We start from the raw sequence: 57248 nt of genomic DNA, 5'->3' as shown, positions 1-57248 counted from the left end.
CCGCCTCAAAGCCGCTGGCAAGCTGCCCAAGGTGGCGCTGGTGGCCTGCATGCGCAAGCTCCTGACCAGGCTCAACGCCATGGTCAAAACCAACAAGCCTTGGGATCAATCGCTTCACGGCGCTTGACTTGAAAGACGGTTACTCAGTCGCTTGGCTTCCTGAATCGGATCGGGAAGCAACTGGACAGGGATTGCACCGCCGCTCCACGTCATCGCCAAGGCATAAAGGTAGGCCGGACGTCGGTCACCGTTCTCGACGTTTCTTCGGATCTTGGCTCGCAGTTGCGAGGCGATCAGCTGCAGGCCATGCCCGTCATCCCGGATCTGTTTGACGATGAACGCTTCCAGGTGACCGTCGATTGCCCTGGATCGCTGTGTCGTTAGCCAGTCCAGGGACTTGAGCGCTGTGAAGACGATGTCGTGAATTCGAATCGATGCCTTACCTTCAGGCGCCGTGAGGCCATGGCGCTCGAACGCCCTCATACGAAGGGAACCGATGACGTGTTCAAAAAAGGCTCGATCTAAGTTACTTTGGTCCGCCCATTGAAAGAGGCTCAGCTCCTCCTCAAGCGCCGGCCTGAGCCTTCCTAGGATGCTGTCGGCAAGCCGCGCTCCGTGCAGTTGAAACTTGGCTACGTGCGCGCACTCATTCGCAAGCTCGTTCCAAGACGATCCTTCCCGTGCCGCGGCGTTCAGCATCGTCAGGGTAAGTGGGTGACCTCCGACTGTTCGCCAAATCGTGTGGAAGGCTTTGTCGGATAGCTGGCTCGCCACGTCGTGGGTGAGCAAAATGCGGGCCTGATGCTCGTCCATTAGCGGCATGGCGAACGCTCCTGGGGATGAGTGCTGCCGCGTGATCACGACCCGCGAGTCGGGGCCGCACAAGTTCGCCAGCCCGCATGGGTCAAGCCGGGCGTTTGCGTCATCGAGGACCAACATCGTGCGCTCTCGCCGCAGCAAGGCACTCACGTTTCGTTCGGCACCTCCGCGCCGCAGAGGGACCGCAGAGAGGCGCTCAATGCCGTCGATATCTCTGCCGCTGACCCAGAAACGGTAGTGGAATCGACCTTCTGCGCGCGCCAGGCACGCGGCTGCGGCCTGAGATTTGCCGATGCCGCCGATGCCTGTGATCTCAACGCATTTCTTCGTCTCCAGCAGCCGGTCAAGTTCCATGTCGACCGCTGTGTTTGGCAAATAATTCTCGCTCAATGGTGCTGCGGTCAGAGATGCGGGGTGGTCGTCCCGAATGTCCGACAACACAGGCAGGTGGACCGACAGCTTGTCTATGGCGCCGTCCCGAAGCATGAGCGTATCGACGATGGCCTCAGCGATCGCCCGGCTGTCCATAAGATGCAGGCGCCTACCGGACATCCGCGCTTGCCCGAGCGCTTCGTTGACCATGCCTTCGATTTTCCCCGTTTCAGCACGTTGCGAGCTCAGAAGGTAGACATCTTGTGCTCTCGGCGCGAGATCAAGCGCGTGCTCCAGATCGCCCCAGGGCTTGGCCATCTGCCCCGAAAAATACCCCTTGACGATGGAGGCCTCCACGACCACGCGGCCGTCTTCCGAAACGGCATCAAGCGCACCGCCGACAGGGCTGCCAGTGACGGAAGATCCGCGCTGCACCAGCGTGATGTCGTGCAGCTGTTCTATCAGGACGACGGCGAACCTCTCGAATACCGAGCCTGGGGCGAGGACCGCCAGCGATTCCATCAGGCGCGTCACTAAAAGACTACGGGTGTGTTGGTGCACAAAAAGCCTAAACTGATGTCAGCGCCACGCGGCCGCACTCTTCGCAGGCGCAGTCACAGCGACTGCTCAATGATGCGACGTACTGCGGCAGCGACTTGATCGACGGGCTGGTCTGCATTCACGACGCGGCACCGTCGCGGGTCGTTGCGCGCAATCTCAAGCAACGCGCTTCGGATCGCTGAAAAATCCCGGGTTTTTTCCGCGGGGTCATCTTCTTGGTCGCAACGCAGCCTGCGGCGGCTTATAGCCACTTGCGGGGGCAGGTCAAGGATAAGCGTTAGATCTGGGAGTGTGGTTCCTACGACAATGTCGCAGGTGGCTTGAAAGAGTGGACGAAGATTCGTTTCAGACACAGACACCTGGAAAGCGGAGGTGGAGTCCAAGAATCGGTCGGACACGACCCAGGCTCCGGCGGCCAGAGCTGGCCGAATGACATTCTTGACGTGGTCGTAACGAGCAGCGCTGACCAAAAGGAGCTGCTCCGTTGGGTCCAGCGTGCGCTGAGGCCGCGTCAAGATCGCTCGCACCTCCGCACCTAGATGTCCTCCGTCTGGCTCCTTGGTCTGTAGTACGGACCGACCTGAATCACGCAGGTGCTTGACAATCCGCCAAACCTGCTCAGACTTTCCGCTTCCGTCGATGCCTTCAAAACTAATAAACGGCACTGCTTTCCTTCTAAAGCCGCAGTTCGCGGGTCGCTGCTCGAAATGAGGCGATCGAACACAGTGGCGTTCGTGTCGGCAGGCATGCTGTCGCCCAAGAAGCGCGATCATATGCTGGCTCGCCGGCAGCTCTACTTGAACTATGGCGCTCTCTCGCTTGCAACGATCCTGAATGATCAGGGATTCAAGACCTTGCTGGTGCACGGCGAGCATCGCGAGCCCAGCGAACTGCTCGATGCGCTTGTGCAAGACGGAACGTTGCCGTCCTCACTGCCGGTCATGCTGTCGATCCCGAGCTTCTACGCTCTCGGATGGGCGCAACGGTTTTGCAAGCTTGTCCGCCTCGCGGACCCCTGCGCAAAGATCATCGTTGGCGGGCGCTGGGTTGTCGGTCCGGATCCTGGCTGGCTTCGCAAAAAGCTTCCTGAAGCGGACTTGCTTATTCCAGGGCTGGCTGAGCCTGTCATAACGAGTTTGCTCACCGCCACGCCGATCGTGCGCCGGCTCTCCGCACCGACGCCGCAGTTCGTTCTGAACCATCGACTGGTCTCGGGGTTTGAGCGGTATCAGCCAAGCATTGAGGCGTCGCAAGGGTGTGGCATGGGGTGCAGTTTCTGCGAAGAACGAGACATCCCCCTCGAGAAGCTGCTGCCAGCCGAGCAGATCGCGGCCGCCTTGGCGATGATCGCGGGGCAGTACGGAACCAGCGATGTTCGCCCGTACCTGCAATCGTCGATGTTCGCGCCCAATCTGAACTGGAGCACTTGTCTGGTTAGCGCAGTGCGCTCACATGGCCTAGAAGTCAAGTGGCGCACAGAGAGCCGTGTCGATGCGCTGACGCCAGAGACTATCGCCTGCCTGGCCGAAGCCGGCATGAAGGTCCTGGACCTAGGGCTCGAGACCGCCTCTCCCACTCAGATCCTGAGCATGCGCAAATCGGCACACCCTGATCGTTACCTGCATCGAGCTTCCAAGCTCCTTAAGGCTTGCGGACAAAACGGAGTGGCTGCCAAAGTCAATGTGTTGCTCTACGCGGGAGAGACGGCCAAGACACTCACCGAGACGCGCTCATTCCTCGATGAACACAACGAGCACATTGCCGGCGTTTCAGTCGGCCCTGTGGTGGCCTACGGCCCTCCCAAGACTGCCAATATCTTGTTGCATGAATGGTCGGGTAGTGGCTGCGTCGCTGTGGACTCCCGCAGCACCGATGAGACGGGCATCACCCATGTTCACTTGAGCCGGGAAATGGATGCAGAATCGGCCGAGCTTGCCAGCTTGGACATGTCGCGGCGCTACATGAACGCAAACGCGTACTACCGCCTTAAGAGCTTTTCCTACTACCCTCGTGACTACACGCGCCATGACTTCGACCGCGACGTCGACGCAAGCGACAAGTCGAGACTGCCCTTCCGCCAATAGCTGAATGAGATCGCAAACACTCTGGTTTTTCAGCCCAAGCGGTGGCATTCTTCTTCCGAGCGAGGATGTGGGGGCGGGCGGTCTTCGTTGAAGTTGGGCGACTTGTACCGAGCGAAGTCGCTCGCGGCGCACGACGGCCGATGTCCGGTGTCAGCGACCTCAGACATTCGCGCGGCAAATCTGACCGTCCGCACTCAGCCTGAAGCTGACTTCGCATCAATCCACGGAATCACCTTAGACAGTGCTAACGAGGCGCACTACACTCAAAATGAATACGCCCATCGACATCCGTAGTCAGCACTTGAGCCAATAAAATTCGTGCCGGGCCTTATGTAGCTCTGCCTCAGCGCGGGATCTCGTTTCTCGATTGGCCGCGGCAGCACGACCTTCTAACTCAGGCAGCTGAAAGTCCAAAGACCTGCACCGTAACTTATCTCCGGATGAAAGCCTGGACCTTCGGCGTTCCAAATCCATTTGTTCGTGCGACATGCCCGTCAGAGGGCGGAAGCCATCGTCAAGTAGCTTACGGTGCTCATCACGCTGAACCTCGGCGCCTTTTCGAGTGACGCCGGTCATTTTGTTCACCCCTTGGGTTGGGGTGGCATCGATGACCTTTGCTCCCACGCAAGGCTCATGCGAATACCCCACCTTCCCATTTTGCTCACAGCGATAAACCGCCTGCTGCCCCTGTGCGGCCAGGGGCAACAGGGCGAGCCATAGAAGTCTTTGCACTTTTGTTCCCTCCCCCGGCCATTGTGCAGATGATCTTCACGATGCTTGCAAGGCTGGTCGGGTTGCAAGCCCAGTCACTTCAAGCGGTAGTGCCCACGCGCGCCTTCCTTCAAACGGCCTATTTGCTTCAGCCGACTGATCGCGACAGCGATTGAGCCTTTCGGAATGCCCGCCCCTTCTGCGATCGAGGCTTGCGTCATCTGCAACCAGGCGCTGCGAGTCAGTTCCCGCTCGAGGTACGTTAAGACCTTCTCGTCGTTGGAACTGAGCGATTGGGCCTTGGGCACTCCAGATGACTGGGTCTTGGTTTTGGAACTGGCCCGGACGCCTTTGACTGGAGTTGGCTTGACGACTGCATCCTCTGCCTGGGCCTGCTGACCAGGCGAAATCTGAGGTGATCTCCGCAGCGGCAAAGCCTGCAGCAATTGCAAGTCATTCTGAGCCAAAGAGGCGGCAGTTTGATAAGCCGTGCGAAGTTGTTCTTCGATGGCTTGGAGTTCGTGGGACAGGCGGGCCACGGTTCGAAGTTGGGCATAGGTGCGGTCAGCCTCGGCGCTGAATGGCAGGCTTGCTACGGTATCTACCACGCTCTGGGCGCCGGACCGAACCTCCTGAGCCATGGCTTGCTGGGCTGCATAGAGTGATTCACCGGCCTGTTGCAAAAGTGAAAGCGTGGAACGGCTAAGCATGAAGGGCCTCTCAAAAAGCAAAGCACTCACCAGGAGCACACCCTTGGATGGTGCCATAGGGCTTACGGAGCACTGACGCCCGCGCGTCCACTTCTGCGACCACGTCCAAGCGATATGTTGCAGAATGTTCTTCCTAAGCACACAGAGGCAGGGAGGGGGAAATGATCACATCACGTCGCCATCGCGCAACCAGTCTGTTCAGACTTTGCTCGGAGAAAAGCACTTCGGGGCAGGCCTTAAGACAGATGCTGGCAGTGCTGTCAGCGTGCCTTCTTTCCAGTGCGGCCCTCGCATTCCAGATCGCCCCGATGGGCTCCGAGTTCGAGGCGCGGTTGACCAACGAATCCGAAGCATCACTGGCGCGAACCGCGGACAGCCTGGGCATCATGATCAAAGGCCGGGTTCACGAAGAGATCACTCAGATTGGGATGGGCTGTCCAGTCGATGCATCCAGCTTGGCTTCCGATAAGACCTGTGGTTTGCGAGATCGCCCCTTTGCCTCGGCGTATGTCATCTACGGCGTTCGATGGAACGACCTGCCGCCCTTTCGGCTGTCGCCGGAGGAAGGGAATTGCACTTACCTCGGGAAGTCATGCAATGTGGCGCAGACCATCCGATTCTCTACACAGCCATTGTGTTGGTACTGCCTTTTCAAGGATGCGGAGAAGAAGGCGCAAAGCCGCGCCATTGTGGGATGCAGCAAGGAGAAAGGCGCGCTGCAGGGGAACGTGATGACGCGTTCGCATTTTGGGGATCTGCAATTTCTGCATGCGATGGCGAGCCAGGAAGGCGTGCATCCTGGAGCGACCCGTGCCAAAGTACTCGATTGGCTGGAATTCGCCTGGAAGGTCTCGTCACGAGAGATAAAGTCCGACACCTTCCTGCGAGACGTTCAGATCCCGACCGTACAAGAACACTTTGGATGCACAGAATGGCGCGTTGTCGACCTCTACATCCTGGGTCAACAAGACAAGCTGGGGCGGTATTTGCACCAAGTGGCCTTTGGCTCGGTGCTCCACACTGTGCAGGATTCGTTTGCTGGAGCCCATGTCTCTCGTGAAGCGCTGCTGCCTGGTGGCATGTGCTCAGAGACGGCCTATGAGGCCCCGCGCCGGATCGTGGAGTTTCACACCTACGGAGCGCAAGATGGGGCGCTGCACGACGAGCAAGACAGTCGCGAGGCGATGACCAAAGTCAGCGCGGCCGATCGCTGGCCAGATGCCATCGAGGCAACGCGCAATCTGGTGCAGTTCTACGAAGAGCGCGCGGGTTGGACCGATGTCCAGCCCTACATGCAGTGCCTGTTCGAGCTGGCCGATGATCGAAGAGATTCGTCGCCAGGAGCACCGTACAAGCGATCACCCTGAACTGCGGCGCTCTCACTGAGCGTTGTTGGCCCGTTGATGTGGAACTGCACCCGTTTCATCGGGAATGAACGTTCCGTCTTCGAGCAACCGTCCATGGACCACTGAGCCATCGGGAGAGGTCTTCCACGCTCGGTCCGGGTGATCGCCATCGAAGTTGACGAGATGCTGCCCCTGAAGGTGTTTCTTCCGGATCTCTTTACTTTCAGGCCCCACCAGCCAGATCAGGGCTTCGATCAAATCCTTCGGTTTCTCTTGCGCCTTGCTGTTCATCACGCTTTCCTCCAGTCGAGAACCATTGACCCATCAACACAAAACGCCTGTGTGACGAACCGCGTTTGCTGAGCCTGCACCGTCCAGCTCGTTCATTGATGAAAGCCTAACCAGCAGACCCGGCAGTGTCCAGAGGGGGGTCAACCGACAACGTACATCTCAAACCAGCCGAACTCCGGGAATGCGCTTCAGCGTGGCGTAGCATTGCTCCAACATGTCCAGTTGGTACTGCATGCCTCTGACCATGTTCTTGCCAGTGCGTCGCAATATGACGCCACCGCCGATGATGAGGATGCCCACGAAAACCAGGATGAGCGGAATCCCGATGATGATCATGGCGATGCCGCCCCAATGCATCAGCTTGCGAGCCTTCTCGATGTGCGCGACGGTGCCGCATCAAGGCCTGGTTCATGAACGGTACATCGTTAAAAGGACAGTCGCAGTAGTCGATCACATTGCGATGTCCCAGGTGCAGGTCCGCCTTAAGCCAGATCCTTTGCCCAGCCGTCCACGCACCGTGCAGGGCCTGACTGGTCCGGGTGATCCGCGCTTCATCAGCCGGATACAGCATGGCGTCATGGATGTCCAGCCCGGCGCACTCCTGACGTTCCAGTGTGTGGCGAAACAAGGCCAACGCTGCTTCGAAAGTCAGGCAACCCTCAACAGGAGGGGGTCAACGCGCAACGCGAGAGGGGTGTAGTCCCTCTGGTCAAAAGAGCTCCTGTTGGTATTGCGCGTCTGCCCCAATCTTCCTTCCAGTGTGCCCCGTGGAGCATCGGAATGCCCAGGAGCCTGAGGCCACCCCCAAGAACTGGAGCATCTTGCCGGTCTTACGCAGGCGCCCGGTTTTGCGAACAGCGTCCTCCGATTCACACGTCTTGATGTCGGCCGCATGCAACAGGCAAAGGTGCCGCTGGCCCTTCTTGCCATACCACCTGGATGCAAAAATTTGCAACTCCAATATCTTCTGCTCTTTCGCGCCATCCGCGGTATTTCTATGCGCAAAGGACTATCGCCCAAGCATGCAAGCTTAGCAAATACGCCGTGTTAAGAGATACAAATTTGTGGGCAAGAATTACTAGCTAATGCACCGCAATCTTCACGTAGACGCGAGACCACACGGGCCATACGATGTAGAGATAAGCGCCTATTTCCATCTCTACCTATGCTCGCGTCACAGGACAACGTCAGCCAATGCTCCTATGCATCGGAGAGCCAACCACAGTTGACGTGGAGGGATTTTCATAGCGCAGGAATAACCGTTGCCGCTTGGGCGAAACAACGCGGATTCAGCCCGCGTCTCGTATATGAAATCTTGCGCGGCAACCGCAAATGCCTGCGCGGGCAAAGCGCACTTATCGCGGAGGCGCTGCACATGAAATAAGCGCAAATCTGCAAGTGGCTAAGAGCCACCTGTTTCGTGGATATCCACGAAAAAAAGACGGCCTCGGACTGCAATCCGAGGCCGCCTCACTCCGAGAAGCTTACCCCCAGAGATCTCTAACGGATCCAAATTTATCCGCCACCGTGCGGGGGGTCAAGTCTTCGTTTGTGCCGTTTTGTGGACTGCCATGGCAGGGCCACCATTTTCCCAAACCAAGAGACTTCAATGACCCCTTTCGACTTTTCCCCATAAGCATCTCCGCATGCAGCACTCGCCGTGGCGTCTCATGACGCACGGATAGCCATGTTCCTTCTCCTGCCATACAGCGGGAAGCTGACATAGCGCTGCATTACTCCCCTCTCACCCAAATGAACGAACGCAACTGCGTGCGGGCGATGGATTCGCTCGCCCTCAAGGAAATGAAAAATGAGAACCGAAAAGCGCTTCACACCTCAGGTCCTCGACCGCTTTCAAAGAGAAGAAAGAGGGACAGGAACTTACGCTGAGTACATTCCCTGGCATCGGATATCACGAGGTGATCCGTCGAGCAGAGGAAGATCGCATTTGATTGTCTGGAGGGATCGCCAGCGCGAACTTCTCTCTGACAAGGAGTGGACTGCGTTGAATTTCGCGGGCCTGCTGCCGAATCTAGTGGATCTTTTGGAGCAGTTCCCGCTGAGTCAGGAGAGTGCCCCGCATGAGCTTTCGCGCTGGCAACTGGGCCTCGGACTGAAGCGCTACGCGGGAACCCTTGAAATAGCTCGATCAATCGGCATCGAGCATCTGAAGCTTATCCGGGGAGAGCGGTCTCAAGCCTGGACCAGCAGCACAGACCTGTTACTCGTTCTTCGAAATCGCTACGGAGCGCTAGAACTCCTAGCTGTCTCCTGCAAACCGACTAGTACTCTTACCGGTCGTGCCAAGGAGCTTCTTCTTCTCGAAAAGACCTATTGGTTGCACAGGGGAGTGGAGTGGCTACTCATCACTCCAGATCAGTACGAAAAAGTGTCGGACTTACCCTGCGCCGAAGCTCGCCGTGGGGATTCGAGAGGCCTGCACCCGATGCGGAAATACGCATGGCTTGCAAAACAGTCCAATCTATGCATTGGCAGCGCTATTCAGACGCCATACAGAACCTGACTGATCGCTTCGGTGGGGATTCACATCGCCATAGAGCTCAGTGCGCGCTGTGGCAGGCTGTTTGGCGCGGTTTTCTCCCCGTGGATTTGCGCCGAGGCTGGAGGCCGCATCAACCCATAGCGTTGATCTCCGGGGAGGAGTTCACTTCTTTCAATCCCATCTTGGCACGGAGGTCAGCATGCATTTGATGCACAACCAATTGTTCAAGTTGCCCAAAGCCAATATTGGCCTCCCGGAAGGAATTTTTCGGATCATTGTCGATGATGCCATCGCCGACACCACTTTTTGCGTACTCATCAAACAAGAGGCTCCACGGGTCAAGATTCGCGGCGGTCGGCCCCGCATTGAAGACCGAGACTTAAAGCGCAAACGGCGCACCCCACAAATGGCTCTCGTGGGCACCCTATACAAAGTTTCCCGCAGAGATCTCCTGGACCTGATCGAAGCCCATGAGGTAATCGAGCTCAGTCTGGAACTTCCGGGGCACTATTACCAGGACATCGTTCAACCAAGCGCGCAAAATGCCTTCGACACGCGTTGTCGGGTTATGGAGGCATTTCTTGACAACGAGAAACTCAAGGAATCCATCCTAGTCCACGGGAGCTTAGCCGGGCTGGTCAGGAATGCATCTTCAACACACAAGGTCAGTCGATCGCTTGTGTACAAGCTTTGGTCCGTTCTTTGCACATTCGGACTCACAAAAGCCAGCCTCCGCACTCGCTGGGACAAGTGCGGCGCGCCTGGAAAACGGCGCGATCTTTCGGCCAGCGGCACGAGAAAGAAGGCCGGGAGAAAGACTTTTTCGCAGCGACTGTCAAAGCTGCTTTTCGGTTGCTGGGGGGAACCAGTTCAACCGGGAATGAACACTGTCTGGCGTGCAAAAATCATGCTGGCCGACAACGGAATTGCGAAACCCAAGCCGTCAATGCCAGAGCGCTACAAGCGCATCATCGCCAGCCATTTCACTACTGCTATGCGGTATGAGGACAATGGAGACATCGTCGCGATTGACTTGAAGGTTGGCCAGTACCCCAACAAAAAGCAGGTCAAACGGGTGCTAACCGAGGATGTAGAAGAGATCGAACGCATTCGCGAAAAGACCAGCAGCGGTCATTTCGAACGCGCGCTCCGCGGCTTGTCGGGCTACAGCTAGGAAGGTGCCGAGGGGCCAGGACTGATGTACGCCATCGACTCCACCATCGGGGATGTGTACTTGCGATCTTCGATCAATCCCAACTGGATCATCGGACGCCCGATCGTGTATGTCATCGTAGACGTTTTCTCCACGGCTGTCGTGGGCTTCTATGTCTGTCTCACAGGGCCCAGTTGGGACACTGCACAAGTCGCCATTTTCAACACAGTCGCATCGTCCAACCTGCTAAGCGATCTGTGGGAATACGACATGCGCCAGTCTCTGTTTCCGGCCCCTACCATGCCTGCAAGGCTACTCTGCGATCGAGGTGAGTATCTGTCCAAGCGGGCAAAGGCCACGGGCATGAAATTGCTCACCACTCTCAGCTACACCGCGCCCTTCCGCCCCGATCTGAAAGGCGTGGTGGAGGTCATGCACCGCATCATGAAGAACGTGCAGTACCACTTCATTCCAGGTGCGATGGATGCCCGGCGCAAAGAGTACGACTTGCGCCGATCTAACCCAGCGGCAGCGACCATGTCCGTCCGTCGGTACATGCAGTTTCTCCACGAGTGCTTCTACATCTACAACTTGACTGCAGACCGAAGCAATCGCTTGGATGCACACATGATCGCGCAAGGTGTGTTCCCTAGCCCAGCAGGGCTGTGGCGTTGGGGGCATGCCATGGGGATTGGCTTCTCTCGCGCACAGTCGCAAGCGGAATTGATCACGCAGCTGCTTCCCACGGGCGATGCACGCGTCACTCGGAACGGTGTCGTCTTTCACGCGAATCGCTATAGTGCGCCAATCGTAGAAACTGAGCAATGGACAACTCGCGCACGATCAGTCCGGGGCAGCTGGGAAATCCCGGCCCAGTACTACCCAGGCTCAGTTTCACGCATCTGGACTCCGTACGAAAGCGGAAATGGCCTGATCGACCTCACAATCTCCGACCATTCCCGGGCCGATCCCGCGCTCACCCATGACGAGATGGTTGACGCATTTGCGTTCCAAAAACTCAAGGCTGCCGACGTTGAACACCAACGAGTGCAGGAAGCGGTGCTTGGCTACTACCGCATGGAGTCTATCCGCAAGCAAGCCATTGAGGAGACACGCGCTGCACGTCAACGCGCGCGGGGGCTCACTCCCACAATCCGTGAAGCTCGTGCAATCGAAAATGAGTTTGCTGGTCAACTGATGGTGGGTGAAGTCCGCGGAACGGCAAAGACACGCTCGGAGTCCAAATCCAACTATGACGCGATGATGGGCGACTTGGTCCAAGCAATGGATGCGGAGGCCATGCATGACTAAGCACGCACCCGAAACCGTCGCAGTGCGCGACCCTTACGCAGGAAATTCACTCATCGCCCAGCTTGGACTTATACGCTCACGGCCCGACGCACTCAAAGCATTGGTGGAGTTTCCAGCTCGTCCACCCAAAGACATTGCCTCTATTCCGCGCCACGTCCGCCTACACATGCTGATGAGTGTTCGCGATCTGCATGTACCCAGTTTGGAAGAGCTGCAGTTGTACGAAACGATGGACATGATGATCTGTCAGAACTACCACCACCTGCAACCTTCGTCATCTAGTACATGGAGCATGATCAGCGGCGAGGAGGCCCGCTTCAGGCCGCCTGTGACGGCGCCAACCTATGGTGCAGCGGTTGTGGGTGTTTCCGGCTCAGGCAAGACACAAGCGATTCGCAGATGCCTCTCTACATTCCCTCAAACTATCCAGCACACTTCATTTTTCCGGATGGTCAACGGCTTGCAGCAGGTGGTTTGGCTCTCGCTGGATGTTCCTGCGGGGGGCAAAGCCACCGATCTAGCAGCGGCGCTGATGACCGCATTTAAGAAGGCCACAGGCAGCACCCGCTTTGACAAGACATTGGCTGGTGAATGGCGCAACGGGCCACAAATGCTGGACGAGTGGCGGCAAGTCGCCTCCAGTCATTTTCTTGGCCTTCTGCACCTGGACGAGATTCAGAATCTGTTCAAGCTTTCTACGCTCAAGTCCAGAAGCAAAAGAAAGCTCGGTGAACCTCCGCCAGAGCTGCGCATCATTGATGATCATTCCCTCAAGTGGATTCTGACGGCGTTGAACGAATGGCAGATACCGCTGCTAGTTTCGGGTACTCCAGACGGGTTTGGTGCACTGACCAGGCGCCTGAGCAACACAGAACGCATCGTCACCTCGGGGTACCACGCCTTCAAGCATTTCTGGGCAGATCATGATGCGGCGTTCCGTCAGCACTTTCTGCCAAGACTCGGACACTACCAGTACGTCGCTCGCCCAGTAGCTATCACTGAAGAATTGGGTGACCTGATACTTGAAAAAACCGCCGGGGTACAGCGCTTGATCATCGCACTTTGGATTGCCGCTCACCGCGTGGCGTTCGAGCGCAATGATGACGATCTTCGTCTCGATGACTTCAAGGTGGCTGCAGATACCTATCTGGCACCAGTGGCTCAGGCCGTTGCTGCGCTTCACAGCAATGACCCAGGACGGCTGTCAATGTACGAAGACCTTTCTCCGCAGGACCACAGCTTTTGGGCTCAGTTCTGGAGCAACATTTCGCGGAACTGAGGGGTTGCCAGCACAGCCCCTTGCTCCAGTCTGACGGGGAGGCGACCTTTCGCTTGGCGCGCCCTTGGCCGGATGCTTGTCTTCAGACTCATCCGCCCAAGGGCTATTGCCATTTTTGGACTACATTGGCGCATCAGTGCATCAAAACGAGCCTCAGTCACACCCGCTATCTTCAAGCAGGACGTGTAGGGTAGCTTGTCCAGGTAGTACGCTTTCAACGCTGCGACAGGCCCAACATCAGCCGTCTCATCCCACTCAGGTAGGCTGGGTAAACCAAGATCACACAGAGCCTTTCGTACCGTATGAAGCGGTAACTCAAGCAGCTGCGCGACTGCTGAATGAACTCCCTTCGCTGCGACGTACTGCGCCAGCAAATCATCTACTCCTGGAACACTCGGTTTCGCTAACCGTGGCCGCCATGACGGCGCTACTTGCCCATTGCAGGCTTCAACCAAGGCGTGTAAGGCTTGGTCTGCGCTCTCAAACAAGACAGACAGCACGAGCAGGTAGGCGATCACAGACGAGGCTGATTTGCGCAGGTAGAGGGTTCCATCCACTTGGTGGAGATAGGTACCTGGATCTTTTGCAATCACTTCGTGAAATACGGTACCAAGCCACTGCTCTGGAAACAGCTCTTTGATTCGATCACTGATCAGTGTCCCTTGATTCGAACAAGCGTTAGGTTTGAACCCCTGCGCACTCCCCGTATCGCGAAGAAGTGGAGCGATGAGGGCAACATCGAGAGGAACCGGACGATCATAGAGACCGGCGGCAAGTTCTAAAAACCGATCCACATGAGCATTTTTGACTGCAGGCGTTACCCACTCTTGGGGTATTTGCTCTGATTTCCCGACATAGGCTGCAGGGGAGTCAAGGAAAGGATCTTTTCCGGCAACGAAGCTCAGTGGCTTCGAGTGTTTGGAACACCACAGCTGACCTGGAGTTTGCAAGTCTCTGCGCCAATAAGCGGTCCCATGAAACTGAATATCGGCTCGCACGCATTCCTCGCAGAAGAAGGCCGCCGGATACTTTCGCAGTGTGCCACTGACATACAGCAGGCTTGTGCGTTCACTACATCCATGCACAAGCTTTGGAAGATAGGAGGTAATCCCTCTGCGCAACGGCAGGGTCGTGTGACGCTGCGCGAAGTGCTCGGTAGTCATTCCCGCCATCCTGCTGAGAAGCTCGTGCGTTGTGAGGTCGCGGCGTGACCGCCCTTCCTCACCAAAATGCGCAGCCATCGCCTCCACCGCGTCCTTCGGAGTGCGGTACCCATTGATCCGCATGATCCGCCCCAAGTAGCCTCGGTCCATCTCTTCTGGCAATGGCGCTGGCTGCACAAGCATGTTCATCAGCTGTCTCCGTATCAGATCAAGCGGGTTTGAGAATCGCCAGGGATCGAATCACGGCAGCCAGTGCCTTTGCATGCGACGCAGACCCGTCCCAAGTGGCCTGAAGGGCCTCGATCAACTCGCGATTGCTGCGAACGCTATCGGCGCTGACACCACTCTCGAAGCGCTCAACAAAAAGGCAAACCTCTTCAAACAGACGTGAGGCTCTGACGCCCTCTCCTTTGAGGATGCGGCTCACTTGAGATTGACTGGCCCCTACGTGGGCGGCGATGTCCGCTTGGGCTATTCCATGGACCGAGCAAATACGACGAGCATTTGCTGCGCGTGCACGGATTTCCGATTCGATCATGCATTAAGCATACACTGATGCATATATGCATATCAAGTACGAAGCTAAATCGACAATGGATGGGTCTCAGCGAAAGAGATCGTGGGACGGAAGATGGGCACTCAGAGCTGCTTTGATGGCTTCAAGAGTGCGCGGCAGTCGGGGCAGTTGGGCCTGCTTCGCCCGCAGGTCAGGTATTTGCTGGAACAACTGCCAGAGGTGTATGCGCGAGACGCCCTGATCCTCCATCAGGTGCAACGCTGCTTCACGAACCAGGATGCATAGATGCTCATCTCGGGCTACCCAATCCACTGAGGGCGGCCTTGAGCGCTGGGATTCCGGAAGTGGGTCCGGTTTGTTCGAGTTCAACCAGGCACGGTCGTTTCGATAGAGCCACGCATAGGTGCGTGGGTCCATTGTGCGAATCCACTTGACCCCGAGATGTCCTGAGGACTGCAACAGTTCAAGCCAAAGATTTCGAGCATGGGCCCTCGCTTTTTCGCTTCGCGCTTCAGACCATTCTGCATGCAGCTTTGCATCACTGAGTAGTAAACGGGTGATCGTCCCAACAGAGACTCTGGCTCGAGATGCCACTTGTTCTTTGTCAACCCCCTTGCGTAGCTCCCGGATGGCTTTAGCACGCACATCCGTCGATAGCTTCTTTGGTCGACGTGAAATCGCTATCCCTGCCTTTGCAGCCCAAATGAGCGCTGTTTGCGGGTCAACACCAACAAGGCTCGCTGCCTTGCGCACCGATTGCCCCTCTTCCTGAATGAGACGATGCAGGTGGGCCATTCGCGGGTCAATGACGGGGAATCCGGGCAGCACCGTGTTTAGGACGGTTGATTGGGAGTGAACACCCTTGGATTTCATTGCGAGATCGAACCGCAGTGCGGTGCAGAACAGCCAATGGATGAGGAGCAGGTGCCTGAGTGGATGTGTTCCAGAGCGAGGTGGCCTTAGCAATCGACCCAATTGCGTCGCCATCCCTTCCTCGTCTTGGGCAAGCGACGCAAACTCCGGAATGCACCTGAGTGGCTCGCAGTAGTTGAGGAAGGCTGTCGCGATCTGTCCAGTGCGCAAGCTTGCGGCACCAGCAACCCATCCACGCGCCCGAAATTCTTCGCGGTAGACCTCGTACAGATCTCTCAACAGCAGTGGCTCGAATGCTCCTGATTGAACAAGATGCTCAATGAGCTCCGCGAGGCTCAACAACAAAGAGCACGAAGCTATTTCAGGGGACTTCGCGCTTGCAGAATGCAAGTCAGCCAAGCGCGGCAGGAGCCATTGGAAGCGCTCGACTCCATTGGCTTTAAGGGCTGATTGAAGCAACGGCTGCTGGTGTGCCGTACACATCCACACGCCCGGGAACTGGTGCTTCAAATGCCAATAAGCCCATCCAGTCTCGCGGAGGTCTTGCTCCATACATTGCGGGCAGGCCTTGAGGGGATGGTTGGCGCGAAATCGGCTTGTGAGGATGCCCAGCCGCAGCTTCAGATGGGCCACACTGGCACCGGACATACATGCTACAGCGTTTGCAGTCTCGTCTGGGGGGGCGAAGGCCGCGTAGAAATTGAGCAGTGTCCGCTCTCTCGCAATGGAATCGACCTCACCAAGCAATGCATTCGTGCGCTGCGCGAAGGCACCAAGACTGTTGGGTAGATCATGGTGGACACCAGCACGTGCGCTGCCGAACATCAGTTGGCAGGTTTGCACAGATGTGACATGCCCCCAAAGCTGGTGATGACGGCTAACCAGACTGAAGAATGTCTCGCCAGGCAGCCAGGACAGGAGCTGGTACTCGGGAAAGAGTTTGTCCGTTTCTGGCATCGCGGTAGGCTATGCCGAAGGAGGACGCTGTGCAAGGTGTCTTGCTTTGGTGGAGTGCGCCTCACCGCTGCTGGTCACCTAGGCTGAAGGACCTGATCGATGTCTGCAATGCAGCGAGGCTGTGTGAAAACTCGATGCGATGGGCATCACTCCGAAGCTCTAACTCTCAGATGGGCTCAGGTTGCATTTTCTCGAATGGGCCAAGGGGTCGAGGTCCCATGAAAACAGGGCCGAACGGAGTTTTCACACAGCCTCCAGCGAATGCTATCGGCCAACCGGAGCAGTCGTGCGGCAGCGATATGCCAACTCCAGACAGTCAGAGGTGCTGCCAAGATGCGTAGACAGTGCGTTGAAACTGAGGAAACTGGACGCGCGCCGTCGACATTTCTGCGGAATGCGTTCGGGAGATGTTTTTTGTATTAGAAAGCAATTGGCACTGCCGTGGTGCCTACGTCGTGGAAGCGACGCCCATCCCTGCTCTTCTCTTGCCAGCACGCCTCCACCTGAAGCGAATCAAAGAAAGCTGCCCAGCACAACCGAACGTGGTGATCGATTCAGGGACCTCGTGTGCGATCTGCTTAGGACTAAGTATCCCAACTTGCGAGTGGAAGTCCGCGAGTCCGGCACCAAGGTGGACATCCGCTTCACACGCGAAGACTTCGGAAAGACCGAGATCTGGGCCGTGGAATGTAAGGACTACAGCAGTCGTCTAGACAAGAGCTATGTGTCCTCCCAGATATATCCGCAGTACCAGGTCATGCTCGACAAGGGACGGATCAACCGAATCCTGATCGTCAGTCGCAGCGGAGTCTCCACAGACGCACAGGAACTCATCGATGACTGGCGTGGCGCTTCGCACCTGACCTACGACCAGCTGGCCGAGTCAGTCTTCGGCATCAAGCCCTACATTACGCATCTGGCTGCGCTGCGACCCACTGATCTGACCGAATATGTCGAAGCGCGACTAGAGGGCTTCACAGAACCAGCCATCCAGATCGTCGAGAACTGGCTACGAAGCGATGAAGGGCCAAGTCGGGCGATCCTGGGTGGATATGGCCAGGGCAAGTCCAGCTTTGCCAAGCGCCTTGCCGCTCACTGTGCCAATCTGCACTTGGCCGACCCTACCGCCCGCATGCCCATCCTTCTGCGATTAGGTGAGGTGGTGCATGAGACCCAGCTCGAGGGACTTTTTGGCAAGGAGTTCACCTCACGTTTTCCTTGCGCGGGATACCAGTATGCGACCTTGGAGTACCTGAACAAGCAAGGCCGTCTGTTCATCATCCTGGATGGATTCGACGAGATGAAGCACGCCATGACAGCTGCGGACTTTCTCAACAACTTCCGCGAATTCAACAAGCTGTTAGTGGGCAAAGCAAAGGTGTTGCTGTTGGGAAGGCCCAATGCGCTGCCTTCCGATGAGCGAGATATGGTCTTTCGCGGCATGACCAAGGTTGGCGGTCAACTCGTCGCAAGCGCGGACTATCCCTCTTGGCATGAGTGGAAGATGGCTTTCTTCAACGCAGAAGAGACCTCCCGGCTTCTGACATCCAGCCTGCAGGTCAACCAAATCAAGCACGAAGAAAGCAAGCGCTATTGCTACCAATCGAACTTCATCGAGAGGCGTCGCGAAGAGATTTTTGCGCAGGTGCCTGAGGATCTGCTACGCCGTCCCGTCCATGTGCAACTCGTCGCGGATGCAGCTGCTGATCCCAACTTCGATCTGCGAGGGTTCAATGCGCACCGCTTGTATGAGCATTTCATCAGCAATATGGTCCAGCGCGACACGGTGCAGAAGGCCGCGCGCAGGCCCATCGCCTTAGAGGCCCGCCTGCAGTTCCAGCGCGAACTCGCTTGGTGGGCTTGGCGTAAGCCTGACGGCACGCAGGGCAGCTTCTACCGGCGCGAACTGCCGGACTTCCTTTTCCATGACCTGCCCAACGGCAACAGCGCTGATCAGGAGGGAAAACGCAATGAGTACATCGTCTCGACCTTGACGGAGGAGAAAGAGTCCGGCGTGCTTTTCTTCGCGCACCGGTCCTTCCAGGAATTTTTTGGTCGCAGAACGCATGCGTTTGGTAAAGCCTTCGCCAGCGGCACATGCCGACTATTCCAACAGCTTGACCGATGATGTGGCCGCCTTTCTACGCTTGGCACCGGATCAGGGGTTCATCCTGGACTGGTACACGACGTTGCAAGGTGCTGCGGGCCCCATCGCCTTGGGCTACCTTGATTTCTTTGCTTCGTTCGAGGAAATCAGCCACCAGATCACTACACACACGTTGTCTGGAGATGTCACTGCCGTGGATGCGTGGAGCGCAATCATCCTGCACCACGCTACTCGGAAACGCACAACTGGGGCGCTAGAGCCTGCGCGCCTAAACACCATCATGGCGAGTCTCCTCAAACAGGGCAATGTCGGCGCGGCCGCAGTCGCAGCCCTTTCCCTACTGGCGGACTGCAACGAAGCCGAGGGTGGTCAGGATCAGTTACGTGCCCAGATTGTTGGTGCAGTGATCGAGCGCTGCCTCCGTATGGCGCGGACCGATACCGCCAAAGGAAACCTACTTATTGACAAGGCTGAAGCTGACTTTTCCTCAGAGTGGATGGCCACACTCGAGAAAGCTGCCGCCAAGCATGCGCATACAGACATGACGGTCAGCTGCGGGTTCGACACATTGGAGCGCTTGTGTGCCTTGCAACTGCAGGGCAAGAGCAAAGCCCCCCGAATTGGGGCCGCGCCAGTCAATCCGATCACCCTGAACGACGCCCCCATGGGGCTCGGCGTGATACATGACGTTCCGGCCCGTCAGATATTTAGGTATGTCGACGAGGGCCTTGTTAAAGATCATGGCTCCTACCTGCGTGCAAGACATGAGCGTTTTCCCATAGTGCTCGTCGACGTTCGCTCACGGAACTTGCGTGCCCGATAGCTGCAGCTGCCATAGCCGGGTCATGACGCCTTGCAGGATTTGCCTTGTCCAACAGATGCAGCGAAATAGCGGCGTTTAGCTCGCGGTCTCTGCGACCGCCAATTCTAGGCATCCGCTTGAGAAATGATCCTGCCTTTAATTGAGGGCGGCTTTGCATTGATGCCTGACAGCTTCCCTGGTGTCTGCTCTTGGGCGAAGCGGCCGTTCGTAGCGGAATGGGTCAACGGCCGCTCCCAGCCTCTTGCAGTCATTGGAGCGTTTAGGGGCTGCTCGGACTGCAAGAACTTCTAGAAAAAACCAAAGAAAAAAGAGCGCTCAAACTGAGCGCTCTTTTTTTATATAGCAACAAGCCCAAACAGGGCTGCGGTTTGCTTCGTATTTCTAGGTCGTCTTTACCCGTCGAGTTCGAGTTTACGACTTTACGGTTACAAATGGCCGCCCCTCAAACCCGCATGAATGCTGGAGGCTTGTTTACGACTTTATTTGCGTGTTTACGACTTTAATTACCCAGAATACGCGTGTCGGCCGCCGCAGGCACTCACTCCACCGTCACGCTCTTGGCCAGATTGCGGGGCTTGTCCACATCCGTCCCCCTGGCACAAGCCGTGTGGTACGCGAGCAATTGCAGTGGCACCACATGCAGCAGCGGCGACAGCGGGCCGTAATGCTCGGGCATGCGAATCACGTGCAGGCCCTCGCCGCTTTCGATCCGTGTGTCGCCATCGGCCAGCACATACAGCACGCCTCCGCGCGCGCGCACTTCCTGCATGTTGCTCTTGAGCTTTTCCAGCAGCGTGTCGTTGGGCGCGACGGTCACGATCGGCATGGCGCTGGTCACCAGGGCCAGGGGGCCGTGCTTGAGTTCCCCTGCCGGGTAGGCCTCGGCATGGATGTAGCTGATTTCCTTGAGCTTCAAGGCGCCTTCGAGCGCAATGGGGTAGTGCAGCCCGCGCCCCAGGAAGAGCGCGTTTTCCATGCGCGCGAAGTCCTCGGCCCAGCTGATGATCTGCGGCTCCAGCGCCAGCACGGCCTGCAGCGCGACGGGCAGGTGGCGCATGGCTTTCAGGTGCTCGGCCTCCTGGTCGTCGGTCAGGCGGCCGCGCGACTGCGCGATGGCAAGGGTGAGCAGGAACAGCCCCGCCAGCTGGGTCGTGAAGGCCTTGGTCGAGGCCACGCCGATCTCGACGCCCGCACGCGTGATGTAGGCCAGCTTGCATTCGCGCACCATGGCGCTGGTGGACACGTTGCAGATGGTGAGCGTGTGCAGCATGCCCAGGCTTTGCGCGTGGCGCAGCGCGGCCAGCGTGTCGGCCGTTTCCCCCGACTGGCTGATGGTGACGACCAGCGCGCGCGGGTTCGGCACGCTGGTGCGATAGCGGTACTCGCTGGCCACTTCCACCTGGGTGGGAATGCCGGCGATGGACTCCAGCCAGTACTTGGCCGCGCAGCCGCTGTAGTAGCTGGTGCCGCAGGCCAGGATGAGCACGGAGTCGATCTCCTTGAACACGCGCCAGGCGGCGGCGCCGGGCTCGCCGTCCGGGCCGGGCGCACCGTCGAACAGCTCGGGCACGATGCCGCGCACGCCCTCCAGCGTGTCGGCAATGGCGCGGGGCTGCTCGAAAATCTCCTTTTGCATGTAGTGTCGGTAGGGGCCCAGCTCGGCGGCGCCGCTGTGCGCCTGCACGGTGCGCACCGGGCGCCGATGGGCCTCCAGCGGCTGCCCGCCCTTGCCCACGATCCAGTAGCGGCCCAGTTGCAGGTCCACCAAGTCGCCCTCTTCCAGGTACACGATCTGGTCAGTCACCCCAGCGAGCGCCATGGCATCGCTGGCCAAGAAATGCTCGCCCTCCCCCACGCCCAGGATGAGCGGCGAGCCGGCGCGTGCACCCACCACGCGGTGGGGTTCGTCCTTGTGGATGACGGCGATGGCATAAGCGCCATGCAACTGGGTGACGGCGGCCTGAACGGCCTGGAACAGGTCGCCGCTGTAGTGGCTGTCCACCAGGTGGGCGATGACTTCGGTGTCCGTCTGGCTGGTGAAGGTGTAGCCACGTGCCTGCAGGGCGGCGCGCAGCTCTTCGTGGTTTTCGATGATGCCGTTGTGCACCAGCGCCACGCGGCCCAGGCGCAGCGGCTCATCCGCCGTGGGATCGCCCGTGCCCGTGCCGTGGCTGAAGTGCGGATGGGCGTTGTGCACCGCGGGGGCGCCGTGCGTGGCCCAGCGGGTGTGGGCGATGCCGGTGGCCCCCTCGACCTGCTCGGCGTTCACCTGCTCGAGCAACTCGGCCACGCGGGCCGTGCTGCGGGCGCGGCGCAGGCCGCCCGTGCGGGAGGCGCCCAGGCTGGCATCGTGGATGGCCACGCCGCAGGAGTCGTAGCCGCGGTACTCCAGGCGCTGCAGGCCCTGCACGAGGATGGGGACGATGTTGCGCGTGGATACCGCGCCGACGATGCCGCACATGGACGATCTCCTGAAAGGAATGTGGATGGGCGATGGTAGGCAGGGCGTCAAGAAATATGTATAAATTATACAAACAATATTTGGAATTAAATTTCCCGCAGAACAACCATTGAAATTTAATTCCATAAAATTAAATCCATGGAATTATTATTTCTCGACGACACAGACCTTCAACTGCTGAACGCCCTGCAAGACGATGCCACGGCCAGCAATCAGGACCTGGCCGCAGCGGTTCGCGTGTCGCCTCCCACCTGCCTTCGCCGGGTCAAGCGCCTGCGCGAGGCGGGCCTGATCGAGCGGGAGGTGGCCCTGGTCCAGCCCGATGCCCTGGCACGGCACCTGGGCCACGGCATCACCGCGATCGTGGAAGTGACGCTGGACCGGCAGGACACCGAACGCCTGGCAGCCTTCGAGCAGCGCATGCAGCCGGAAACCGCGGTGCAGCAGTGCTACCGCGTCTCGCCGGGGCCCGATTTCATCCTGGTGATCTACGCGCAGGACATCCCGGGCTATCTGACCCTGGCCCAGCGCCTGTTTTCCAGCGACGGCAACGTGCGCAACGTGAAGGCCTTCTTCAGCCTCAAGCGCAGCAAATTCGAGCCGAAGCTGCCGTGCGTGCGTCCGGAGAGCCCGCCCCCCCGCACGCCATGAGCCGCCGGACGGGCGCGGCGGCCATCGCCGCGCTCAGCTGGCAGCGGCGTCCGGCCCAGCCGACCCCGCGGCCGGCAATTGCAGGCACACGGTGCAGCCTTGGTGGGGCGCCGCACTGATGCCAATGGTGCCGCCCATGCGCGCCACCAGGCGCCGGCACCGCGCGAGCCCCAGGCCCAGGCCCTCGAACTGGCTCGCCGGATGCAGCCGCTGGAACACCTGGAACAACTGCCCCGCCTGCGCGGCAGGAAAGCCGGCGCCGTTGTCCTGCACCGTGATGTCCACCCGATTGCCGGGTGCCGGCCGCACCTGCACGGCGATGCGTGGCGGCTGGGCACCGCGCGAGAACTTGAGGGCGTTGTCCAACAAGGCCACCAGCACCTCCTGCAGCCAGCCCGCGTCCGCCCACAGCACGGGGCAGGCCTCGGCCGCGGGCAGATCCCAATGCACGGTGTCGATCCAGGCGCTGGCCACACCCTCCCCGGAAGAGGCGGGCTCCTTCGCGGCCGCGCTTTTTTTTCAGCGCAGGTGCCGCAGCGGCGGCCGTCCGCGCCGCAGCCATCGCGCTCTGCAGCACCGGGCCCAGCGCGACCGGGCCCGGCGTGGCAGGGGCTGAGCCGATGCGCCCCAGCTGGATCAGCCCGTCGATCATGCTGCCGAGTTGCTGGCCTGCCTGTGCGATGGTGTCCAGAAACTGCAACGCCTCGGGATCGGCATTGCTCTGTGCGACGGTCTCCCGCACCAGCCGGCCGTAGGCGAGGATGTGGCGCACGGGCGCACGCAGGTCGTGCGACACGGCCCGCAGGAACGCCTCCTGCTCCTGCCGCGCCGCGTCCAGTTCCGCCCGCAGGCGCGCCACTTCATCGGCCTGCGCTTGTTGACCCCGTTCGTCGCCGGGCAGATCGCCGAGCCCGTCCATGGCTCAGGCCTTGGGCAGCTTGGCGGGCCGTTTCCAGTTTTCGATGGTCACCTGCCGGCCGCGCGCCACGCTCAAGGCGCCCGGCGGGGCGTCCTTCGTGATGGTGGAGCCGCCGGCGACCGTGCCCCCGGCACCGATGGTGACGGGCGCCACCAGCACGCTGTTGCTGCCGATGTGCACGTCGGCCTCGATGACGGTGCGGAACTTGTTGGCCCCGTCGTAATTGGCCGTGATGCTGCCCGCGCCGTAGTTCACGCGCTCGCCCACCGTGGCATCGCCCAGATAGGCCAGGTGGTTGGCCTTGGCGCCATCGGCCAGCGTGGAGTTCTTCACTTCGACGAAGTTGCCGATGTGCACCTCCCGGCCCAGTTGGGCACCCGGGCGCAGGCGGGCGAAAGGTCCGATGAGGGCGCCCGGGCCGACCTGCACGCCGGCTTTCTCGCCGTCGATGTGGGTGTAGGGATGGACCACCGCGCCCGCCGCGATGGTGGCATTGGCGATGCAGCAATGCGCACCGATCTGCACGCCCTCGCCCAGCTCCACGTGGCCGGTGAAGACGCAGTTCACGTCGATCTCCACGTCCTGCCCGCAGACCAGCCGGCCCGGGACCCCGAGGCGGGCATCGTCGCGCAGATCGAAGCGCGCCGGGTCGGCCAGGCGCACGCCCTGCTCCATCAGCGCCGCGGCCTGGCGGGCCTGGTGCGCGCGCTCCAGCTCCGCCAATTGCAGTGGGCTGTTCACGCCCGCCACCTGCAATGCGTCGGTGATGCGATGGGCCACCACCGGCACCCCATCGGCCACGGCCATGGCGACGATGTCGGTCAGGTAGTACTCGCCCTGGGCGTTGTCGTTGCGCAGCCGGGCGAGCCAGCCGGCCAGCCGTTGCGCCGGCACGGCCATGATGCCGCTGTACACCTCGGTGATGGCGCGCTGGGCCTCGCTCGCGTCCTTGTGCTCCACGATGCCCTGCACCGCACCGGCGGCATCGCGCACGATGCGGCCGTAGCCGGCCGGGTCGGGCAGCGTCACGGTCAGCAGCGCGAGCCGCTCCCGCGCCGAGGCTTCCACCAGCGCATGCAAGGTGGCGGCCTGGGTCAGGGGCACGTCGCCCGACAGCACGACCACGGTGCCGTCACCCGCCAGCGCGGGCATCGCCTGCTGCACGGCATGGCCGGTGCCGAGCTGCGGCTCCTGGCGGGCGAACTTCAATTCGAAACCGGCGCCGGAATCGCCCCCCGGACCGCCGGCGACGGCGGCCTCCACCTGCTCCGCGCCATGGCCAGTGATGACCACCACACGCCGGGCCCGCAGGCTGGCCGCCTGGTCCAGCACATGGCGCAGCAGCGGGCGCCCCGCCAGGCGCTGCAGGACCTTGGGGGTGCGGCTTTTCATGCGCGTGCCTTTGCCCGCCGCCATGATGATGATGTCCAGTGCTGTCATGAAAGGGTCCGTTCGGTTGCGGCCGCGCGGCACGGCGACCGGCGTCCCAGGGGAATCCGCCGATTATCGGCGCCCTGCCGCGCCCGCCAGGGGTTTTAAGATTGCTACAAAATTAATAGCAATATGCCCTAGTACTTATTGCACTGGAGGCCGATTTCACCCAAATCCTAGAGCAGGGGCACCGGCCGGGGGATGGCGTCGTAATACTCGGCGATGCGGGCCAGCGCGCGCGGATTGATGATGCGCAGCCGCCCATCGGCGATCTCGTGCAGACCCAGTTGCGCCAGGCGCCGCAGCGTCTTGTTGGTGTGCACGAGCGACAGCCCGAGCGAGTCGGCGATGTGTTGCTGGGTGATGGGGAATTCGACGGTGCCGTTCTCGGACAGTCCCAGGCGGTCGAGCCGGCGGTACAAGTGCATGAGCAGCATGGCCACGCGCTCGGTGGCATTGCGACGGCCGGTGGTGAGCAGGTTGTCGTCCACCATGCCTTCGCCGCGCGCCGCGAGCCAGGTCACGTCGTAGCCCAGCCGGCCATGGTCGCGAAACAGCGACCACAGCCCGTCGGCCGGGAACACGCAGAACGCGCAAGGGGTGACGGCCTCCACGCCGTGCATCGCGGTGTCGCCGAACTCCTGCTGCAGCCCCACCAGGTCGCCCGGCAGCAGGAAGTTGAGGATCTGGCGCCGCCCATCCGACAGCGTCTTGTAGCGGAATGCCCAACCGGTGTAGAGCGTGTAGAGCTTGCCGTTGGGTTGGTGCTCGCGGATCAGCGTGCCCCCAGCCGCCACGGTGGCGGTGCCGCAGCGGAACTGGTCGATGAACTGCAGCTCCTGCGGCGATACCGGAGTGAAAGCGGAAGGGGTGTTGCGCAACCGGCAGGCATCGCAATGGCGCGGAATGGCGTGCGCCAGGGATTCAGAAGCAAAGTCCACGCTCATAAAGGCGAATCGGTGAGAACTGGTGGGCGGCGATTCTAGGCACACCAGGGTACTCCTCCCTATGTCTTTTGACACTGTGCACGGCACGCCACAGACCTTGCGCCAGCGCACCAGCGCCGATTGACTTTCTCCCCCGCTGGGAGGTCTTTCATCAGCCTGCCGACCGGCCCTGAAATGTCAAACGGGCCGGGAGCTTTGACAGCTTCCGGCCCGCCTTCAGCGCCACCGCGCCAGTTTCTTGCCGCCTCGCTGCGATTCCCTGGGGGGGGGGGCGGCAGCAAGAAAGACTTCAGGCGCAGCAGGCCTCGCCTTGCGTGGAGCGGGCCTTCAAGGCACTGTCCGCATGGCGCACCACCGCAGAAGCGCTGAAGCGGTACTGCACGGCATCGCGGCCCAGGGGCTCGATGACGGCGTGCTGGCCGGCCGCCACCCACAAGGTCTGGCCGGCATTGAGAAAGACGTCGCCGGCCGCCACGTCGCGTTCACCGTTCGGGCCGTCGTCGAGCGTGACCCAGGCATGGCCGGACATCACGCGCAGGGCCATCGGCACACGGGGGCGCAGGCTGTGGGCATTGCCGATGGCCAGCATGCAAATGTCTTTCGCCTCTCCGCGAGGCAAGACAGCGGATTGTTGAAAATTCAGAACATTTGAAGCGGTCATTTCTTTCTCCTGGAAAACCCTAGCAATGTGCCTATCATGCGTCTGGCAATGTGGCACCGTCCAATGAAAACGCCCCAGGCGATTCATGCCGGAACCACATCAATGCAAAAGACCTCTCTGATCTATTCGCATTGCGCATCAATGCAGGTCCGAGGTGCAGTCGTCGGCGCCCAACGGCCTGCTCCCGCCCACTGCAGCAGCCCTTTCACCAGCCGGGCCCCAGCCCACGCCGCCCCGCGCAAAGCCCCCACCAAGTCCGCCCAAGGCGCGACGACGCCCCGCGACCAGGCCTCGGACTGCACCGCCGCCACTGGCAGGGCGACCGGATCCCAGCGAAATTGCACGCCTTCGGCCAGCACGCCACCCGAAAGCGCGGCCCGACCGCCGTGCCATGGCTCGATGACGGCATGGACCCCGGGCTCGAGCACCTGCTCATCGCCTTCGCCGAGGAACCAGTCGCCGGGCAATGCGCCCTTGCCGCCTGTCACCGTGAGCCAGACACCGCCGCGCTCGATGCGCAGCCGCGACCGCTGGGTGGGATACAAACCCAAGGCGCGGCGTGGGGGCAAAATCCAGCAACCCGCCATGGTCCGGGCCGACGCAGCGCCCACCCGGGATTGTTGCGATTCCAGAACGGAAGGGTTTGACATGGCGCGCTCCTTGCATGAATTTCGGTGTTGACAGGACTGGATATTCGGCTCACCACCCCCATCCGGTCCAATGAAAAGCCGGAGATAATTTGATTCCCAAGCCTCATCAATCCCAGCCATGAATCTGCCTGCCCCCATCACCCACTTGCGCACCCGGCCAGTGGCGGTCGGTCACTGGCGCGCCTTTCTCGCGGTGGCCCGCCACCTGAACTTCCGGGCGGCCGCGGAAGAGCTGTCGCTCACCCAGTCGGCGGTCAGCCGCCAGATCCAGGCGCTGGAAGAAGAAGTGGGCGTGCCGCTGTTTCTGCGCCACACCCGGGCGGTGGAGCTGACCAGCGCCGGCGCGCAGCTGCAGCGGGCCGTCGCCCCGGCTCTTGAACGCATGGATGCCTGCGTGCGGCTGGTGCGGCAGACCGCGGGCCGCAAAAGCGTGGCCATCACCACCTGGGCCAGCTTCGCCTCGATGTGGCTCATTCCCCGCATGGAAGAGTTCCAGCGCGAAAACCCCGACATCGACATCCGCATCGACGCGAGCGATGTGGCCGTGGACCTGGAAACCGCCGACGTGGACCTGGCCCTGCGCTACAGCCTGCCCAGCGCCAACATGAGCGGCTCGCAGCGCCTGTTCGGCGAGCAGCTGGCCGTGGTGGCGAGCCCCTGGCTCATCAAGAGCAATCCGCCCATCCGCGGGCCCGCGGACGTGGCGCGCTTCACGCTCATCGAAGCGGGCGATGCGCACCGCACCATGCACCTCGAATGGCTCACCTGGCGCCGCTGGTTCGAGCTCAACGGGCAGGAAAAGCTGCAGCCCAAGCGCTGGCTGTACTTCAACTACGCCCATCAGATCGTGCAGGCCACGCTCACCGGCCAGGGCCTAGCCCTGGCGCGCATGCCGCTCATCGCCGACGCGCTGGCGTCGGGCGATCTGGTGGAAGTGCTGCCGGGCTACCGGCTCGATTCACCGCTGGCGTACTGGCTGCTCGTGGGGCCGCGCAGCGGGCAGCGGCCGGAAATCCGGGCGTTCTGCGCCTGGCTCACCCTACAGGCACAGGCCACGCGCGAGGCCATCGGCGACGTGCCTGACCCCGACCTGAGCGACAACCTGGACTGACGCGCGTGCGGCGCGTGCCGCGTTCAGGCGCTGAGCGTGACCCGCGCGAACTTGCGCTTGCCCACCTGGAGCACGTAAGTGCCCGCTTCCAGCTTGAGCCCCTTGTCGCTGACGACACCGCCGTCCACACGCACGCCACCACCATCGATCAGGCGGCTGGCCTCGCTGCCGGAAGGCGCCAGATTGGCCTGGCGCAGCAACGCGCCAATGCCCAGCGGCGCCCCGGCCAGGGCCACCTCGGGAATCTCGTCGGGCACCCCGCCCTTGCTGCGGTTAATGAAGTCCGCCTCGGCCGCATCGGCGGCCGCCGCGCTGTGAAAGCGCGCGGTGATCTCCTTGGCGAGCATCACCTTGGCGTCCTTGGGGTTGCGGCCTGCCTCCACCTCGGCCTTGAGCGCGGCGATCTCGGCGAGGGACTTGAACGACAGCAGCGTGTACCAGTCCCACATCAGCGTGTCGGAGATGGACAGCACCTTGGCGAACATGGTGTTGGCGTCTTCCGCAATGCCGATGTAGTTGTTCTTGGATTTCGACATCTTGTCGACGCCGTCCAGACCCACCAGCAGCGGCATGGTGAGCACGCACTGCGGCTCCTGGCCGTACTCCTGCTGGAGATGGCGACCCATCAGCAGGTTGAACTTCTGGTCGGTACCGCCCAGTTCCAGGTCGCTCTTCAGTGCCACCGAGTCGTAGCCCTGCATGAGCGGGTAGAGGAATTCGTGCACGCTGATCGACTGCCCGGTCGAAAAGCGCTTGTGGAAATCGTCGCGCTCCATCATGCGCGCGACCGTGTACTTGGCGGCGAGCTGGATCATGCCGGTCGCGCCCAGCGGCTCGCTCCATTCGCTGTTGTAGCGGATCTCCGTTTTGGCCGGGTCCAGCACCATGCTGGCCTGGCGGTAGTAGGTCTCGGCATTGGCCTTGATCTGCTCGGGGGTGAGGGGCGGCCGGGTGCTGTTGCGGCCGGAGGGGTCGCCGATCAGGCTGGTGAAGTCGCCGATCAGGAAGATCACCTGGTGCCCCAGGTCCTGCAGCTGGCGCATCTTGTTGAGCACCACGGTGTGGCCGATGTGGATGTCCGGCGCCGTCGGATCCAGCCCCAGCTTGATGCGCAGCGGCACGCCGGTCGCCTCGGAGCGTGCCAGCTTCTTCGTCCATTCGTCGCGGGGCAGCAATTCGTCAGCGCCCCGGAGCGATACCTCAAGCGCCCGTCCTACACCATCGGTGATTGGGAATGTTGTAACAGCAGATTGATTCATAAGGGTTTTTTTGGGGGTTTCCGGGGCGCTCGTCGTTATACTCCGGCCCACATTTGCAGTGGCGGATTCTAGTGGTCCTGCCGGTTCGGACCCTTGCACCGAATGGCTGCAGCCTGACCAAGCTTGTGCGTTCCGCCCCCACCCGGCCCGAACGCACCTCACCCTGGGGTAAGACACTTTGAACAATGGCTTGACATCCGCCAGCCTCGCACTGCTGGACCGGCTATCGCGCATCGCCCAGACCCATCCCAAACGCATCACCGCCGCCATCGCAACGCTGTTGCTGACGGGCGGCGGCGGCGCTTTCGCCGTCGCCTCCTTCGCGCCGGACCCCGCCGACCTGCCCCGCAGCACGGTCGAATACGCGGTGGATTCGCTGGCCAGCGACCAGTCCCTGCCAGCGCTGGTGGACATTCCCAACTATTCCCTCTACCGCTCGGACCAGACCCGCAGCAGCGACACCGCCGAGGCCATCCTGCAGCGCCTGGGTGTGGCGGACCCGGCGGCCGCCGCCTTCCTTCGCAGCGACGGCCAGGTGCGCCAGACCCTGCTGGGCCGCTCGGGCCGGTCCGTATCGGCAGAAACCACGGACGATCACCGCCTCATCAGCCTCACAGCGCGCTGGGTCCAGGACGACAGCGGCAATTTCCGCCGGCTGGTCGTGCAGCGCAAGGGCAACGAATTCACCTCGCGCGTCGAGACGGCGCCGCTCACCGTGGGCACGCGGCTGGCCGGCGGCATCATCCGCAGCTCGCTGTTCGCCGCGACCGACGCTTCCAACATTCCCGATGCCGTGGCGACGCAGATCGCCGAAGTGTTCGCCAGCAACATCGATTTCCACCGCGCCCTGCGCAAGGACGACCGATTCTCGGTGGTCTACGAAACGCTCGAAGCCGATGGCGAGCCGCTGCGCAGCGGCCGCGTGCTGAGCGCGGAGTTCCACAACAACGGCAAGACGCACGACGCCGTCTGGTTCCAGGACACGCCCGCCTCCAAGGGCGCCTACTACACGCTGGACGGCGAGAGCATGCGCCGCGCCTACCTCACCTCGCCGGTGGAGTTCTCGCGCATCTCGAGCGGCTTCAAGATGCGCTTTCATCCCATCCTGCAAAAATGGCGCGCCCACCTGGGCACCGACTTCGCAGCGCCCACCGGCACGGCCGTGCGCACCGTGGGCGATGGCACGGTCGATTTCGCCGGGGTGCAGAACGGCTATGGCAATGTCATTTACGTCAAGCACCGCAACCAGCACGTCACCGTGTATGCCCACCTGAGCCGCATCGACGTGCGCAAGGGCCAGAGCGTGGAGCAGGGACAGACCATCGGCGCCGTCGGCGCGACGGGATGGGCCACCGGCCCCCACCTGCACTTCGAATTCCGCGTGGATGGCCAGCACCAGGACCCCATGGTGATCGCCCAGCAGAGCGAAGCTGCCACGCCGGTGTCCAGCGCCTCGCGCGCCGCCTTCAACCGCCTGGCATCGAACATGCGCATCCAGTTGTCGGCCGCCGCCCAGGTGCAGCAAGCCAGCGCCCAGTAAGCGCGTTGCGCGTTCCGGCCCCATGCCAGCGTTGTACATCGGACTCATGTCGGGCACCTCGCTCGACGGAGTCGATGGGGTGCTGGCAGATTTCTCCGAGCAAAAATGCAAGGTCGCGCAATATGCATGCGCGCCTTTTGCTCCTGACTTAAGAGCAGAACTGCTCGCGCTCAACACACCCGGTGCCGACGAACTGCACCGCGCTGCGCTGGCCGGAAACGCATTGGCGCGCGCCTATGCCGGCGTGGTGCACACGCTTTTGAACCAGGCCGGCCTGCCACCCTCCGCCGTTCGCGCCATCGGCGCCCACGGGCAGACGGTGCGCCATCGCCCCCAGGCCTTCGACGGCACCGGATACACGCTGCAACTGGGCAATGCCGCCTTGCTGGCCGAATCGACGGGCATCGACGTGGTGGCCGACTTCCGCAGCCGCGACGTGGCGGCGGGCGGCCAGGGTGCGCCGCTGGTACCGGCGTTTCACCAGGGGATGTTCAGCCAGTCCGGCCGGACAGTCTGCGTGTTGAACATCGGCGGCATCTCCAACCTCAGCGTGCTGGGTTCGCAGGGTGCGGTGCTGGGATTCGATTGCGGGCCAGGCAACGCACTGATGGACCACTGGTGCCAGCAGCATACGGGCCAGCCGTTCGACCGCGACGGGGCCTGGGCTTCCAGCGGGCAGGTCCTGCCCGCGCTGCTCGGTGCGTTGCGGTCCGAGCCGTATCTGTCGCAGCCACCACCCAAAAGTACAGGGCGTGACCTTTTCAACCCCGCTTGGCTGGAAGGGCACCTGCCGGCGTTCGCATCGGCCGCTCCGGCCGATGTCCAGGCCACCCTGACCGAATTCACGGCCAGCGTCTGCGCCGATGGCGTGCGCCGTTTCGGCGACGGCGGCAACCCGCTGATCGTGTGCGGCGGCGGCGCCCTCAACGGCCACCTCATGCACCGATTGCAGGCACTTCTGCCCGGGGTCGCCGTATCGGCCTCCGACGAGCACGGCATGCCGGCCCTGCAGGTGGAAGCCGCCGCCTTCGCATGGCTGGCCCACCGAGCCGTGGAGCGACAAAGCGGCAACCTCCCCAGCGTCACCGGCGCGGCGGGGCCGCGCATCCTGGGCGCAATCTACCCCGCCTGACGGCTCAGACGTGCTCCGGCACGTCGGGCACGTCGTCCGCAGCCGCGCCGCGTTCGGAGTCGCGTGGAGACAACTGCCAGAAGATGCCTGCCGAGGCGATGGTCACCAGCCCCATGCAGGCGAAGGTGCCTTGGAAGGCCCACAGCGTCTGCTGCGCACCCCCGCTCCCGAAGTGGCCCGTGAATGCCGAGAGCACCCCGCCCGCGGCGGCCACCCCCATGCCCATGGCCACCATCTGCACCATCGACAGCAGGCTGTTGCCGCTGCTGGCCATGCCCTGGTTCAAGTCCTTGAGCGTGACCGTGTTCATGGCCGTGAACTGCAGCGAATTCACCGCCCCGAAGATCGCCAACTGCACGATGTGCCACCACAGCGGCTGCGAGGGGGTCGAGAGGGCAAAACTCGCCATCGTGATCCCCACCATCAGCGTGTTGCCCACCAGCACACGGCGGTATCCGAACCGCGTGATCAATGGCGTCGTGAAACGCTTCATCGACATGCCGGCCAGTGCCACCGGCAGCATCATCAGTCCGGCATGCAGGGGGGTGTAGCCCATCGTCACCTGCAGCATCAGGGGGATCAGGAAGGGCATGCACGAGCTGCCCAGGCGCGAAAACAGGTTGCCCAGCAGCCCGATGCGCAGCGTGGCCACCGAGAACAGCCGGGGCGAGAACAGCGGGTTCGGCTTGCGTGCCGCATGCAGCCAGTACGCCACCAGGCTCGCCAACCCGAAAATCAGCAGCACGAGCACACTCGCCTGCCGCAGCCCCAGGCTCGACAGTCCATCGAGCGCCAGAGACAGCGCCGCCATGCCGAAGGCCAGCATGAGATAGCCCGCCAGGTCGAAGCGGGCCACCGGGGCGCCGGGCACGGCCGGCATGTACCGCAGCGTCGCCAGGCACCCGATCAGGCCGACCGGCACATTGATCAGGAAGATCCAGTGCCACGATGCCACCTCCACCAGCCAGCCACCCAGCGTGGGGCCGATCAGCGGCCCGATGAGGCCGGGGATCGCCACGAAGCTCATGGCCTGCAGAAACTTCTCGCGCGGAAAGGTGCGCAGCACCACCAGCCGTCCCACCGGCAGCAACAGCGCTCCGCCCAGGCCCTGCACCACCCGCGCCGCCACCAATTGGTCCAGCCGGCTCGACACAGCGCAAAGCACCGATCCCACGACGAACAGCACGATGGCGCTCAGATACACCCGCCGTGCGCCGAAGCGGTCGGCCACCCAGCCCGATGCTGGGATCAGCAGCGCCATGGACAGCGAATACGCCACCACGACCGATTGCATGCGCAGCGGACTTTCCCCCAGGCTGTGCGCCATGGTGGGCAGGGCCGTGTTGACGATGGTGGCGTCCAGCGTCTGCATGAAAAAGCCGACGGCCACCAGCCATAGCAGGATTTGAAGGGAGCGCTCTTGTTGCATGCCGTTCCGATCAACGGCGGAAATGGGTTCCGCCGCACGTGCCCAGCAAAAAGCCGCCCGAAGGCGGCTTTCGAGTCAGGCGAAAAATCGCGCCATCAGGCGGAGAAACTCGATCCGCAGCCACAGGTGGTGGTCGCATTCGGGTTCTTGATGACGAACTGGGCGCCCTGCAGGTCTTCCTTGTAGTCGATTTCGGCACCGACCAGGTACTGGTAGCTCATGGCATCAATGAGCAGCGACACACCGTTCTTGGTCATGGTGGTGTCGTCTTCGTTCGTGATTTCATCGAACGTGAAACCGTACTGGAAGCCCGAGCATCCGCCGCCCTGGACGAACACACGCAATTTCAGGTCGGGGTTGCCTTCTTCGGCAATCAGGTCAGCCACCTTGGCCGCCGCGCTGTCGGTGAACAGAATCGGGGCGGGCATTTTGGTCTGGATGTTTTCGGCTACGGCGCTCATGGAGTGCTCCTTCGGGAGGGTTTGCCGTCGATGGTACTGCAACACCCCTCAAATGTGGGTCAGCTGGCGTTTGACGCCAACTTCAGTGTGGGTTTTTCCTCGACCAGCACGGTCGATGGGCTCATCTGTCCCGATATCGTGGCTCCTTGGTGCATTTCAAGCGATTTGTAGTGCACGTTTCCGGTGATGCGGGCCTTGGGCTGCAGCTCCAGCAGTTCCGCGGCATGCACCGGTCCGAGAACCGTGCCATTGACGATCACGTGGGCTGCATGCACCGCGCCTTCGACCCGGGCGGACTCCGATATCACCAGGATACTGGGCTGCTCGTCGCTGGCCCGCACGTCCCCCGCCACCTCGCCATCAATCCGCAGGCCCTCGGAAAACCGCACTTCGCCGTTGATGCGGGTGCCATGGGCGATCAGGCTCTTGATCGGGGGCTGCTTCTTGCGAGAGAACATGGAACACTCCAGTCGGTTGGCACGGGAGGGAATGGGCCCATTGCTGACGCCGCCACCGCCGCTATTCTTCGATGCTCAGGGTCTGGGTGGCACGCACCGCACTGCCCTCCAAGACCCGCGCGGTCACGGTTTTTACCACGGCATTGCCGGGCAACGGCCACAACCCTTCCACCCGGCGGTACTGCTGGAACTGAAGGGGTTGCCCATCCGCGGGAATCGCCTGTGTCCAGGGGCGTCCATCGCGCGTACCTGCCAGCATCAACTCCAGCCGCCCACGGAATTCGGGCGCGTTGCGCACCGGCTGAATCACCAGCACCTGCCAGCGCAACTGGCTGCCCCCCACCACGTCGGCCTGCAGTCCACGGATGCTGACCCCTTCGGTCTTGCCCGCCGGGATGAGCTTTTCGAAAAAGCCCAGGTCGTCCCGGAGGGCGCGGTTGTCCGCCTCCAGCTGGCGCATCTGGGCCATCAGGCGATCCATCGTGGTGCGCTCGGCGGTCAGCAGCGTGCCGGTAGAACTCGACGTGTCCTTTTGCAGCCGCTGCTCCTCGCGCAACTGGGCTACCTCTTCGCGCAAGCGCACCAGTTCTGCCCGGGAGCGGGAATCCAGCCCTGCGATGCTCTTGCCGAACTCGAAGGCCCAGAGCGCCAGCGCGGCGCACAGGCCGAAGAAAATGGCCAGCAGCACCCAGCGGACAGGCCATGGCATCGCGCTTCGGACCGACACCCGCGGCGCACTGATGGTCAAACGGCGACGTAGCAGCTTGAGTCGCATGTTTCCCTATTCAACAAATGGAGGAGCAGAAATGAAAAAACCGCCGGACAGGCGGTTTTTTGAAGCCGGAAAGCACCCGAAAGTGCTTTCGGCCGACTGACACGTCGCTCTTGCAGCCTTTGTAAAGGCCCAGCACGGCATGGCAGTCTTTTGCAGCGGCGAAGCTTAACGCTTGGAGAACTGCTTGGCGCGGCGTGCAGAACGCAGACCGACCTTCTTCCGTTCGACTTCACGTGCATCGCGGGTCACGAAGCCGGCTTGGCTCAGTGCGGGCTTCAGCGTTGCGTCGTAGTCGATCAGGGCGCGGGTGATCCCGTGGCGGGTGGCACCGGCTTGGCCGGATTCACCGCCGCCGTGCACGTTGACCTGGATGTCGAAGGTTTCGACATGGTTGGTCAGCGCGAGCGGCTGCTTGGCGATCATGATCGAGGTTTCGCGGCCGAAATACTGCTGAATGTCTTTGCCATTCACAGTGATCTTGCCGGAACCCTTCTTGAGAAACACGCGGGCGACGCTGGACTTGCGACGGCCGGTGCCATTGTTCCATTCACCAATCATCTCAAGGCTCCTTAGATTTCCAGCGCCTTGGGCTGCTGGGCGGTGTGGGGATGCTCAGCACCGCCATACACCTTGAGTTTCTTGATCATCGCGTAGCCCAGGGGACCCTTGGGCAGCATGCCTTTGACAGCCTTTTCCAGCGCGCGGCCGGGGTGCTTGGCTTGCATGTCGCGGAAGTTCGTGGCCGTGATACCGCCGGGATAGCCCGAATGGCGGTAGTACACCTTGTCCAGGGACTTGGTGCCGGTGACCTTGAGCTGAGCGGCGTTGATGATGACGATGAAGTCACCGGTATCGACGTGAGGCGTGTAAATGGCCTTGTGTTTGCCGCGCAAACGGAGAGCAACTTCGCTGGCTACTCGTCCGAGGACCTTGTCGGTCGCGTCAATCACAAACCACTCGTGCACGACCTCAGCGGGCTTTGCGCTGAAAGTAGACATGAGTTTCTCTTTTCAAAGAACGGGGGGTTTGTCGGTCCTTTTCCACGGTCGGTGCATCTCTGAAGGAAGCCTCTTAGGTGGTATGAATGCTCCGCCGCGGGACCAAAAAAGCGCTGCGAAGCCAGCCATTATACGAAGTGGCGGGAAAATGCCAAGGCAGGGCTATTGGGACAGCATCGTGCGGCGGCGTTCTTCGGCTTCCAGCCGGCGCCGATTCTCGACGCACAGCGGGTGGTTGGCCACCGCCGCGTTCTGGCATTGCTGGTGGATGCACATCGGTCGGGCGATGAATCCGGCGTTGGCGCACGCTTCGTCCGGCCCTGCCACGCGTGCGACCGCCGGTTTGGGCGTGGCGGCTGGAACCGGCGCAGGCTCGGGCGATGCAGGCGCTTCCGCGGCCACGGCCGCAGGCGTGGGCTCGGCCACCTTGCGAGGAACAGGCTTGGGCCGTGGTGCCGATGCAACGACGAATGCGGGCGCTGCGGCCACCGAGGCTGCGGATGCGGCCGGCAGAGCCGGTGCGGTGGCCGCTTCATCGACCACGGGGATCAATTCGGCGGGTGCAGAGGCCACCGGCGCTGGCGGCTCGGCCAGTTCCGTGATGATCTGGTCTTCTGGGGTGTACTTGGTGGGATGGGGCGTGTCGCGCGAGGCGTTCCACCACAGTCCGGCAGCGACCACAGCCATAGCCACCACGCCGGCGCTCGCCCAAAGCAAGGGACGGCGGCGCACGCCAGCGACTGCCGATGCCGGGGCCTCCTCGCCCGCAGCCTGGCTTCGGCGGGTCTTCGGACGCCCCAGCCTTTCTGGATGCTGAGGACGGCGCTCCTCGAAAACCGTATCGCCACCTGTCACGGTATCTGCCACCTCTTGTCCTCCATCCATGAAAACCGTGTCCTGCCCATCGGACACCACGGTGTCGCCAGCCTCCTGCCGATCGATGTGCAACTGCGCACCCGTGTCCACCGTCGGCGCCTCCACCGCAGCGGCCAGAGGCGCAGGCAAGGGTACGCCCACCGCCGGCAGAGGCACGGAGGTGATGTCGATCATGGGCACCGCCACGCCCGTACCACGCCGGTCGGCCGGCTCCACCCAGATATCGCCCAGCTCGGCGCGAAAATCGAACTGGTCGATGCCCTCCGGCGGAGCGACCATGTCCATGGTGCGCAGGAATTCGTCGATGCTCTGGGGACGCTCATCCGGCCGCAGGGCCAACGCCTGCGAAATCGCGGCCACGAAGGGCGTGGAATATTCCACACCGAACTGTCGCCGCACGGTCTTGGCCACCCGTGAGAACGGCACCATGCGGTCGCGGATCGACCGCAGCGTGGCCGGCAGCGGCGTGTCGTTGCACAGGCTGCCATGCACCACGGCGCCGAGGGCGTAGAGATCACTCCACGGACCCTGCCGTAGATCGCTCTCGCCGTCGTTGTACTGCTCGATGGGCGCGTAATTGACCTTCAGGACCGCCGTGTGCTGGTGCCCGTGGTCGCTGATCGCATGGCGTGCAGCCCCCAGGTCCAGCAGCACGGGAGGACCGCTGTCCTGCAGGAAGATGTTGTCGGGCGAAATGTCGCGGTGCAGCGTCTGGCCGTCGTGCAGCACGCGCAGCGCGCTCAGCACCGACCACAGCATCTTGCGCAGCCAGGCCTCGGGCGGCGGCGTGCGCATGTGCGCGCGGGCCTGCTTGAGCGTCATGCCCGTGTAGAGCGGCATGACCATGTAGGCGGTGTGATTGGCTTCCCAGAAGCGAAAGACCTTCACCAGCGAGGGATGGTCGAACTGGGCAAGCAGCCTGGCCTCGCTCACGAACGAGGCCAGCCCCGCCTGGAAGGATTGCTCCTGGGTGGAAGACCGCACCCACAGCGACCTGCCCTGCGCGCGCGCCGCCAGCGCCGACGGCATGTATTCCTTGATGGCCACGAAGCGCAGGAGCGAATGGTCGAATGCCTTGTAGACCATGCCGAACCCGCCCACCCCCAGCAGCGAAAGCACCTCGAACTCTCCCAGACGCGTCCCGGCCGGCAGGGCGTCGACGTGGTGGACGTCGGTCGGGGGTTCGGTGCTGGTGATGGCGGACATGGTGACGGCTGGGCTTTCGGGCGGCAATGGTGCACCAGCAACGGCGCACCCGGCAACGGACAAGTGGATGGATTGCAACACATTGGCCGAAGCCGCCATCATGCAGCAAGCCCGCTCCCTGGCGGCAACAAGGCGCCCGGCGACTGCTCCAAGCCATCGCCCCGGCAGCGCCCGGGCCCCCACTGCGCCATGACGAAGCGGGCACGATCACGCGGCACCGGGCGGTGCGTGGTTACCATTGGCCCATCATGTTCAGTTACCGCCACGCCTTCCATGCGGGCAACCACGCCGATGTGCTCAAGCACACGGTGCTGATTGCCACTTTGCAACACCTTACGCAGAAAGACGCAGCGCTCACCGTGCTGGACACCCATGCCGGCGCCGGCCTGTTCCGCCTGGACGGCGACTACGCCGCCACGAGCGGAGAGGCGGGGGACGGCATCCTTCGCCTGGTACCACCTGCCGTGCTCAAAGAGCCCCTGGCGCCCGCGCTGCAAGCCTATGTCGACATGGTCGGCGCCTTCAACCAGGGCAACGTGACGCGGGTCTATCCCGGCTCGCCCTTCATCACGCAGCGCCTGCTGCGCGACCGCGACAAGCTCAAGGTGTTCGAATTGCACCCGACCGACCTGCGCGCGCTGGCCGGCAATGTGGCCCAGCTGGAGGCCGGCCGCCAGGTGGCGGTGCTGCATGAGGACGGCTTCGAAGGCATCAAGAAATTCCTGCCCCCACCGGCCCGCCGCGCTCTCGTGCTGTGCGATCCCAGCTATGAAATCAAGAGCGATTACGGGCGCGTCCTGGACATGGCCGCAGACTCGCTCAAGCGCTTTGCGACAGGCACCTATGCCGTCTGGTACCCGATCATTCCCCGGCCCGAAGCCCATGACCTGCCACGGCGGCTCAAGACGCTGGCCACCAAGGCCGGCAAGTCGTGGCTGCATGCCACGCTCACCGTGAAATCGAGCAAGGTGACGGGCGCCGCGGACGGACAGGCCCGCCGCCCGGGGCTGCCGGCCAGCGGCATGTTCCTGATCAATCCGCCGTTCACGCTGAAAGCGGCGCTCAAGCCCGCACTGCCGCAGATGGCTGAGCTGCTGGCGCAGGACCACCACGCCTCGCACACGCTCGAGTCGGGCGGCTGAGCCCGCCCGCCTATTCGCCAGAGGCTGGCAGCGGGCTGGCCTGCGACAGGCCGGAAACCGAGGCATCAGGGCACTGCGCCGCGGCGTCTTCCGGCGCCTGGGAGACCACGACCGGCTTGGTGCCCAGCCCCAGCAATCCCAGCGCCCCGGCGGCGGCGCGGCTCACATCGATGATGCGGCCGGGCGAGTGGGGCCCGCGGTCGTTGATGCGCACCTGCACGGCGCGGCCGGTCACCAAGCTGCGCACGCACACGCGCGTGCCGAAGGGCAAGGTGCGGTGGGCAGCAGTGAATTCGTTCATGTCGAAGCGCTCCCCGCTGGCCGTGCGGCGGCGGTGGAACCGGGCCCCGTACCAGGAGGCCAAGCCTTCCTGCACGAACGCATCGGCGGCATCGCTCTCGGAGGACGCATCCGCGTCCGACGGTTTGGAGGGCGCCTCACCCGCGATGGCCGGCGGGGGCTTCACAGGGGCCGATGCGCGGGGCGGCTGGGCTGGCGCCGGCAGGGGAATCAATGGCTTTTGCGTCGCCGCAATGGTGTCGTCGCCAGGCGCAGGCGCCTTGACCGCGCAGGCCACCAGGGCGCACGACAGCAGCGCGCCAGACAACAGCGCACCGAGGCGGTGGGGCAGTTCAGCGCTGGCAGCGCGTTTCGTAGGCGTCTTCAAAACGCTTCAAGTCCTTTCTTTCGCCTTCGGTCAGGTCCGTGCGGGCCCGCTTGGCGGTGAGAATGCGGCGCGACTCCCGGCATTGCTCGGCGTGGCGCGTGGCCTCTTCGCGGGAGGCCTGGGCTGCCACGCGCAGTTGCTGCTCCTGCTCCTGCCGCTGCTTGCGCGCCTCGCTCTGCTCCCTGAAATAGCGGGAGGAAGCGTCGGATTCCTCGTCGTGGCAGTCGCGCTGGTACTCCCGGCGCATGCCAGCATAGGCGTCGGGCTGAATGCCGGAGGAGCCTCCGCGCAGCGTGTCGCTCAGGGAGCGGCAACGGGCGCTCATGTAGCGCTGGTACGCCGGCCCTTCGGGCACGGAGCGCACCGGGGGCTCATAGCGCCACGCCGGAGGTGGTGCGACAGGCCCCGTGGCCGCCACCGACGTCGTCGTGCCGGAGGGACAGGGGCGCGACATCGTGAAGCTGTTGCCCGCTGCATCCCGGCAGACGTACCGTGTCTGGGCCCACGACGGGGCAGACGCCACGCAGCACAGGGTGGCGACCAACAGGGGAGCGAAGGCGGACGTCATAGTGGGCAGAAAAACGAAGGGGCGATATTACCGGAGTGGCCGCCGGCGTCTAAAGGCCCAGCCGGCGGCAGATCTCCAGCGTGGCGGCGCTCTGGTTCATCGTGTAGAAGTGCAGGCCCGGCACGCCACGGTCGCGCAGTTGCTCGCACAAGCCGGTGACCACGTCCAGGCCGAAGGCCTTGATGCTGGCCGTGTCGTCGCCAAAACCCTGCAGCCGCATGCGGATCCACCGTGGGATTTCGGCGCCGCAGGCGTCGGAGAAACGCATGAGCTGCGTGGAGCCCAGGATGGGCATGATGCCCGGCACCACGGGCACATCCAGCCCCAGCCGCCGCGTGTCGTCCACGAAGCGGAAGTAGGCGTCGGCATTGAAGAAGTACTGCGTGATGGCCGAGTGCGCGCCGGCACGCACCTTGAGCGCGAAGGCCTGCAGATCGGCTTCGGGCGAACGGGCCTGGGGGTGCACTTCCGGGTAGGCGGCCACTTCCACGTGGAAGTCATCGCCCGTCTCCGCGCGGATGAAGGCCACCAGATCGCTGGCGTAGTGGAACTCGCCGCCCGCGCCGTAGCCGCTCGGCAGGTCGCCGCGCAGGGCCACCAGGCGCTTCACGCCCATGGCCTTGAGCGTGGCCAGCTGGCTGCGCACCGTCTCGCGCGTGGCGCCAATGCACGAGAAGTGCGAGGCCGCGCTCACGCCCTCCGCCAGAATCTCGCGCACGGTGGTGAAGGTGCCCTCCTGCGTCGAGCCGCCCGCACCGTAGGTGACGGAACAGAACTCGGGCCGCCGGGCATACAGCGCCTGCCGCACGGCACGCAGCTTTTCGGCCCCTTCGGGCGTCTTGGGGGGGAAAAATTCGAAACTGACGGGTAAGGGTGGATTGGAGGCAGTCATGCCGCCCTCCTTGCATGGACGAAGAATTCACGGTTGCCGTCGCCGCCATCGATGGAACTGTCCATCCAGGCGGCTACTGTCAGGCCCAGTTCCGCGCAGCAGCCGCGGATGCGCTGCTCGACCACGGCGTAGAGCGACACATCGCGCACGATGCCGCCCTTGCCCACCTGGCCGGGCTGCAGTTCGAACTGCGGCTTGACCAGCATGAGCAGGTCGCCGCCGGCCTTGAGCAGCGGCGCCACCGCCGGCAGGATGAGCGTGAGCGAGATGAACGACACATCGCCCGTCACCAGATCGAACACCGGGGTGATGTCCACCTGCTCCAGCCCTGCCCGGCGCCGGCGCACGGTGGGCAGGGCGCCCTCCGCGCGGGCCCGCGCCCGGGCAGAGCGCTCGGCCTTGAAGGCTTCGACGTCGTGTTCCTTGGCATCGTCGCTGTCGTCGTACTCGTCGTCGATCAGGCCGCCGTTGCGCATCCAGCCGTAGGGCGCTTCGGGCTGGGTCTCGTTGTCGTCGGGGTCTTGCTCGACCTGCTCGGACAAGGCGTCCTCGCAGGCGTCCTGCAACGATGCGGCCGTCAGGGACCGGGCGTTGACGCCTTCCACGGCCACCACGCGCGGATCCTGCCGCAGGCGGTCGTGCAGTTGGCTGTGGCCCACGTCCACGCCGATCACCTGGGCCGCGCCGCGCTGCAGCAGGCAGTCGGTAAAGCCCCCGGTGCTCTGGCCCACGTCCAGGCAGCGCCAGCCCGCCACGTCCAGGCCCGCGGACACGAGCGCGCCTTCCAGCTTGAGGCCGCCGCGCGAGAGGTAGCGCGCCTCGGACTGGTCGAGCAACTGCACTTCGGCGATGTCCGGAATCTCGTCACCGTTCTTGGCCACCTTGTGCCAGGGCAGGCTGGGTGCCAGCCGCCATTGCACGCCGGCCGCGATCAGGCGCTGCGCCTGCGACCGGGTCGCGGCGTGGCCCTTGTCCACCAGATACACGTCTGCGCGCATGCGCCCGTCCTTTTCAGAGTCAAAAGGGCCTCCAGCGCATATTTATCTAGCGCAAGAAGCTATTATTTTTATAGCAAAACAGGGCAAACAGGCCGGAGTCACCGGCCGCCGCCCCGGGGCGCGAAGCCCCGCCCGATCAGTAGCGGTAGGTGTCGGGCTTGTAGGGGCCGCTCTTGCTCACGCCGATGTAGGCGGCCTGCGAGTCCGTCAGTTCGGTCAGCATGGCGCCGACCTTCTTCAGGTGCAGGCGCGCGACCTTCTCGTCCAGCAGCTTGGGCAGCACGTAGACCTTGCCGGCCTCGTAGGCATCGGGCTTGGTGAAGAGCTCGATCTGCGCGATGGTCTGGTTGGCGAACGACGACGACATCACGAAGCTCGGATGGCCCGTGCCGCAGCCCAGGTTCACCAGGCGGCCCTTGGCCAGCAGGATGATCTTCTTGCCGTCCGGGAAGGTGATGTGGTCCACCTGGGGCTTGATCTCTTCCCATTCGTACTTCTCGATCGACGCGACGTCGATCTCGTTGTCGAAGTGGCCGATGTTGCAGACGATGGCCTGGTCCTTCATCTTCACCATGGTGTCGTGGGTGATGATGTCCTTGTTGCCCGTCGTCGTCACGAAGATGTCGGCCTTGTCGGCGGCGTAGTCCATGGTCACCACGCGATAGCCTTCCATGGCGGCCTGCAGGGCGTTGATGGGATCGATCTCGGTGACCCACACCTGGGCCGACAGCGCGCGCAGCGCCTGGGCGGAGCCCTTGCCCACGTCGCCGTAGCCGGCCACCACGGCGACCTTGCCGGCGATCATGACGTCGGTGGCGCGCTTGATGCCGTCCACCAGCGACTCGCGGCAGCCGTACAGGTTGTCGAACTTGGACTTGGTGACCGAGTCGTTCACGTTGATCGCGCGGAACAGCAGCGTGCCCTTGGCGGACATCTCGTTCAGGCGGTGCACGCCGGTGGTGGTTTCTTCCGTCACGCCGATGATCTCGGCCGACTTGCGGGTGTACCAGGTCGCGTCTTCCGACAGTTTCTTGCGGATGGCGGCGAACAGGATGCGCTCTTCCTCGCTGGCACCGTTGCCGGCGACCAGGGAGGCGTCCTTCTCGGCGCGCTGGCCCAGGTGCATCAGCAGCGTGGCATCGCCGCCGTCGTCCAGGATCATGTTGGGGCCTTCGCCCGCACTGCCCTTGGGACCGAAGTCGAAGATGCGGTGGGTGTAGTCCCAATAGTCTTCCAGCGACTCGCCCTTGATGGCGAACACCGGCGTGCCCGTGGCGGCGATGGCGGCAGCGGCGTGGTCCTGGGTGGAGAAGATGTTGCACGAAGCCCAGCGCACGTCGGCGCCCAGGGCTTTGAGCGTTTCGATCAGCACGGCGGTCTGGATCGTCATGTGCAGCGAGCCGGTGATGCGCGCGCCCTTGAGCGGCTGGCTGGCCGCGAACTCGTCGCGGATGGCCATCAGGCCGGGCATTTCGGTCTCGGCGATGCGGATTTCCTTGCGGCCCCATGCGGCAAGGGAAAGGTCGGCGATGGCCTGGTCGGCCTGGGGCTTGAGAACTGCGCTCATGGTTTTCTCCGGTAAAGAAGGTAAAAAACCACGCATCGGAGGGGAATGGCTCACTCACCGCACAAGAAGCGTGGGCGAGCGTCGTTGCAAAATGATGATCCGAGCCTCGCGTCCCTGCCGCACACCGGGCACCGGGGGTAAAGACGCTGCAACGCTCCTCGGAAAGCGGCGATTATAAGGACATCGCGCTTCGCGCCCATGCCAGCGCGCCGACCGTGGCACGCTACAGAGCAGAGACCGGCATGGATTCGAGGTGCCGGCCTGACAACAAGACAACCAGCGATACGCCCGCAAAGGGCCAGAAGAACCCAGAGACAATGTCCACACAGCACCGGGGCAACCTGTTCGATCTGATGCGCATCTGCGCGGCGAGCGCGGTGATCTTCAGCCACCACTTCCACATCACGCACACCGCGTCGCCCACCTGGCTGCATTCCGACATGGTGGGTGGCGTGGCGGTGATGACGTTCTTCACGATCAGCGGCTACCTCGTCACCCAGAGCTGGCTGCGCCAGCCCAAGGTGCTGGCGTTCCTGTCCAAGCGGTTCCTGCGGATCTGGCCCGGGGTGCTGTTCGCCGTGCTCACCAACGTCTTTCTGTTCGGAATCTTCTTCAACTCGATGCCGGCCGCGGACTTTCTGGCCCACCCCGATACGCTCGGCTACTTTCGCAACCTGCTGCTGATCAGGGACTACCCCTACCTGCCGGGCGTGTTCGAAAACAACCCGATCAAGCACCTGATGAACGGGCCCTTGTGGACCATCCCGATAGAAAGCCTGTGCTACCTGGTGCTGGCAGGCGCAGGGTTGCTGGGCGTGTTCCGGTCTCGCTGGCTCGCCGGCCTCGCCGCTGTGGCCTATCTCGCGTTCTTTCTCACCGCGCGCAATGCCGACCTGACCGGCGAGATGCAGCACTGGTTCGAATACCCCGCCTACTTCACCTATGGCGCGCTCATCGCCGTCTTCCGCGATGCATTCCAGGCCCGCTCCGGCCGGCTGCTGCTCCTGCTGGCGCCGCTGGCCGCCATGCTGTTCTTCGGATTGCAGATGGAGCACACAGCGGGCCTGCTCCTGCTGCCGCCGCTGCTGATCCATATCGGCTCGCTGAACGTGCCCGCGCTGGCCTTCCTGCAGCGCGGCGGGGACCCGTCGTACGGCATCTATCTGTACGGCTGTCCGGTGCAGCAGTCGGTGTATGCGCTCTGGCCCGATCTGGCGTTCATTCCGAGCCTGCTGCTGTCGGTGGCGCTGGCCGCCGTGGCAGGCTATGCCTCCTGGCATCTGGTGGAATCGCCGGCGCTGCGGCTCAAGCGGTGGTTCGGGCGGGCGCCCGTGACGCCCCAAGCGGCTCCCTGACCCCTTCGAGGGGCCAAGGCGGCGGCCCCGGGGCCGGGCCGGGGCGGTCCCACCGAGGTCCGGCACGAGGGCCGCCATTAGAATACGGCCACTTTTCCGCGGGCGCCCTCCGCGGCGGCACGCCAGCGCGCCGGCCCTGGCGCCCGTACTTCGGCCCACCCGCGTGCGCCGCGCCCCTCACCAAAAAAACACTGTGTCCTACGTCTCCGAAACACGGCGCCGCCGCACCTTCGCCATCATTTCCCACCCGGACGCGGGCAAGACCACGCTCACTGAAAAGCTGCTGCTGTTCTCGGGCGCGATCCAGATCGCGGGCGCGGTCAAGGGCCGCAAGGCCAGCCGCCACGCCACCAGCGACTGGATGGAGATCGAAAAGCAGCGCGGCATCTCGGTGGCCAGCTCGGTCATGCAGATGGCCTACCGCGACCACGTGGTGAACCTGCTGGACACGCCGGGCCACAAGGACTTCTCGGAAGACACCTACCGCGTGCTCACCGCCGTCGATTCGGCCCTGATGGTGATCGACGCGGCCAACGGCGTGGAGGCGCAGACGCGCCGCCTGATCGAGGTCTGCCGCCAGCGCGACACGCCCATCATCACCTTCGTGAACAAGATGGACCGCGAAGTGCGCGAACCGCTGGACATCCTGGACGAGGTCGAGCGCGAGCTGGGCATGCCCTGCGTGCCCATGACCTGGCCCGTGGGCCAGGGCAAGGGTTTCGGCGGCATCATCAACCTGCGCACGCAGGCCATGACGGTGTTCGAGTCGGGCAGCGAGCGCCGCCCGCAGGACTTCGAGACCATTCCCCTGTCGGACGCCGCCAACCTGCGCGCGCGCTTCGGCAGCGAATTCGACGCCGCCATCGAGAGCATGGAACTCGCCGTGGGCGCCTCGCCCACCTGGGACCACGAGGCCTTCCTCGCCGGCAAGCAGACGCCGGTGTTCTTCGGCTCCGGCGTGAACAACTTCGGGGTCATGGAAGTGCTGGATGCGCTGGTGGACCTGGCCCCCTCGCCGCGTCCCCGCCTGAGCAGCCTGCAGGTGAACAAGCAGCCGGTCGAGAAGACCGTGCAGCCCGAAGACCAGAATTTCTCGGGCGTGGTGTTCAAGGTGCAGGCCAACATGGACGCCAACCACCGCGACCGCATCGCCTTCGTGCGCGTGGCCTCGGGCCGGTACACGCCGGGCATGAAGCTCAAGGTGCAGCGCACCGCCAAGGAACTGCGCCCCACCAGCGTGGTGACCTTCATGTCGCAGCGCCGCGAGGCGGTGGAAGAGGCCTATGCCGGCGACATCATCGGCTTCACCACCCATGGCGGCGTGCAACTGGGCGACACCATCACCGACGGCGCCAGCCTGCAGTTCACCGGCCTGCCGTTCTTCGCGCCCGAACTGTTCATGACGGTCATCCTGAAGAACCCGCTGCGCACCAAGCAGCTGCAGCAGGGCCTGGCCCAGCTCGGTGAGGAAGGCGCGATCCAGGTCTTCAAGCCCGACGCCGGCGGTGCCATGCTGCTGGGCGCGGTGGGCCAGTTGCAGTTCGAAGTGGTGCAGCACCGCCTCAAGACCGAATACGACGCCGACGTGCGGCTGGAGGGCTGCCAGTACACCGGCGCCCGCTGGATCACCGCCGACAGCCCGGCCGACCTGCGGGCGTTCACTGACGCCTACCCGCTGCGGCTCGCGCACGACGCAGCCGACACGCTGGCCTACCTGTGCACCTCGCCCTACGACGTGCGCCTGGCCCAGGAGCGGTTTCCCAAGATCCATTTCCACCCGTTGCGCGAGCACGCCGGCCTGGCGCTGCAGGCCGCCGGTTGAGCGCAGACCATCGCCCGGCCGTGGGAGCGACGCTGCCATCTCCGTCCATTGCCCGCGCGGTCCGCGCCCCGCGGGATGGCTGGCGGGCAGCCACCCCGTTCCTGGTGATCTGGAGCGCCCTGATGGCGCTGTACGGCACCTGGCTGATGGCCTTCTGGCCGGGCATCCTGGGGGAAGACTCGGTCTCCATCCTGCTGGAGGTGGAGCGCGCAGGCGACTTCCGCTCCGGCAAGACCGTCTTCTGGTACTACTTCGTGCGCCTGTTCTACGAAGGCACGCGGCGGGTGGAGGTGCCCGTGGCGGTGCTGCTGTGCCTGTGCGCGCTGATCTTCGCCCGCATGCTCGCGTGGTACTGGCGGCAGGGCCTGAGAAAGAGCTTCGCGGTGGTGCTGGTGCTGGTGTGTCTGGCGCCGCACATGATTTACTTCATGGGCACGCTGTACCCGGACGGCATCTTCGCCGTGGCGTCCTGCGGCCTGCTGTTCGAGCTGTGGCTGGCCGCCCGCCAGCGCACGATGGGCGCGGCCTCGCTGGCCATGGTGGCCGTGGCGCTGCCCTTCGCGGCCTTCGCCCGGCCGAACGGCATCGTCTTTCTGCTGCCGGCGGTCGCCGTGCTGCTGGTGCTGGAGCGCCGCAGCCGCTGGACGCTGGCGGCGGTCATCGGTGCGGTGTGCGCGGCGATGTTCGCGGGCCACCAGCTGCATCCGTCCAGGACACAGGAAGCCGTCTATCCCATGGTGGTCTTCGAGACCGTGAACTTTCTCAAGCCCCGGGCCATGAACCGCCTGTGGGACCAGTATCCCCACATGAACGATCCCTGGGTGCTGGACCGGCCCAAGGTGTCGCCTGCGACGATCGAGATGCTCGGGCGCTACCGCCCCCTGCCGCAACTGCAGGCCTATGCCGACCCGGCGTACTGGGACATGCTCGTCTTCCACCCCGAGGGACCGCAGGTGCAAGGACTGCCGCAGCCGGACCAGAAGGCGCTGGTGCGTGAATTCCTCACCTACAACCTCTGGCAGAACCTGCCCGACTTCATCGCCAGCCGGGTCAACGTCTTCCTGGCCGCCGCGCTCGCGCAGGGCGGCTTTCCCTCCGTGACCTACGCCACCTACGTGCTGCAGCGCACGCAGGGGGTGTCGGTCTTTCGCCAGTTCGACCTGCGCGGCGTGGAGCGCCGCTTCATCGCCCTGCAAAAGGCCAGCCATGCATGGCGGTGGCTGCTGTGGACCCCTTGGCTCGGCATGCTTTTGCTGGCGTGGGCCCTGTGCCGGGGCATCGCCCGGCGCGACCTGCCCCTGCTGATCGTGGCGTTGCCCATGGCCGTGCAGCTGGTGGCCATCTTCCTGCTGTCCACAGCGGGCGAATACCGTTACCTCCTGCCGTTTTTCACCCTGCCCCTGGCCCTGCTTCCCGCTTTCGCCTTGCGCCGCCCCGGCCCGGCCCGCTCCGTGTCGGCATGACACGCCCCCAGCCTTCTCACCATGTCCCTTTTACTCACGTCCCTGACCCTGTTGTGCGTGCTCGGCATCTCGCTCGGGCAACTGCTGTTCAAGAAGGCCGCCATGATGCTGCCGGCCCAGCCGGTGCTGACCGACTGGATCTTCAACGGCTGGCTCATCGTGGCCCTGGCGCTCTACGGCGTGACCACGCTGCTGTGGATCTGGGTGCTGCGCAGCGCGCCGCTGCACCTGGCCTATCCGTTCATGGGCCTGGCCTTCCTGATCGTGCCGGCGCTGGGGTGGCTGTTCCTGGAAGAGCCGCTGCATCTGCAGACCTTCATCGGGGGCGCGCTGATCCTGGCAGGCATCGCCGTGGCGGGGAGGGCTTCGGCATGACGAAGCACACCATGAGCGTCGCGGTCGCCATCCCCTGCTACAAGGTCACCCAGCATGTGCTGGAGGTGATCCGCACGATTCCGGCCAGCGTGTCCCGCATCTACGCGGTGGACGACGCCTGCCCCGACGGCAGCGGCGCCTTCGTCCAGCAGCACTGCACCGACCCGCGCGTGCAGGTGCTGTTCAACCCCGAGAACCAGGGCGTGGGCGGGGCCGTGGTCACGGCCTACCGCCAGGCCGTCGCGGACGGCATCGACATCGTGGTCAAGATCGACGGCGACGGCCAGATGAACCCCCGCCTGCTGCCGCTGTTCGTGCGCCCCATCCAGGACGGCCGGGCCGACTACACAAAGGGCAACCGCTTCTTCCGGCCCGAATCGGTGCGCGGCATGCCCGGGATGCGCCTGTTCGGCAATGCCGTGCTGTCGTTCATGACCAAGCTCAGCTGCGGCTACTGGTCCATCATGGACCCGACGAACGGCTACACCGCCATCCACACCAGCGTGCTGCGCGAGCTTCCGCTGGACAAGCTGGAGCGCCGCTATTTCTTCGAAACCGACATGCTGTTCCGCTTGAACACGCTGCGGGCGGTGGTGCGCGACGTGCCCATGGACGCCGTGTACGCGGACGAAGAATCGAACCTCAAGATCGGCAAGGTCCTGCCCGAATTCCTGAAAAAGCACGCCTCGCGCCTGGCCCGGCGCTACGTGTACAGCTACCTGGTGCGCGACTTCAACGTGGGCTCGATCTACAGCCTCTTCGGCATGCTTTTGCTGCTGGCGGGGGGCCTGTTCGGGGCGATGCACTGGATCAACAGCGCCTACGGCACCCATCCGGCCACGAGCGGCACCGTGATGCTGGCGGCGCTGCCGGTGCTCATCGGCATCCAGTTCCTGGTGGCGTTCCTGCACTACGACGTGGGCAGCGTGCCCACCGAGCCCCTGAGCACCTACCTGCATCCGGACGACCTCGATGCCGCCGCCGATCCAGCCGGGAAGGCCGCGCCATGAGCGTCTCCCCGGGCCACATCGCTCCCAACGACAGCCACACCCTCGCACCGTCCGAGCGCGCCACACTGCACTGGATGCTGTGGGGACTGGTCGTGCCCCTCATCTTCTACGCGGCGCGCACGGTGGAAGTGCTCACGCGGGTGGAAATCCCGTTCGACTCGCTGCACACCTACCTGCCGCTGGCGCGCCAGTTGCTGGAGGACGCAGCGCAGCTGTTCAGCGATCCGAAGATGCTCAAGGTGGCGCCCGGCGCAGTCGTCTACATGGCGCTTTCGGGGGCGGACCCGGTGGCCGTGAAGGCGGCGAATCTCGCGATCTCGCTCGTGGCGCTGGTGCTCACGTTCGATGCCGCACGCAAGATCGGCGGCCGCGTGGCCGCCGCCGCCGCGGCCTGGCTGTTCGTGCTGCCCCACATGCTGGTGGAGGCCGGGGCGGTCCTCATGGGCGAAGCGCCCTTCGTGTTCCTGGTTGCCGTGTGGCTCTGGGCCACCACCTATGCGGTAGACACCACGGCCGGTACGCGCGCAGCGCGCTGGCGGATCGGCGCCGTGGTCCTGGCGGGCCTGGCCCTCGCCGCGGCCACCCTGACCCGCGGAACTTACATGTACTGGCTGCCGTTCGCCGTGGTGGCGTTCTTCGCCGCATCGCGCAAGCTGCAGGGCGCGCAACGAGGCGCGGCCGTGCGCATCGCGGCGGTGCACCTGATCGCCCTCGCGCTGGTGGGCGCCTACATGGCGCGGCAAAACGAGGAATTCGGCCGGCCCATTGTCGCCACGGGCACAGGCGCGGCGCTGTACTTCGGCAGCAACCCCGTGCTGTCCGGCTACGAGCCGCCGTACTTCGGACTGGTCCATGATGAGTCCACCATCACGGACGGCCAGGGGCACCTTTCGATCGAGGGCGACCGCCGCCTGATGGCCGTGGCCAAGACCATGCTGCGCGAAACGCCCTTCCCGGTGCTGGCGCAGATGTACGTGCAAAAGCTCGGTGCCGTGCTGTTCTTCAGCCGCGCGCACCTGGACCGCCATGTCATGAACGACCGGTCCTGGCGCGTGGTGCTGGTGATCCTGGCATGCCTGGGTGCGTGGGGCGGGCGCCGGCACCTGATGGTGTGGATGGCCACCGGCGCCGCGGCCTACCAGTGCGCGGTGCACGTGCCGGTGCTCTACAACCCGCGCTACAGCATCAGCGCGCTAGACATCCTGTTCGTGCTGCTGGCCGCACAAGGCGTGGCGATGCTGTGGCGCCAGCCACGCCGGGGCATGGCCCTGGGCAGCGCCCTGGCCACCATCGTGGCGGGCATCGGGCTGGGCTACTACCACCTGCGCGCCAGCACGCCGCTCATGCCCGACCTGAGCCTCGGGCATCCCGTGCTGCTGCAGATGGCCGAGCCTGGCACGGTCCAGACCCAGGGGTGGGAGGGCGACCCGTTCGCGGCCGAGGTGCCCATGGCGTCCGGGAAAGCCCTGGTCGAGTGGCGCGCGAAGGCCTTCAAGATGGATGGCATCTCCATCCTGCGGCTGCCGCTGGAGCGCCTGGAAGGCCAGTGCCAGCGCCTGTGGGTGGGCTACACCCGGCCCGACGGTGCCGCACGCGCCAGCCTCGTGCGCCTGGACGGACTGAAGGCCGGACAGGACATCACCTGGGGCACGATGCCGCTGGTGATGCCCGGCCCGCCAGGGCGCCTGACGATGGAGTTCCACTGCAAGCCGGGCACGCGCATGCAGTTCGGCGATCTGGGCCTGTACGAGGCCAGCGAAGGACGTTTCTACCGGGAAAAGGCGCTCAGCCCGCCCTGAGGATCCGCTTTTTCCCAGCCCCCACCGGGGCCCTTCTGCACGGCCGGACATGGCCTTGCAGTTCTTTTCCTTGACGGACACTCTGCCATGCGCTTTTTCAACGCTCACCGGATTCTGGCGGCGGCACTGTCCCTGCTGGGAGCCGCTGCGCACGCGGACACCGCCCCCCCGCCCGGCGCGCGCGCCGTTCATCGTCGCCCCGACCATCGTCGGCACGATGGTGTGCGACGAGGCCGCCAACGATCCGCGGATCAAGACCTACGAAGCCGCCATCGATCTGTGCCGCGCGCGCAAGCGCACGGGCGCGGCAGCGATCAACCGCCTGCTCGACACACTGGAGCCCGGCGGCCCGCGCGGTCAGGTGCAGATCGGCTTCACGTCCACGCTCCAGTTGCTGGCGCTGTACCGCAGGACCGCCACGGGCTGGGAGATCGACACGGCGCGGGTCGATGAATTCCTGCAGCTCGTCGCCGATGTGAAACGCCCCGTCGTGCTGTACCTGGCCGGGGACCATTTCGACTCCGCCGGCCCCCTGACCGACGAGCTGGAGAAAGACCCGCGCAACCTCATGCAACTGCCCGGGGGCAAGCCGCTGGAGCTGGGCTATTTCGGCTACCGCATCGCGCCCTACACGCTGGAGACGGATGCGAGCATTCCGGTCAACCGCTACCGCTACGAGGCCCTGCGCTACGTGGCCCGGCGCATCAAGGCCCTGCCTGCGGAGCAGCAGCAGCGCATCGTCGCCATCACGCTCGCGGGCGAACTGCACCACCTGTTCCCTGATTTCGAACACGGCATGGGCGAGTACCAGAACATCCGCACCACCGACTACAGCCCGGCCTCGGTGGCGGGCTTCCAGGCCTACCTGGCCAAGCAGTACGGCAGCATCGCGGCGCTGAACCGGCAGGCCGGGACGGCCTACGCCGCGTTCAACACCGTTCCCGCCCCGTCGCACGATGTGAGCCGCGAGCCGGCCAGCAGCCTGGGCGAGCACTACGACGCCTTTGCCGACGGCACCCTGCCGCTCTCCGGCTGGCTGTGGGACCCCGCAGGCCGCGTGACCGGCCTCGACCTGTACCTGGATGCGCGCTACATCGGCCCGGTGGCGCGCGGCTACAACCGGCTGGACGTGTACCGCGCGCTGGACGAGGTCACCACGCCGAACGTGGGCTTTCGCACCGACGTGGACTTCAGCGCCCTGCGCCCCGGCAAGCACATGGCGCAGATCGTGGCGCGCGTGGGCGGAGCGCGCTTCGAGGTGGCGCAGACCGAATTCACGGTGATGCCGCGCGACCGCCGCGTGGCACCGCCCAACCGCCGCCCGCCGGAGGTCTTCGGCATGAAGGCCGCGAGCGAGTTGCCCGGCGTGCGCTCGTGGCTCGACCTGCCCAAGCCGCAGCAGGGCGTGCTCTTCAATCCGCTGGCGCGGGACTGGAACCGTTACCGCGAGCAGCAGGTGGCGCGGCTGCTGGGCGAGTTCCACCGCATCGCCTCGAGCGAAGGGTTGCCGGCCGACAAGCTGTACTCCCACCAGATCGTGCCCAACGTGAACTCCTCCTGGAACCCGCAGCTCTTCGCGGCGGACCAGACCCTGCACGGCTCGCTGCCCTGGAAGCACGGCATCAACCTGTATGGCGGCGCCACCGACAGCGACTGGGTGCGTGGGTTCCTGGCCGAACGCAAGATCGCCGACTACGGCGTGCCCGAATTCAATCCACAGCAGTGGAAGCGCGACGGCGCCCACCTGGCGGCCATGCAGTCGCACTACGCCGGCGGCGCGCGGTTCATCAGCCCGTACTACTTTTCCGTCATTCCGAACCGGTTCAAGGGCAGCGCCGAAAACGGCGTGAACCGCATGGAGCTGGGCCCGGACAACACGAAGGACGGCTCCGACCGCTTCTACCGGGCCATCATCGAGTTCGCCAAGCGCTGAGGGCCTGGGGACGCCCCCGCGGGCGGCCCAGGCCCTGATCGCGCGTCCCCCTACTTTCCGGCCACGCCTTTCCCTGCCACCGCCATGCCTTCGCCCTCCCCCCTCCCCGCCACCTTGCAGCCTCTGGCCGCTTGGCAGCCGCCGGCCACCCTCGCCGGGGTGTTCACCGACATCGACGACACCCTCACCACCGATGGCGCCATCACTGCCGATGCGCTGGCCGCCATCGCGGACCTGAAAGCGGCGGGCCTGCATGTGATCCCGATCACCGGGCGCCCCGTGGGCTGGAGCGAGCCCTTCGCGGCCGCGTGGCCCGTGGACGCCATCGTGGCGGAGAACGGCGCGGTGGCGCTGGTGGCGGAGCGGAACCAGAATGCCCTCGAGCACAATGAAAACGCCGGCATCGTGCTATCGAAATGGTATCAACAGGATGCGCCGACGCGGGCGGCCAACTACGCGCGGATGCAGGCCGTGCTGGCGCAGATCGAGCGCGAGGTGCCGGGCGCGCGCCGCGCCACCGATTCCGCCGGGCGCGAGTGCGACATCGCCATCGACCACAGCGAGTTCGTGCACCTGCCGCAGGCCGCCATCGACCAGGTGGTGGACCGCCTGCACGCGGCGGGCATGCATGCCACGGTGAGCAGCATCCACGTCAACGGCTGGTTCGGGGCGCACAACAAGCTGGAGGGCGCCCGCTGGATCGTGCGCGAGCGCCTGGGGCGCGACCTGGACGCCGAGATCGACCGATGGGTCTACGTGGGCGACTCCACCAACGACCAGCTGATGTTCGAGCGCTTCGCCCACAGCGTGGGCGTGGCGAACGTGGCGCGCTTCGTGCCGCAGCTGCGCCACCGGCCGCGCTACGTCACCCGGGGCGAGCGCGGCGCGGGCTTTGCCGAGGTCGCGCAGGCCATTTTGGGTGCGATAGGGCGCATGCCCTAGAAAATATTGCCCTTGTAGCTATTATTTTCATAGCAAATCGATCCATCGCAAGCGGCGCTCCATCCCGGTGCGCGAGGGATTACAGCGGCTTGCCCAGGCCCAGCTTTTCCACCAGTGCCTTCTCGCGCGTGAAGGTGTCCTGCGCGAACTGGCGGTAGCGCGCGCTGTCCATGTAGATCGGCACCATGTCGTATCGCGCCAGCGCGGTGCGGTAGGACTCCTGGTCCATCGCCTGCTTGAACGCATCGTGCAGGCGCTTGACCACGTCCGGCGGCGTGCCCTTGGGCGCGCCGATGCCGAAGGGCGAGTTCTGCACCACGTCGATGCCCAGCTCCTTGAGCGTGGGCGCATCGGGGAATTTCGCCAGGCGCTCGGCGCCCCAGGTGTTCAGCACGCGCAGCTTGCCCGCCTCGACCTGCGGCGCGAAGCCGGTGGAGTCGGCCGCGGCCATGATCTGCCCACCCAGGATGGACTGCATCAGGTCGGCGCTGCCCTTGTACGGCACGTGCAGCAGTTGCAGGCCCAGTTGCTGCGCGGCCAGCTCCATGGTGAGGTGCGGGCTGGTCAGCGTGCCGGTGGAGCCGTAGCTGAGTTTGCCGGGGTTGGCCTTGGCATAGGCCACGAAGTCCGCCCAGGTCTTGAACGGCGAGTCGGCCGGCACCACCACGCCGAAGGCGTAGCCCGTGACGTTCAGCACATAGGTGATGTCCTTGACCGGGTCCCAGTTGATCTTGGTGGTGTAGGGCATGCGGAACACGCCCAGCGGGATCTGCGCCACGGTGTAGCCGTCGGCCGCCGAGGACTGCAGCAGCTGCGCGGGCAGCGTGCCGCCGGCGCCGGGCTTGTTGTCCACGATGACCGGCTGGCCCAGCGCCTTGCCGGCGCTGTCGGCCAGCACGCGCATGGTGATGTCGGTGGGCCCGCCGGCCGGGAAGGCGATCACCAGCTTGATGGGCCGGGCGGGAAAGGATTGGGCACGGGCGGTGAGGGCGGGGGCGGCCAGGGCCGCGGCCCCGAGCTGCATGAGATGGCGGCGCTGCATGGTCGGTCGGTTCTCGCAAAGTAAGCAACCACCATTGCAGCGCAGGGCAGCCCCATCCCTGCAGGCCGGAAACCCTGAGGCCCTGTCGCGCACGCGTCATGCAAGGCTCCAAAGCACCGGTGCCGGGGCCCGGTGCGTTCGTCCTACATGGGGCGACGGGCGGAACCGACACGGCGGCGCGGGGTGCCCGCTTAACGTCACCCCCGGCGCACGCGACTTCCAGCGTGCCGCTTCCCAGCCCCAACCCCCGCACATCCGGCCGCAGGCCATGCCCGGGAACTGCCTATTCAAGAGGAATGGTCATGCCCAACCAACGCCACGCGCCTGTTTTCCTGGGGGTGCTTCTCGTCGTGATCGGCCTGGCCATCGGCGTCGGCGGGGTCTGGCTCATCGCCCTGGGCGGCTCGTGGTACTACCTGCCCGCGGGCCTGGCCACCCTGCTCGCCGGCTGGATGCTGGCCCAGCGCAACCCCGCCGCCCTGTGGGTTTATGCCGGGCTGGTGCTGGTGACGCTGCTGTGGTCACTGTGGGAGGCCGGGCTGGACTGGTGGCCGCTTGCTGCACGGGGCGACGTGTTCTTCGTGCTGGGGGTGCTGCTGCTCACGCCCTGGGTGTCCCGCGGCCTGGTCTCGCCATCGCAGCGCGGCCCGCGCCGCGCGCTGGGCGTGACGCTGGCGGCCTTTCTGGCCGTGGCCGTGGCCTCGTGGTTCCATGACGCGCACGACGTACCCGGCGCCTTCGCCGCGCATGCCGCCCCCACCCCCACCACGGCGGTGCCCGCCGCGGCTGGCAGCCCTGGCGACAACGGCACCATCCCGCCCGGCGAATGGCATGCCTACGGCCGCACCGGCGAGGGCCAGCGCTACTCCCCGCTGGGCCAGATCACCCCCGACAACGTGCGCGGCCTGGAGGTCGCCTGGCAGTACCGCACCGGCGACGTGCGCGGCGAGCCCGGCGATCCGCAGGAGACGACCTTCGAGGTCACGCCGCTGAAGGTCGGCAACCGCCTGTACCTGTGCACCCCGCACCAGTCGGTCATTGCGCTCGACGCGACCACCGGCGCGCAGGTCTGGCGCTACGACACCCAGGTGCAGGGCAAAGGCGAACTGGCGCTGCAGCACCTGACCT

General features: G+C 63.8%; 51 protein-coding genes, 2 pseudogenes and 1 riboswitch (1 of these 54 running past the window's edge). Of the genes and pseudogenes, 24 read left to right on the top strand and 29 right to left on the bottom strand.

Annotated elements, in window-relative coordinates:
- Positions 1 to 127, top strand: the final stretch of a protein-coding gene (locus AC27KI_RS00895) for an IS110 family RNA-guided transposase (protein WP_487090646.1). The gene continues 836 nt to the left of window position 1, outside the view; the window shows 127 of its 963 coding nt (coding positions 837-963); its start codon lies off the left edge, out of view; its stop codon occupies positions 125 to 127.
- Here AC27KI_RS00895 and AC27KI_RS00890 read toward each other — a convergent pair.
- Positions 115 to 1713: a hypothetical protein gene (locus AC27KI_RS00890; protein ID WP_487112188.1), complete on the bottom strand. Its 1599-nt coding sequence runs from the start codon at positions 1711 to 1713 to the stop codon at positions 115 to 117. The two genes, AC27KI_RS00895 and AC27KI_RS00890, sit on opposite strands and share 13 nt — an antisense overlap.
- A 92-nt stretch (positions 1714 to 1805) precedes the next feature.
- The gene (gene tmk, locus AC27KI_RS00885; RefSeq protein ID WP_487087501.1) at positions 1806 to 2417 is read right to left on the bottom strand and encodes a dTMP kinase; all 612 of its coding nucleotides are present in this window, start codon (positions 2415 to 2417) and stop codon (positions 1806 to 1808) included.
- Here tmk and AC27KI_RS00880 point away from each other — a divergent pair.
- Positions 2346 to 3836 carry a B12-binding domain-containing radical SAM protein gene (locus AC27KI_RS00880; protein ID WP_487112186.1) on the top strand — a complete coding sequence of 497 codons (1491 nt, stop codon included), beginning with the start codon at positions 2346 to 2348 and terminating at the stop codon, positions 3834 to 3836. The two genes, tmk and AC27KI_RS00880, sit on opposite strands and share 72 nt — an antisense overlap.
- An 806-nt stretch (positions 3837 to 4642) precedes the next feature.
- Here AC27KI_RS00880 and AC27KI_RS00875 read toward each other — a convergent pair.
- Positions 4643 to 5257: a hypothetical protein gene (locus tag AC27KI_RS00875; protein WP_487087497.1), complete on the bottom strand. Its 615-nt coding sequence runs from the start codon at positions 5255 to 5257 to the stop codon at positions 4643 to 4645.
- Positions 5258 to 5502: 245 nt separating this feature from the next.
- Between AC27KI_RS00875 and AC27KI_RS00870 the strand changes: the two genes are divergently transcribed.
- Positions 5503 to 6624 carry a hypothetical protein gene (locus AC27KI_RS00870; RefSeq protein WP_487087495.1) on the top strand — a complete coding sequence of 374 codons (1122 nt, stop codon included), beginning with the start codon at positions 5503 to 5505 and terminating at the stop codon, positions 6622 to 6624.
- Positions 6625 to 6636: 12 nt separating this feature from the next.
- Here the strand turns inward: AC27KI_RS00870 and AC27KI_RS00865 are convergent, their stop codons facing one another.
- A complete protein-coding gene (locus AC27KI_RS00865; protein WP_487087493.1) occupies positions 6637 to 6894 on the bottom strand; it encodes a hypothetical protein in 258 nt (85 codons plus the stop codon).
- 159 nt (positions 6895 to 7053) lie between these two features.
- Positions 7054 to 7230, bottom strand: coding sequence for a hypothetical protein (locus AC27KI_RS00860; protein WP_487112184.1), 177 nt, complete (start codon positions 7228 to 7230; stop codon positions 7054 to 7056).
- A gap of 829 nt (positions 7231 to 8059) precedes the next feature.
- Between AC27KI_RS00860 and AC27KI_RS00855 the strand changes: the two genes are divergently transcribed.
- The 5 genes from AC27KI_RS00855 (at position 8060) to AC27KI_RS00835 (ending at position 13140) form a co-directional block, all read left to right on the top strand.
- Complete coding sequence (locus AC27KI_RS00855) at positions 8060 to 8278, top strand: helix-turn-helix domain-containing protein (RefSeq protein WP_487087489.1); 219 nt, start codon at positions 8060 to 8062, stop codon at positions 8276 to 8278.
- Positions 8279 to 8704: 426 nt separating this feature from the next.
- Positions 8705 to 9418 carry a PDDEXK family nuclease gene (locus AC27KI_RS00850; protein ID WP_487087487.1) on the top strand — a complete coding sequence of 238 codons (714 nt, stop codon included), beginning with the start codon at positions 8705 to 8707 and terminating at the stop codon, positions 9416 to 9418.
- Positions 9419 to 9596: 178 nt separating this feature from the next.
- Positions 9597 to 10571 carry a hypothetical protein gene (locus AC27KI_RS00845; protein WP_487087485.1) on the top strand — a complete coding sequence of 325 codons (975 nt, stop codon included), beginning with the start codon at positions 9597 to 9599 and terminating at the stop codon, positions 10569 to 10571.
- A 24-nt stretch (positions 10572 to 10595) separates the two neighbouring features.
- Positions 10596 to 11861 carry a hypothetical protein gene (locus AC27KI_RS00840; protein ID WP_487112182.1) on the top strand — a complete coding sequence of 422 codons (1266 nt, stop codon included), beginning with the start codon at positions 10596 to 10598 and terminating at the stop codon, positions 11859 to 11861.
- Positions 11854 to 13140 carry an AAA family ATPase gene (locus AC27KI_RS00835; protein ID WP_487087481.1) on the top strand — a complete coding sequence of 429 codons (1287 nt, stop codon included), beginning with the start codon at positions 11854 to 11856 and terminating at the stop codon, positions 13138 to 13140. Before AC27KI_RS00840 ends, AC27KI_RS00835 begins: the two co-directional genes overlap by 8 nt.
- Here AC27KI_RS00835 and AC27KI_RS00830 read toward each other — a convergent pair.
- The 3 genes from AC27KI_RS00830 to AC27KI_RS00820 all read right to left on the bottom strand — a co-directional run bounded on the left by AC27KI_RS00830 (position 13110) and on the right by AC27KI_RS00820 (position 16650).
- Positions 13110 to 14492, bottom strand: a complete 1383-nt coding sequence (locus tag AC27KI_RS00830) for a TniQ family protein (RefSeq protein ID WP_487087479.1) — start codon at positions 14490 to 14492, stop codon at positions 13110 to 13112. The two genes, AC27KI_RS00835 and AC27KI_RS00830, sit on opposite strands and share 31 nt — an antisense overlap.
- Before the next feature lie 19 nt (positions 14493 to 14511).
- The gene (locus tag AC27KI_RS00825) at positions 14512 to 14841 is read right to left on the bottom strand and encodes a hypothetical protein (protein WP_487087477.1); all 330 of its coding nucleotides are present in this window, start codon (positions 14839 to 14841) and stop codon (positions 14512 to 14514) included.
- Positions 14842 to 14907: 66 nt separating this feature from the next.
- The gene (locus tag AC27KI_RS00820) at positions 14908 to 16650 is read right to left on the bottom strand and encodes a TnsD family Tn7-like transposition protein (protein ID WP_487087475.1); all 1743 of its coding nucleotides are present in this window, start codon (positions 16648 to 16650) and stop codon (positions 14908 to 14910) included.
- A 394-nt stretch (positions 16651 to 17044) separates the two neighbouring features.
- Between AC27KI_RS00820 and AC27KI_RS00815 the strand changes: the two genes are divergently transcribed.
- Positions 17045 to 18778 (top strand): NACHT domain-containing protein, encoded by a 1734-nt coding sequence (locus tag AC27KI_RS00815; protein ID WP_487087578.1) that lies wholly within the window; start codon positions 17045 to 17047, stop codon positions 18776 to 18778.
- Entirely contained in the window at positions 18768 to 19580 is an 813-nt protein-coding gene (locus AC27KI_RS00810; RefSeq protein ID WP_487087473.1) for a hypothetical protein, read from the top strand. The genes AC27KI_RS00815 and AC27KI_RS00810 overlap by 11 nt, the downstream gene beginning before the upstream one ends.
- 538 nt (positions 19581 to 20118) lie before the next feature.
- On the opposite strand, the gene glmS is transcribed toward AC27KI_RS00810, so the two are convergent.
- Entirely contained in the window at positions 20119 to 22041 is a 1923-nt protein-coding gene (gene glmS / locus AC27KI_RS00805) for a glutamine--fructose-6-phosphate transaminase (isomerizing) (RefSeq protein WP_284429767.1), read from the bottom strand.
- Between the two features lie 138 nt (positions 22042 to 22179).
- On the opposite strand from glmS, the gene AC27KI_RS00800 reads away from it, so the two are divergent.
- Positions 22180 to 22692 carry an Lrp/AsnC family transcriptional regulator gene (locus tag AC27KI_RS00800; protein ID WP_487087471.1) on the top strand — a complete coding sequence of 171 codons (513 nt, stop codon included), beginning with the start codon at positions 22180 to 22182 and terminating at the stop codon, positions 22690 to 22692.
- 33 nt (positions 22693 to 22725) lie between these two features.
- Here AC27KI_RS00800 and AC27KI_RS00795 read toward each other — a convergent pair whose 3' ends face one another.
- The 6 genes and pseudogenes from AC27KI_RS00795 to AC27KI_RS00770 form a co-directional block, all read right to left on the bottom strand.
- Positions 22726 to 23142, bottom strand: a complete 417-nt coding sequence (locus AC27KI_RS00795) for a sensor histidine kinase (RefSeq protein WP_487089654.1) — start codon at positions 23140 to 23142, stop codon at positions 22726 to 22728.
- A 223-nt stretch (positions 23143 to 23365) separates the two neighbouring features.
- Positions 23366 to 23611: pseudogene (locus AC27KI_RS00790) on the bottom strand (sensor histidine kinase); the annotation flags it as partial.
- A gap of 3 nt (positions 23612 to 23614) precedes the next feature.
- Entirely contained in the window at positions 23615 to 25051 is a 1437-nt protein-coding gene (glmU, locus tag AC27KI_RS00785) for a bifunctional UDP-N-acetylglucosamine diphosphorylase/glucosamine-1-phosphate N-acetyltransferase GlmU (protein WP_487089655.1), read from the bottom strand.
- A gap of 167 nt (positions 25052 to 25218) precedes the next feature.
- On the bottom strand, positions 25219 to 25989 hold the full coding sequence (locus AC27KI_RS00780) for a Crp/Fnr family transcriptional regulator (protein WP_284413751.1): 771 nt from the start codon (positions 25987 to 25989) through the stop codon (positions 25219 to 25221).
- A 289-nt stretch (positions 25990 to 26278) separates the two neighbouring features.
- Positions 26279 to 26578, bottom strand: a complete 300-nt coding sequence (locus tag AC27KI_RS00775; protein WP_284413753.1) for a DUF2917 domain-containing protein — start codon at positions 26576 to 26578, stop codon at positions 26279 to 26281.
- 194 nt (positions 26579 to 26772) lie between these two features.
- Positions 26773 to 27300: a DUF2917 domain-containing protein gene (locus AC27KI_RS00770; protein WP_487089656.1), complete on the bottom strand. Its 528-nt coding sequence runs from the start codon at positions 27298 to 27300 to the stop codon at positions 26773 to 26775.
- A 118-nt stretch (positions 27301 to 27418) separates the two neighbouring features.
- Here AC27KI_RS00770 and AC27KI_RS00765 point away from each other — a divergent pair, with 118 nt between their 5' ends.
- Positions 27419 to 28411, top strand: a complete 993-nt coding sequence (locus AC27KI_RS00765) for a LysR substrate-binding domain-containing protein (RefSeq protein ID WP_272565107.1) — start codon at positions 27419 to 27421, stop codon at positions 28409 to 28411.
- 23 nt (positions 28412 to 28434) lie between these two features.
- Here AC27KI_RS00765 and tyrS read toward each other — a convergent pair whose 3' ends face one another.
- A complete protein-coding gene (gene tyrS / locus AC27KI_RS00760; RefSeq protein ID WP_284398336.1) occupies positions 28435 to 29670 on the bottom strand; it encodes a tyrosine--tRNA ligase in 1236 nt (411 codons plus the stop codon).
- Positions 29671 to 29848: 178 nt separating this feature from the next.
- Between tyrS and AC27KI_RS00755 the strand changes: the two genes are divergently transcribed.
- Both AC27KI_RS00755 and AC27KI_RS00750 read left to right on the top strand, forming a co-directional pair.
- A complete protein-coding gene (locus tag AC27KI_RS00755) occupies positions 29849 to 31210 on the top strand; it encodes a M23 family metallopeptidase (protein WP_284398334.1) in 1362 nt (453 codons plus the stop codon).
- Positions 31211 to 31232: 22 nt separating this feature from the next.
- On the top strand, positions 31233 to 32342 hold the full coding sequence (locus tag AC27KI_RS00750) for an anhydro-N-acetylmuramic acid kinase (RefSeq protein ID WP_487112179.1): 1110 nt from the start codon (positions 31233 to 31235) through the stop codon (positions 32340 to 32342).
- Positions 32343 to 32346: 4 nt separating this feature from the next.
- Here the strand turns inward: AC27KI_RS00750 and mdtD are convergent, their stop codons facing one another.
- From mdtD to AC27KI_RS00715, 7 genes are all read right to left on the bottom strand, one after another.
- Positions 32347 to 33771, bottom strand: coding sequence for a multidrug transporter subunit MdtD (gene mdtD, locus AC27KI_RS00745; RefSeq protein WP_487112177.1), 1425 nt, complete (start codon positions 33769 to 33771; stop codon positions 32347 to 32349).
- Positions 33772 to 33866: 95 nt separating this feature from the next.
- Positions 33867 to 34232, bottom strand: coding sequence for an iron-sulfur cluster insertion protein ErpA (erpA, locus tag AC27KI_RS00740; protein WP_487112175.1), 366 nt, complete (start codon positions 34230 to 34232; stop codon positions 33867 to 33869).
- Between the two features lie 59 nt (positions 34233 to 34291).
- Complete coding sequence (locus tag AC27KI_RS00735; protein WP_272565112.1) at positions 34292 to 34690, bottom strand: bactofilin family protein; 399 nt, start codon at positions 34688 to 34690, stop codon at positions 34292 to 34294.
- 61 nt (positions 34691 to 34751) lie between these two features.
- Positions 34752 to 35465, bottom strand: coding sequence for a DUF6776 family protein (locus tag AC27KI_RS00730; protein ID WP_284429758.1), 714 nt, complete (start codon positions 35463 to 35465; stop codon positions 34752 to 34754).
- A 165-nt stretch (positions 35466 to 35630) separates the two neighbouring features.
- Positions 35631 to 36023, bottom strand: coding sequence for a 30S ribosomal protein S9 (rpsI, locus tag AC27KI_RS00725; RefSeq protein ID WP_092745279.1), 393 nt, complete (start codon positions 36021 to 36023; stop codon positions 35631 to 35633).
- An 11-nt stretch (positions 36024 to 36034) separates the two neighbouring features.
- Positions 36035 to 36463, bottom strand: coding sequence for a 50S ribosomal protein L13 (gene rplM, locus AC27KI_RS00720; protein ID WP_092745280.1), 429 nt, complete (start codon positions 36461 to 36463; stop codon positions 36035 to 36037).
- Positions 36464 to 36625: 162 nt separating this feature from the next.
- Positions 36626 to 38545 carry a serine/threonine protein kinase gene (locus AC27KI_RS00715; RefSeq protein ID WP_487112173.1) on the bottom strand — a complete coding sequence of 640 codons (1920 nt, stop codon included), beginning with the start codon at positions 38543 to 38545 and terminating at the stop codon, positions 36626 to 36628.
- A 248-nt stretch (positions 38546 to 38793) separates the two neighbouring features.
- On the opposite strand from AC27KI_RS00715, the gene AC27KI_RS00710 reads away from it, so the two are divergent.
- A complete protein-coding gene (locus AC27KI_RS00710) occupies positions 38794 to 39687 on the top strand; it encodes a 23S rRNA (adenine(2030)-N(6))-methyltransferase RlmJ (RefSeq protein ID WP_272565115.1) in 894 nt (297 codons plus the stop codon).
- Between the two features lie 10 nt (positions 39688 to 39697).
- Here AC27KI_RS00710 and AC27KI_RS00705 read toward each other — a convergent pair whose 3' ends face one another.
- The 5 genes from AC27KI_RS00705 to ahcY all read right to left on the bottom strand — a co-directional run bounded on the left by AC27KI_RS00705 (position 39698) and on the right by ahcY (position 44379).
- A complete protein-coding gene (locus AC27KI_RS00705) occupies positions 39698 to 40354 on the bottom strand; it encodes a septal ring lytic transglycosylase RlpA family protein (RefSeq protein ID WP_487112171.1) in 657 nt (218 codons plus the stop codon).
- A complete protein-coding gene (locus AC27KI_RS00700) occupies positions 40320 to 40922 on the bottom strand; it encodes a hypothetical protein (RefSeq protein WP_317353067.1) in 603 nt (200 codons plus the stop codon). Before AC27KI_RS00700 ends, AC27KI_RS00705 begins: the two co-directional genes overlap by 35 nt.
- A gap of 49 nt (positions 40923 to 40971) precedes the next feature.
- Positions 40972 to 41814, bottom strand: coding sequence for a methylenetetrahydrofolate reductase [NAD(P)H] (gene metF, locus AC27KI_RS00695; protein ID WP_487112169.1), 843 nt, complete (start codon positions 41812 to 41814; stop codon positions 40972 to 40974).
- Complete coding sequence (locus tag AC27KI_RS00690; protein WP_487112167.1) at positions 41811 to 42812, bottom strand: TlyA family RNA methyltransferase; 1002 nt, start codon at positions 42810 to 42812, stop codon at positions 41811 to 41813. The genes metF and AC27KI_RS00690 overlap by 4 nt, the downstream gene beginning before the upstream one ends.
- A 136-nt stretch (positions 42813 to 42948) precedes the next feature.
- The gene (gene ahcY / locus AC27KI_RS00685; RefSeq protein WP_317353075.1) at positions 42949 to 44379 is read right to left on the bottom strand and encodes an adenosylhomocysteinase; all 1431 of its coding nucleotides are present in this window, start codon (positions 44377 to 44379) and stop codon (positions 42949 to 42951) included.
- 69 nt (positions 44380 to 44448) lie between these two features.
- Positions 44449 to 44545: riboswitch (S-adenosyl-L-homocysteine riboswitch) on the bottom strand.
- A gap of 151 nt (positions 44546 to 44696) precedes the next feature.
- On the opposite strand from ahcY, the gene AC27KI_RS00680 reads away from it, so the two are divergent.
- The 8 genes from AC27KI_RS00680 to AC27KI_RS00645 all read left to right on the top strand — a co-directional run bounded on the left by AC27KI_RS00680 (position 44697) and on the right by AC27KI_RS00645 (position 55078).
- Complete coding sequence (locus AC27KI_RS00680; RefSeq protein ID WP_487112165.1) at positions 44697 to 45734, top strand: acyltransferase family protein; 1038 nt, start codon at positions 44697 to 44699, stop codon at positions 45732 to 45734.
- Between the two features lie 193 nt (positions 45735 to 45927).
- Entirely contained in the window at positions 45928 to 47556 is a 1629-nt protein-coding gene (locus tag AC27KI_RS00675; protein ID WP_284429751.1) for a peptide chain release factor 3, read from the top strand.
- On the top strand, positions 47553 to 49019 hold the full coding sequence (locus AC27KI_RS00670; RefSeq protein WP_487112163.1) for a hypothetical protein: 1467 nt from the start codon (positions 47553 to 47555) through the stop codon (positions 49017 to 49019). The genes AC27KI_RS00675 and AC27KI_RS00670 overlap by 4 nt, the downstream gene beginning before the upstream one ends.
- A gap of 21 nt (positions 49020 to 49040) precedes the next feature.
- Positions 49041 to 49394 (top strand): DMT family transporter, encoded by a 354-nt coding sequence (locus AC27KI_RS00665; RefSeq protein ID WP_284429749.1) that lies wholly within the window; start codon positions 49041 to 49043, stop codon positions 49392 to 49394.
- Entirely contained in the window at positions 49391 to 50404 is a 1014-nt protein-coding gene (locus tag AC27KI_RS00660) for a glycosyltransferase family 2 protein (protein WP_487089704.1), read from the top strand. Before AC27KI_RS00665 ends, AC27KI_RS00660 begins: the two co-directional genes overlap by 4 nt.
- On the top strand, positions 50401 to 52203 hold the full coding sequence (locus AC27KI_RS00655; RefSeq protein WP_487112161.1) for a hypothetical protein: 1803 nt from the start codon (positions 50401 to 50403) through the stop codon (positions 52201 to 52203). The genes AC27KI_RS00660 and AC27KI_RS00655 overlap by 4 nt, the downstream gene beginning before the upstream one ends.
- Positions 52204 to 52273: 70 nt before the next feature.
- Positions 52274 to 54136, top strand: coding sequence for a hypothetical protein (locus AC27KI_RS00650; protein ID WP_487112159.1), 1863 nt, complete (start codon positions 52274 to 52276; stop codon positions 54134 to 54136).
- A gap of 114 nt (positions 54137 to 54250) precedes the next feature.
- The gene (locus AC27KI_RS00645; RefSeq protein WP_487112216.1) at positions 54251 to 55078 is read left to right on the top strand and encodes an HAD-IIB family hydrolase; all 828 of its coding nucleotides are present in this window, start codon (positions 54251 to 54253) and stop codon (positions 55076 to 55078) included.
- 79 nt (positions 55079 to 55157) lie between these two features.
- Here the strand turns inward: AC27KI_RS00645 and AC27KI_RS00640 are convergent, their stop codons facing one another.
- Complete coding sequence (locus AC27KI_RS00640) at positions 55158 to 56120, bottom strand: tripartite tricarboxylate transporter substrate binding protein (protein ID WP_284404963.1); 963 nt, start codon at positions 56118 to 56120, stop codon at positions 55158 to 55160.
- Positions 56121 to 56422: 302 nt separating this feature from the next.
- Between AC27KI_RS00640 and AC27KI_RS00635 the strand changes: the two are divergent.
- Positions 56423 to 57248: pseudogene (locus AC27KI_RS00635) on the top strand (membrane-bound PQQ-dependent dehydrogenase, glucose/quinate/shikimate family); the annotation flags it as partial.

It is taken from the genome of Acidovorax sp. KPB24-03, assembly GCF_057546605.1.
The sequence above is the reverse complement of the archived record's forward strand: the minus strand, read 5'-3'. Positions and strand labels throughout refer to the sequence as shown.

Bases quoted from the DNA above. Each gene is read 5' to 3' on its own strand.
- AC27KI_RS00735 (WP_272565112.1), bottom strand. From the start codon at position 34,690: ATGTTCTCTCGCAAGAAGCAGCCCCCGATCAAGAGCCTGATCGCCCAT.
- AC27KI_RS00825 (WP_487087477.1), bottom strand. From the start codon at position 14,841: ATGATCGAATCGGAAATCCGTGCACGCGCAGCAAATGCTCGTCGTATT.
- AC27KI_RS00770 (WP_487089656.1), bottom strand. From the start codon at position 27,300: ATGTCAAACCCTTCCGTTCTGGAATCGCAACAATCCCGGGTGGGCGCT.
- AC27KI_RS00865 (WP_487087493.1), bottom strand. From the start codon at position 6,894: ATGAACAGCAAGGCGCAAGAGAAACCGAAGGATTTGATCGAAGCCCTG.
- AC27KI_RS00700 (WP_317353067.1), bottom strand. From the start codon at position 40,922: ATGACGTCCGCCTTCGCTCCCCTGTTGGTCGCCACCCTGTGCTGCGTG.
- glmU (WP_487089655.1), bottom strand. From the start codon at position 25,051: ATGACAGCACTGGACATCATCATCATGGCGGCGGGCAAAGGCACGCGC.
- AC27KI_RS00870 (WP_487087495.1), top strand. From the start codon at position 5,503: ATGCTGGCAGTGCTGTCAGCGTGCCTTCTTTCCAGTGCGGCCCTCGCA.
- AC27KI_RS00690 (WP_487112167.1), bottom strand. From the start codon at position 42,812: ATGCGCGCAGACGTGTATCTGGTGGACAAGGGCCACGCCGCGACCCGG.
- AC27KI_RS00815 (WP_487087578.1), top strand. From the start codon at position 17,045: ATGCGTTCGGGAGATGTTTTTTGTATTAGAAAGCAATTGGCACTGCCG.
- mdtD (WP_487112177.1), bottom strand. From the start codon at position 33,771: ATGCAACAAGAGCGCTCCCTTCAAATCCTGCTATGGCTGGTGGCCGTC.
- AC27KI_RS00665 (WP_284429749.1), top strand. From the start codon at position 49,041: ATGTCCCTTTTACTCACGTCCCTGACCCTGTTGTGCGTGCTCGGCATC.
- AC27KI_RS00765 (WP_272565107.1), top strand. From the start codon at position 27,419: ATGAATCTGCCTGCCCCCATCACCCACTTGCGCACCCGGCCAGTGGCG.
- AC27KI_RS00820 (WP_487087475.1), bottom strand. From the start codon at position 16,650: ATGCCAGAAACGGACAAACTCTTTCCCGAGTACCAGCTCCTGTCCTGG.
- AC27KI_RS00850 (WP_487087487.1), top strand. From the start codon at position 8,705: ATGAGAACCGAAAAGCGCTTCACACCTCAGGTCCTCGACCGCTTTCAA.
- metF (WP_487112169.1), bottom strand. From the start codon at position 41,814: ATGACTGCCTCCAATCCACCCTTACCCGTCAGTTTCGAATTTTTCCCC.
- AC27KI_RS00730 (WP_284429758.1), bottom strand. From the start codon at position 35,465: ATGCGACTCAAGCTGCTACGTCGCCGTTTGACCATCAGTGCGCCGCGG.
- ahcY (WP_317353075.1), bottom strand. From the start codon at position 44,379: ATGAGCGCAGTTCTCAAGCCCCAGGCCGACCAGGCCATCGCCGACCTT.
- rplM (WP_092745280.1), bottom strand. From the start codon at position 36,463: ATGTCTACTTTCAGCGCAAAGCCCGCTGAGGTCGTGCACGAGTGGTTT.
- AC27KI_RS00845 (WP_487087485.1), top strand. From the start codon at position 9,597: ATGCATTTGATGCACAACCAATTGTTCAAGTTGCCCAAAGCCAATATT.
- AC27KI_RS00830 (WP_487087479.1), bottom strand. From the start codon at position 14,492: ATGAACATGCTTGTGCAGCCAGCGCCATTGCCAGAAGAGATGGACCGA.
- AC27KI_RS00875 (WP_487087497.1), bottom strand. From the start codon at position 5,257: ATGCTTAGCCGTTCCACGCTTTCACTTTTGCAACAGGCCGGTGAATCA.
- AC27KI_RS00680 (WP_487112165.1), top strand. From the start codon at position 44,697: ATGTCCACACAGCACCGGGGCAACCTGTTCGATCTGATGCGCATCTGC.
- AC27KI_RS00655 (WP_487112161.1), top strand. From the start codon at position 50,401: ATGAGCGTCTCCCCGGGCCACATCGCTCCCAACGACAGCCACACCCTC.
- AC27KI_RS00855 (WP_487087489.1), top strand. From the start codon at position 8,060: ATGCTCGCGTCACAGGACAACGTCAGCCAATGCTCCTATGCATCGGAG.
- AC27KI_RS00890 (WP_487112188.1), bottom strand. From the start codon at position 1,713: ATGGAATCGCTGGCGGTCCTCGCCCCAGGCTCGGTATTCGAGAGGTTC.
- AC27KI_RS00660 (WP_487089704.1), top strand. From the start codon at position 49,391: ATGACGAAGCACACCATGAGCGTCGCGGTCGCCATCCCCTGCTACAAG.
- tyrS (WP_284398336.1), bottom strand. From the start codon at position 29,670: ATGAATCAATCTGCTGTTACAACATTCCCAATCACCGATGGTGTAGGA.
- AC27KI_RS00840 (WP_487112182.1), top strand. From the start codon at position 10,596: ATGTACGCCATCGACTCCACCATCGGGGATGTGTACTTGCGATCTTCG.
- erpA (WP_487112175.1), bottom strand. From the start codon at position 34,232: ATGAGCGCCGTAGCCGAAAACATCCAGACCAAAATGCCCGCCCCGATT.
- AC27KI_RS00710 (WP_272565115.1), top strand. From the start codon at position 38,794: ATGTTCAGTTACCGCCACGCCTTCCATGCGGGCAACCACGCCGATGTG.
- glmS (WP_284429767.1), bottom strand. From the start codon at position 22,041: ATGTGCGGCATCGTCGGCGCGGTATCCACGCGCAACATCGTCCCCATC.
- AC27KI_RS00860 (WP_487112184.1), bottom strand. From the start codon at position 7,230: ATGATCATCATCGGGATTCCGCTCATCCTGGTTTTCGTGGGCATCCTC.
- AC27KI_RS00715 (WP_487112173.1), bottom strand. From the start codon at position 38,545: ATGTCCGCCATCACCAGCACCGAACCCCCGACCGACGTCCACCACGTC.
- rpsI (WP_092745279.1), bottom strand. From the start codon at position 36,023: ATGATTGGTGAATGGAACAATGGCACCGGCCGTCGCAAGTCCAGCGTC.
- AC27KI_RS00835 (WP_487087481.1), top strand. From the start codon at position 11,854: ATGACTAAGCACGCACCCGAAACCGTCGCAGTGCGCGACCCTTACGCA.
- AC27KI_RS00640 (WP_284404963.1), bottom strand. From the start codon at position 56,120: ATGCAGCGCCGCCATCTCATGCAGCTCGGGGCCGCGGCCCTGGCCGCC.
- AC27KI_RS00800 (WP_487087471.1), top strand. From the start codon at position 22,180: ATGGAATTATTATTTCTCGACGACACAGACCTTCAACTGCTGAACGCC.
- AC27KI_RS00750 (WP_487112179.1), top strand. From the start codon at position 31,233: ATGCCAGCGTTGTACATCGGACTCATGTCGGGCACCTCGCTCGACGGA.
- AC27KI_RS00780 (WP_284413751.1), bottom strand. From the start codon at position 25,989: ATGAGCGTGGACTTTGCTTCTGAATCCCTGGCGCACGCCATTCCGCGC.
- AC27KI_RS00775 (WP_284413753.1), bottom strand. From the start codon at position 26,578: ATGCTGGCCATCGGCAATGCCCACAGCCTGCGCCCCCGTGTGCCGATG.